The organism is Pseudoalteromonas sp. S554 (assembly GCF_005930865.1).
In the GTDB taxonomy this organism is placed as follows: domain Bacteria; phylum Pseudomonadota; class Gammaproteobacteria; order Enterobacterales; family Alteromonadaceae; genus Pseudoalteromonas; species Pseudoalteromonas marina.
Genome location: NZ_PNDV01000033.1, coordinates 57,672 through 103,020, shown reverse-complemented (window position 1 = coordinate 103,020; position 45,349 = coordinate 57,672). Strand labels below are relative to the sequence as shown.

The 45,349-nt window shown below is 39.7% G+C and carries 44 protein-coding genes (1 of these 44 running past the window's edge); 35 read left to right on the top strand and 9 right to left on the bottom strand.

The genetic code is table 11. The features are described from left to right. Nucleotides 1-149: 149 nt before the first annotated feature. From CWB65_RS08345 to CWB65_RS08310, 8 genes are read left to right on the top strand one after another with little or no spacing between them, the layout of a single operon-like run. Nucleotides 150-542 carry a flagellar protein FlaG gene (locus CWB65_RS08345; RefSeq protein ID WP_171047580.1) on the top strand — a complete coding sequence of 131 codons (393 nt, stop codon included), beginning with the start codon at nucleotides 150-152 and terminating at the stop codon, nucleotides 540-542. 9 nt (nucleotides 543-551) lie between these two features. Continuing rightward, on the top strand, nucleotides 552-1,943 hold the full coding sequence (gene fliD, locus CWB65_RS08340; protein ID WP_138740393.1) for a flagellar filament capping protein FliD: 1,392 nt from the start codon (nucleotides 552-554) through the stop codon (nucleotides 1,941-1,943). Between the two features lie 8 nt (nucleotides 1,944-1,951). Next, on the top strand, nucleotides 1,952-2,371 hold the full coding sequence (fliS, locus tag CWB65_RS08335) for a flagellar export chaperone FliS (RefSeq protein ID WP_138740392.1): 420 nt from the start codon (nucleotides 1,952-1,954) through the stop codon (nucleotides 2,369-2,371). Nucleotide 2,372: 1 nt separating this feature from the next. Further along, nucleotides 2,373-2,702: a hypothetical protein gene (locus CWB65_RS08330; protein WP_138740391.1), complete on the top strand. Its 330-nt coding sequence runs from the start codon at nucleotides 2,373-2,375 to the stop codon at nucleotides 2,700-2,702. A gap of 10 nt (nucleotides 2,703-2,712) precedes the next feature. Next, on the top strand, nucleotides 2,713-4,833 hold the full coding sequence (locus CWB65_RS08325; protein WP_138740390.1) for a motility associated factor glycosyltransferase family protein: 2,121 nt from the start codon (nucleotides 2,713-2,715) through the stop codon (nucleotides 4,831-4,833). 6 nt (nucleotides 4,834-4,839) lie between these two features. Further along, nucleotides 4,840-5,499 (top strand): class I SAM-dependent methyltransferase, encoded by a 660-nt coding sequence (locus CWB65_RS08320; RefSeq protein ID WP_138740389.1) that lies wholly within the window; start codon nucleotides 4,840-4,842, stop codon nucleotides 5,497-5,499. After that, on the top strand, nucleotides 5,500-6,558 hold the full coding sequence (gene pseG / locus CWB65_RS08315) for a UDP-2,4-diacetamido-2,4,6-trideoxy-beta-L-altropyranose hydrolase (RefSeq protein ID WP_138740388.1): 1,059 nt from the start codon (nucleotides 5,500-5,502) through the stop codon (nucleotides 6,556-6,558). Continuing rightward, nucleotides 6,555-7,142: a formyltransferase family protein gene (locus CWB65_RS08310; RefSeq protein WP_138740387.1), complete on the top strand. Its 588-nt coding sequence runs from the start codon at nucleotides 6,555-6,557 to the stop codon at nucleotides 7,140-7,142. The genes pseG and CWB65_RS08310 overlap by 4 nt, the downstream gene beginning before the upstream one ends. Before the next feature lie 229 nt (nucleotides 7,143-7,371). Here CWB65_RS08310 and CWB65_RS08305 read toward each other — a convergent pair whose 3' ends face one another. The 8 genes from CWB65_RS08305 to pseB form a co-directional block, all read right to left on the bottom strand. Then, entirely contained in the window at nucleotides 7,372-8,688 is a 1,317-nt protein-coding gene (locus CWB65_RS08305) for an MBL fold metallo-hydrolase (protein WP_138740386.1), read from the bottom strand. Between the two features lie 3 nt (nucleotides 8,689-8,691). Beyond that, nucleotides 8,692-9,396 carry a TylF/MycF/NovP-related O-methyltransferase gene (locus CWB65_RS08300; RefSeq protein WP_138740385.1) on the bottom strand — a complete coding sequence of 235 codons (705 nt, stop codon included), beginning with the start codon at nucleotides 9,394-9,396 and terminating at the stop codon, nucleotides 8,692-8,694. A 285-nt stretch (nucleotides 9,397-9,681) separates the two neighbouring features. Continuing rightward, entirely contained in the window at nucleotides 9,682-10,737 is a 1,056-nt protein-coding gene (pseI, locus tag CWB65_RS08295) for a pseudaminic acid synthase (protein ID WP_138740384.1), read from the bottom strand. Between the two features lie 4 nt (nucleotides 10,738-10,741). Then, the gene (locus tag CWB65_RS08290) at nucleotides 10,742-12,022 is read right to left on the bottom strand and encodes an aminotransferase class III-fold pyridoxal phosphate-dependent enzyme (protein WP_138740383.1); all 1,281 of its coding nucleotides are present in this window, start codon (nucleotides 12,020-12,022) and stop codon (nucleotides 10,742-10,744) included. 3 nt (nucleotides 12,023-12,025) lie between these two features. Then, the gene (locus CWB65_RS08285; RefSeq protein ID WP_138740382.1) at nucleotides 12,026-12,778 is read right to left on the bottom strand and encodes a cytidylyltransferase domain-containing protein; all 753 of its coding nucleotides are present in this window, start codon (nucleotides 12,776-12,778) and stop codon (nucleotides 12,026-12,028) included. A gap of 12 nt (nucleotides 12,779-12,790) precedes the next feature. Then, a complete protein-coding gene (locus CWB65_RS08280; RefSeq protein WP_138740381.1) occupies nucleotides 12,791-13,639 on the bottom strand; it encodes an aldo/keto reductase in 849 nt (282 codons plus the stop codon). After that, complete coding sequence (gene pseC / locus CWB65_RS08275; protein WP_138740380.1) at nucleotides 13,636-14,805, bottom strand: UDP-4-amino-4,6-dideoxy-N-acetyl-beta-L-altrosamine transaminase; 1,170 nt, start codon at nucleotides 14,803-14,805, stop codon at nucleotides 13,636-13,638. The genes CWB65_RS08280 and pseC overlap by 4 nt, the downstream gene beginning before the upstream one ends. Nucleotides 14,806-14,813: 8 nt before the next feature. Next, nucleotides 14,814-15,815, bottom strand: coding sequence for a UDP-N-acetylglucosamine 4,6-dehydratase (inverting) (gene pseB, locus CWB65_RS08270; RefSeq protein WP_138740379.1), 1,002 nt, complete (start codon nucleotides 15,813-15,815; stop codon nucleotides 14,814-14,816). Nucleotides 15,816-16,000: 185 nt separating this feature from the next. Here pseB and CWB65_RS08265 point away from each other — a divergent pair, with 185 nt between their 5' ends. Both CWB65_RS08265 and CWB65_RS08260 read left to right on the top strand, forming a co-directional pair. Next, nucleotides 16,001-16,786 carry a flagellin N-terminal helical domain-containing protein gene (locus tag CWB65_RS08265; RefSeq protein ID WP_138740378.1) on the top strand — a complete coding sequence of 262 codons (786 nt, stop codon included), beginning with the start codon at nucleotides 16,001-16,003 and terminating at the stop codon, nucleotides 16,784-16,786. Between the two features lie 161 nt (nucleotides 16,787-16,947). Beyond that, nucleotides 16,948-18,384, top strand: coding sequence for a sigma-54 dependent transcriptional regulator (locus CWB65_RS08260; protein ID WP_138740377.1), 1,437 nt, complete (start codon nucleotides 16,948-16,950; stop codon nucleotides 18,382-18,384). A gap of 292 nt (nucleotides 18,385-18,676) precedes the next feature. Here CWB65_RS08260 and CWB65_RS08255 read toward each other — a convergent pair whose 3' ends face one another. Then, a complete protein-coding gene (locus CWB65_RS08255) occupies nucleotides 18,677-19,270 on the bottom strand; it encodes a DNA-3-methyladenine glycosylase I (protein WP_138740376.1) in 594 nt (197 codons plus the stop codon). 131 nt (nucleotides 19,271-19,401) lie between these two features. Here CWB65_RS08255 and CWB65_RS08250 point away from each other — a divergent pair, with 131 nt between their 5' ends. From CWB65_RS08250 to CWB65_RS08130, 25 genes are all read left to right on the top strand, one after another. Further along, nucleotides 19,402-20,514 (top strand): sensor histidine kinase, encoded by a 1,113-nt coding sequence (locus CWB65_RS08250; protein ID WP_138740375.1) that lies wholly within the window; start codon nucleotides 19,402-19,404, stop codon nucleotides 20,512-20,514. Next, nucleotides 20,511-21,977, top strand: coding sequence for a sigma-54-dependent transcriptional regulator (locus CWB65_RS08245; protein ID WP_138740374.1), 1,467 nt, complete (start codon nucleotides 20,511-20,513; stop codon nucleotides 21,975-21,977). The genes CWB65_RS08250 and CWB65_RS08245 overlap by 4 nt, the downstream gene beginning before the upstream one ends. A 157-nt stretch (nucleotides 21,978-22,134) precedes the next feature. After that, a complete protein-coding gene (gene fliE, locus CWB65_RS08240) occupies nucleotides 22,135-22,467 on the top strand; it encodes a flagellar hook-basal body complex protein FliE (protein ID WP_008132633.1) in 333 nt (110 codons plus the stop codon). A 20-nt stretch (nucleotides 22,468-22,487) separates the two neighbouring features. Further along, nucleotides 22,488-24,203, top strand: coding sequence for a flagellar basal-body MS-ring/collar protein FliF (fliF, locus tag CWB65_RS08235; RefSeq protein ID WP_010555911.1), 1,716 nt, complete (start codon nucleotides 22,488-22,490; stop codon nucleotides 24,201-24,203). Further along, nucleotides 24,196-25,242 carry a flagellar motor switch protein FliG gene (gene fliG, locus CWB65_RS08230; RefSeq protein WP_006792737.1) on the top strand — a complete coding sequence of 349 codons (1,047 nt, stop codon included), beginning with the start codon at nucleotides 24,196-24,198 and terminating at the stop codon, nucleotides 25,240-25,242. The genes fliF and fliG overlap by 8 nt, the downstream gene beginning before the upstream one ends. Nucleotides 25,243-25,245: 3 nt before the next feature. Further along, nucleotides 25,246-26,061: a flagellar assembly protein FliH gene (fliH, locus tag CWB65_RS08225; RefSeq protein WP_138740373.1), complete on the top strand. Its 816-nt coding sequence runs from the start codon at nucleotides 25,246-25,248 to the stop codon at nucleotides 26,059-26,061. Between the two features lie 18 nt (nucleotides 26,062-26,079). Next, nucleotides 26,080-27,414 (top strand): flagellar protein export ATPase FliI, encoded by a 1,335-nt coding sequence (fliI, locus tag CWB65_RS08220; protein WP_006792739.1) that lies wholly within the window; start codon nucleotides 26,080-26,082, stop codon nucleotides 27,412-27,414. Then, entirely contained in the window at nucleotides 27,414-27,860 is a 447-nt protein-coding gene (fliJ, locus tag CWB65_RS08215; RefSeq protein WP_006792740.1) for a flagellar export protein FliJ, read from the top strand. Before fliI ends, fliJ begins: the two co-directional genes overlap by 1 nt. A 95-nt stretch (nucleotides 27,861-27,955) precedes the next feature. Continuing rightward, on the top strand, nucleotides 27,956-30,247 hold the full coding sequence (locus tag CWB65_RS08210) for a flagellar hook-length control protein FliK (RefSeq protein ID WP_138740397.1): 2,292 nt from the start codon (nucleotides 27,956-27,958) through the stop codon (nucleotides 30,245-30,247). Between the two features lie 57 nt (nucleotides 30,248-30,304). After that, nucleotides 30,305-30,832 carry a flagellar basal body-associated protein FliL gene (gene fliL / locus CWB65_RS08205; RefSeq protein ID WP_008132626.1) on the top strand — a complete coding sequence of 176 codons (528 nt, stop codon included), beginning with the start codon at nucleotides 30,305-30,307 and terminating at the stop codon, nucleotides 30,830-30,832. A gap of 9 nt (nucleotides 30,833-30,841) precedes the next feature. After that, nucleotides 30,842-31,933: a flagellar motor switch protein FliM gene (gene fliM, locus CWB65_RS08200; protein WP_138740372.1), complete on the top strand. Its 1,092-nt coding sequence runs from the start codon at nucleotides 30,842-30,844 to the stop codon at nucleotides 31,931-31,933. Between the two features lie 20 nt (nucleotides 31,934-31,953). Next, entirely contained in the window at nucleotides 31,954-32,352 is a 399-nt protein-coding gene (gene fliN, locus CWB65_RS08195; protein ID WP_006792745.1) for a flagellar motor switch protein FliN, read from the top strand. Next, nucleotides 32,349-32,732: a flagellar biosynthetic protein FliO gene (gene fliO, locus CWB65_RS08190; RefSeq protein WP_006792746.1), complete on the top strand. Its 384-nt coding sequence runs from the start codon at nucleotides 32,349-32,351 to the stop codon at nucleotides 32,730-32,732. Before fliN ends, fliO begins: the two co-directional genes overlap by 4 nt. Before the next feature lie 4 nt (nucleotides 32,733-32,736). Beyond that, nucleotides 32,737-33,477, top strand: a complete 741-nt coding sequence (gene fliP, locus CWB65_RS08185; protein ID WP_006792747.1) for a flagellar type III secretion system pore protein FliP — start codon at nucleotides 32,737-32,739, stop codon at nucleotides 33,475-33,477. 40 nt (nucleotides 33,478-33,517) lie between these two features. Continuing rightward, on the top strand, nucleotides 33,518-33,787 hold the full coding sequence (gene fliQ / locus CWB65_RS08180; protein WP_008132620.1) for a flagellar biosynthesis protein FliQ: 270 nt from the start codon (nucleotides 33,518-33,520) through the stop codon (nucleotides 33,785-33,787). Nucleotides 33,788-33,790: 3 nt separating this feature from the next. After that, nucleotides 33,791-34,570: a flagellar biosynthetic protein FliR gene (fliR, locus tag CWB65_RS08175; protein ID WP_006792749.1), complete on the top strand. Its 780-nt coding sequence runs from the start codon at nucleotides 33,791-33,793 to the stop codon at nucleotides 34,568-34,570. A 9-nt stretch (nucleotides 34,571-34,579) separates the two neighbouring features. Beyond that, a complete protein-coding gene (gene flhB, locus CWB65_RS08170) occupies nucleotides 34,580-35,710 on the top strand; it encodes a flagellar biosynthesis protein FlhB (RefSeq protein WP_138740371.1) in 1,131 nt (376 codons plus the stop codon). A 73-nt stretch (nucleotides 35,711-35,783) separates the two neighbouring features. Continuing rightward, nucleotides 35,784-37,892: a flagellar biosynthesis protein FlhA gene (flhA, locus tag CWB65_RS08165; RefSeq protein ID WP_006792751.1), complete on the top strand. Its 2,109-nt coding sequence runs from the start codon at nucleotides 35,784-35,786 to the stop codon at nucleotides 37,890-37,892. 20 nt (nucleotides 37,893-37,912) lie between these two features. After that, on the top strand, nucleotides 37,913-39,388 hold the full coding sequence (gene flhF, locus CWB65_RS08160; protein ID WP_008132615.1) for a flagellar biosynthesis GTPase FlhF: 1,476 nt from the start codon (nucleotides 37,913-37,915) through the stop codon (nucleotides 39,386-39,388). Beyond that, the gene (locus tag CWB65_RS08155) at nucleotides 39,381-40,241 is read left to right on the top strand and encodes a MinD/ParA family ATP-binding protein (RefSeq protein WP_006792753.1); all 861 of its coding nucleotides are present in this window, start codon (nucleotides 39,381-39,383) and stop codon (nucleotides 40,239-40,241) included. Before flhF ends, CWB65_RS08155 begins: the two co-directional genes overlap by 8 nt. A gap of 26 nt (nucleotides 40,242-40,267) precedes the next feature. Further along, nucleotides 40,268-40,978 (top strand): RNA polymerase sigma factor FliA, encoded by a 711-nt coding sequence (locus tag CWB65_RS08150; RefSeq protein WP_008132612.1) that lies wholly within the window; start codon nucleotides 40,268-40,270, stop codon nucleotides 40,976-40,978. A gap of 39 nt (nucleotides 40,979-41,017) precedes the next feature. Then, on the top strand, nucleotides 41,018-41,401 hold the full coding sequence (gene cheY / locus CWB65_RS08145) for a chemotaxis response regulator CheY (protein ID WP_008132609.1): 384 nt from the start codon (nucleotides 41,018-41,020) through the stop codon (nucleotides 41,399-41,401). A gap of 18 nt (nucleotides 41,402-41,419) precedes the next feature. Continuing rightward, entirely contained in the window at nucleotides 41,420-42,187 is a 768-nt protein-coding gene (locus CWB65_RS08140) for a protein phosphatase CheZ (protein WP_006792756.1), read from the top strand. A 15-nt stretch (nucleotides 42,188-42,202) separates the two neighbouring features. Next, on the top strand, nucleotides 42,203-44,446 hold the full coding sequence (locus tag CWB65_RS08135) for a chemotaxis protein CheA (protein ID WP_138740370.1): 2,244 nt from the start codon (nucleotides 42,203-42,205) through the stop codon (nucleotides 44,444-44,446). 59 nt (nucleotides 44,447-44,505) lie between these two features. Further along, nucleotides 44,506-45,349, top strand: the 5' portion of a protein-coding gene (locus CWB65_RS08130) for a protein-glutamate methylesterase/protein-glutamine glutaminase (protein ID WP_138740369.1). 311 nt of this gene lie beyond the right edge of the window; 844 of the gene's 1,155 nt are visible here — the first part of the coding sequence; its start codon is at nucleotides 44,506-44,508; its stop codon lies off the right edge, out of view.

Sequence of the window (45,349 nt, the reverse complement as noted above, 5' to 3'; positions counted from 1 at the left end):
GTATTACAACAGGCATCAAGCTCGATGTTAGCTCAGGCTAACCAGCAACCTCAGATTGCTTTGTCTCTGCTATAATAAAGTTAGTTCATATATTAAAAAGCTTTGTATACTGAGATGCTTGGTGTATGAAGCTTTTTTTTGGAGGAAAAATGGAGTCAAGTAATATTAGTTCGCTGAAAATGTCGGTGAGCACAAACATTAACTCACCAGTGAGCAAAGACACGGAGTCCACTGAGAAAACCGACAGTGAACAGCAGGAATCCAAGTATCAAGGTGATGTGGAGAATGGTTTTTTGGCTCAAAATTTGCAGGAGTCAATTGGTAAAATAGAGTCTCTCTCTCAGCTTAAGACTAAAAAGTTTGAGTTTAGCGTTCACGAAGAATCTAAAAAATCATTTGTTGTAGTTAAAGATACCGAAACAAATGAAATTATAAGACAGATCCCAAGCCAAGAGGTATTAGAGTTAGCTGAAAAAATTGATAGACTTCAAGAAGAGATTTTTGGTAGTTCATTAGGCTTACTTTTTGATCAAGAAATTTAAGGATACATTATGGCCAGCATCACATCAGCCGGTGTAGGCTCGGGGTTAGATCTTGAGTCTATAATTGAAGTAACAATTCAAGCCGAAAGTGAAGTTAAAACGAAGCAGCTTAATGCTCGAGAAATCAATTATACGACAGAGTTATCTGGCGTGGGCACATTTAAAGCTGCACTGGACACTTTCAACACAGCTCTAGCTACCTTAGGAGAGGAAGAAACATATGACTCTCGTAAAGTGCAGTTTAGTGATGGTATATTAGAAGGCGACCAAGCATTTAATGTTGATATAGATAGTTCGATGCAGGCAGGTGAGTTCTCTATAGAGGTATCGCAGTTAGCTTCGGGCTCTAAGTTACAATCATCGGCTTTAAATAGTGTTAATGATACCGTAGGTGCCGGAAATTTGACACTGAGTGCTGGTGACTCAGAGTTTTCAATTGAAGTTTTAGCAACTGATACGCTTGAAGATATAAGAAATAAAATAAATCAAACAAGTGAAAACTTTGGGGTAAGTGCAAATATTGTTAATAGTGATGCAGGGGCCGTACTAACTTATAGCTCATCTAAAACAGGTGACGGGAATACTCTTTCGGTTGCTGCTGACGATGATTCACTTGCTTCTATAGCTAGTAGTGCTCCGAGTTCAGCTGGAGGAGTGTCTATTCTACAAAATGCCGTTAATGCAGAAACGTTGATAAATGGTCAGGAGGTTAGTAGCTCGTCAAATACCCTTAATGACAAAATACAAGGTACAACGATTACTTTAAACAAGGTTACCACAGAAGCTCAGACATTCAATGTTTCAGTTGATTCAGAAGTTGCTGTAAAAGCTGTTGATGAATTTATTGGCGCCTATAACACCTTAAAAGAGCAGTTAGATACATTATCGAATCCAACAAGTGGAATGCTTGCCTCTGATAGTAATATTCGCAGTGTGGAACAACAATTGCAAAGAATGTTTACAAACGATTTAGGTGGAAGTACTGAGATACAATCTCTTATGGAACTCGGTATCACTTTTAATCGTTTTGGTGAGATGGAGAAGTCAGCTACAGGCATAGGGACTTTAACAAGTGGTCAAGATACTTTTGATGATACTTTAGAAAATAATTACAGCGACTTTCAAAATTTCTTTAGTAGCGATGATGGCTTAGTTAAAAAAGTAGATGGCCTAATTAATTTATACACAAGTAGTAGTGGCTCACTTATAAAGCGCGAAGAGTCTTTAAACGAATCGTTAGAGAGTATAGAAATAGATAGGGAAAGTTTGAATGAGAGGTTAGTTAATTTAGAGGCATCGCTTAGAAGTAAATACGCCTCTTTAGATAGTTTAATTGCTCAATATCAAACATCAAGTTCTTACATTTCAAGCATACTAACGAGTGTTTCTACTAAAAAATAAGGTTTAAAATGAATACACGTATCAGTAAATATCAACAAGCTCAAAAAGAATTACCATTGTCAGGTGCGAATCCGCATCAAGTGATTCAGATTTTAATGCGTGAGTTATTATCTCAGGTTTATCAAGCCAGAGTGTGTATAGAAAGGACTGATATTGAAGGAAAAAATAAGAGCATTAACAAAGCAATAAAAATTGTAGGCGGTTTACAGGGCGGCCTAAATTTGAAAGAAGGGGCGGAAATTGCAGGTAATTTAGATAGCCTTTATAACTACATAACAGTTCGTCTAACTGATGCTAATGCTGAAAACTCGACTGAGATATTAGATGAGATTAAAGAGTTATTTTTTCCTATCAAAGAAGCTTGGGACAATATTAGTGAGTCAGACAAAGCTTTAGGGATTAAATTGATATCGGAAGCTAAGCAGTAAGATGCCAGAGTCAAATTGCATAACAATTTTAAATGAAATTTTAATCATTACTAAAGATCTAAACACGAACTTATCAAATAATCATTTTGACGATGCTTTAAAATTATTATTAAAGAGAAACAGTTTATTTCAAGAAGTTGCTCAATCAGAACTGACTAATTTAAGTGTTGATGAAAAAAATAAAGTTCAATCATTAATTGATACGATATCTAATGCTGACTCTATCGGTAGTGAGGTGGCTCTAAATGAAAAACACAAGCTGTTGACCGAGCTTTATAACCTGAATAAGAAAAAGCTCGCCTCGAAAAAATATACAGAAAATAAACTTTAGAAGATTTAATATGTCAGATAACCTTGAAAGCCAAATTAATCAGCAGATAAAAGCTTTAGAAGCTCTGCAAAAAAAGTTAACAAAAAAAGTTAATTTAGAAAGAGAGCTAACTCAGTTTTCAGATGAGTTTATCCAACCTGATTTTGATATGTCGGAGCGATATGAAGATAATATGGCTGCGTTTTTCAAATTTTATCCTGATATATTTCACAGCTTTAATAATTACACACTAAAAAGGTATGAACTGACTTTTGAGAATCAACAATTAAACATTTTTGATACTAAAGACAAAAAATATTTGTATAAAGATAATGTATTTAAGAGTTCATTTTTACAATGTAAACGCTTTTATAAAGATCCTCAATTATTTCAGCAAGCCTTTGATGAAAGACAAGATGATATTGATAGATTTATTCATACCAAACATTTAGCTAAATTAACAAGCTTTTTAAATTCAATCCAAAGAAACAACGATAAACTACCGACGATTATATCGTCAATGATGTTTTTTGGTGTTGGTGCAGGTTGTCATATACATCAAGTTGTGCAGAACCATAAAATTAAAAATATGTTCATATATGAGCCAAGTCTAGACTTATTTTATTTAAGTCTGTATTTGAATGATTGGAATGATATTTTAAATAAATTGGACATGGATGGTGGTCAGTTACACTTCAGTTTAGGCAAGCCTGAATCAAACAAAAACCTTGTGAATGAGGTTTCTGGATTGTTCTTTAAAATTGGCCGATTTCATTCTGCCAGAAGTTATATATATGTACATTATCTTGAAAAGGATTTACTTGAATCGGTATCTGAAGTATCGAAAAGTTTTGATTTGAACTTGTTAGGACTAGGATTTTTTGATGATGCTTTAATGAGTATTGGGCATTTTCAGAATAATTTGAAAAATAAAATCAAGCTATTAAAAAATAAAAAATTAGAGATGCTATCCAACATACCTGTGTTTGTAGTTGCTAATGGCCCATCTCTAGATGAAGATATCGATTTTTTAAGAAATAATAAAGATAAGTCGATTATAATAAGCTGCGGAACTGCTATTGGTGCATTATATAAGTATGGTATAAAGCCTGATTATCATTGTGAAATGGAACGTTGTTTAATAACGAGAACAGTTTTAGATATCATAGATGATAAGAGTTATTTTAAAGGGATTACTCTACTCGCTTTGAATACTGTTCACCCAAGTGTATTTGAGCTGTTTGACAATTCTGTTCAAGCTATAAAATTGGGTGAAGCTGGCAGCACACTTCATCAACAGAACCCAGATGTCGAACCTGGTGACTATGCCGTATTGTCGTACTGCAACCCTACAGTAACAAATTGTGCTTTGTCATTTTGCGAAAGTATGGGAATGGATAAAGTGTTTTTATTTGGCGTAGATATGGGATATGTCGGAGATAAACACCATTCGAAAAAAAGCATCTATTATGATCAAAATGATAAAGAGCAAGATAGAGATTTATATAAAATCGATAATACTATTTCGGTTAAAGGTAACTTTGTAGAAGAAGTTAAAACTGACTCAATATATAATTACTCACGTAGAGTTATAGAAAGTTTTCTTGCTGCTAAACCCCACTTAAATGTTATAAACTGTAGCAATGGGGCCAAAATATCAGGAGCAATGCCTACACACTCCGATGACATATCATTTTCTGAAATTTTAAATAAGAAATTATTAATTGAGTTAATAAATAATAACCTTTTTATTGATCCTGAAGATTCAACATTAGACTTTTTTGATGAGGTCATATTAGAAAATAAGCATCACTTTATAGATTTATGTGATTTCTTCATAGAGCAGCTTTCTGCTAACCCAAAAAGCGTTGATGATACAATTGAAGTATTAGAGTCTCAGTTAGATCGTCTAAAGAGTTTTAGTGCTAGTAAATTTAGTGTATTTGATGATTTATTGAGAGGTAGTTTATTACACTCTCACTCTGTGCTTCTGCATGTATTATACTCTTCAAATGATGAGCAGGAATCGTTATCTAATTATGCTGCAGCATCTAAATATACTATTGATTATATCAAAGACATGAAAGGGGAGTTTTTAATTAACCCTTATAAAATAGATATTATAGATGATGCAGATGTTTGGATAGAGTAAAAGCGTATGAAAATAGAACAGCGAGAAATTTTCCTTTCTTCCGAAGGGGATAAGTGGTTTGAGCGTAACAAACAAGTTTACTGTGAAAGCAGCAAAGATAAGGTTATTGATTTTATCAAAGCGCAAGAGCTGTCTCCTAAACGTGTACTTGAAATTGGTTGTGCAAATGGTTTAAGGCTTCATTCTTTGTTCAAGGAATTCGGTTCGGACGGGTACGGCGTAGACCCGTCATCTTCCGCAATTGAAACTGGGAAACAGAATTATCCACATTTACATTTGTCTGTAGCAACAGCTGATTCAATTGATTTCGAAAAAGATAGTTTTGACTTAGTGATTCTTGGTTTTTGCCTTTACCTATGCGACAGAGAAGATTTATTTACCATCGCAGCAAAGGTTGATCAGGTGTTGGAAAATGGTGGGTATATTATTATTCAGGACTTTTTACCTCCATATCCTTACAAGAATAAATATAGCCACTGTGAAGGTCTGTACAGTTACAAATTTGATCATAGTAGAATGTTTACATGGAATCCGCTTTACTCGATGCTAGCAACAGATATTTCTACTCACTCTGCGCGCGAATTGAGAACAGATGTAGATGAGCGTGTAGGTATAAGCTTACTATATAAACAAATCGACGATGCATATCCAAATAAGCAAAAATAGATGCACATAGCGATTAGAGTTGACTCATCAAGTCAAATTGGTGCGGGGCATGTTATGCGCTGTCTTAACTTAGCACGTTGCTTTCGTGAGCATGGTCACACAATCGCATTTGTATGCAGAGATTTGCCCGGCAATTTAATCCCCTTTTTGAAGAGTCTTGAATTTGAGGTGGTTACACTGCACAATCAAGAGCCATCATCTTCTCAGTTACTTTCTTCATATGAAAGCTGGATAGGGGTAAGTTGGCAACAAGATGCTAAACAGTTTTGTTCATATAATCTGCAGGTTGATATAGTAATTGTTGATAATTATGCCCTTGATTATAAATGGCAGTCACAAGTGCAGCAGCATTTTAATTGTAAAATGGTTGCAATCGATGATTTAAAAAGACGACATGTTGCCGATGTGGTAATTGACCAAACTCTTAATTGCACACCTGCCGCTTATTCCGACTCTGACAGCAGCTGTATCTTGACGGGCACAAGATACGCAATGCTCAATCCAAAGCTGCTAAATTACCGTAACACTGTGACTAAATCTTCACTTGATGGTTTTCTCAGAGTGCTAATTAGTTTTGGTGCAAGTGATGAGCCTAACGGTACATTGCGTGTATTACAAACCCTGGTTACAGCTCGCATTAATTTTCAGGCAACAGTCTTATTAAGACCTAGTGCAATAAACTATCAATTGGTTAAAGAGTTTGTAAACAGATACCCTAAGTTTATTAAACATTTTGACCATATTGATAATATGGCAGAAATTATGATAGAACACGATGTTGCAATAGGTGCTGCGGGATCTTCATGTTGGGAGCGTGCTTGTATCGGGTTACCAAGCATAATAGTACCCATTGCTGATAACCAGCGCGATATTTGTGATGCCCTTGTTTTAGAGAACATTGCGATTCAAATTAAACTTGAACAAATAGAAGATAAACTTCCTTTCGCGGTATCTGAGCTGATTGAAAAATATGATGATTTGAAGTTTAATGGCCTAAAAATTTGTGACGCCAAAGGGGTTGAGCGGATATATAATAAGGTAATGGAAGCGATAGGTTGAAAGTACTCTTTTTAGGCACTGAGAAAACTGCGGTGTATCAATGGTTAAAGCATTTCGATTACGAGTTGCTTTTTACATCCACTGCTATAAGCATTGAAAAAGTAATCCAAATCGAGCCTGATTTTATCGTTAGTCATGGTTATCGTCATATTATTGGACCAGATATTGTTGCTGAGTATTTTGGTAAAATAATTAACTTACACATTAGTTATTTACCTTGGAACAAAGGTGCAGATCCAAATTTTTGGAGCTTTTACGATAATACGCCAAAGGGCGTAACTATTCATCTAGTTGATGATAAACTGGATACTGGTGATATTTTGGTACAACGTGAACTCGACTTTAATTTACAAAAAGAGACACTAGCATCATCATATGTGACACTGCAGAAGTCGATTTTAAATTTGTTTATTAAATCGTGGCAAGATATTGTCACTGGTAAACTTATAGCTAAACCGCAAATGGGTGCAGGTACTTATCATAACACCTCTGACAAAAATGAGATTTTTGAAAAGCATAATATTAGTTGGGATACACGATTATGCGACATCGTACTTTTGAAAAAGCAGTTAGTACAGAAGTAGGGACAAGCTAGTTCATTTCATGTGATATTCATATAAACTATAATCTTACTTTCCTTAGTTGCAAATCTGTAGACACTTTAATACGTCCATTCTTAGCTATATGTTTATTGTGACCCCCAAAAAATAGAAAGGGATAGGTACAAAAAATTAGATTGTGGTCAAGATTAATTGACCACAACACTTATTAACCTATGACAAAGCCAAGAGAGATTAATTGAATGACTTCTATTTATTGGTGGAAGAAACAAAGGCAATGGTAGAGAGCACGCTCAAACGTATTGGGCTTTCGCTCATATTGAATGTGTGAACCGATTTCAGCATTGTTCCAATGCGCATATTTTGGACCGCGGAGTAGACGGTGAAGCAAGTTATGCTCTACCGTTAATCGAACATATGGCTGCGGCACCTGAGAGTCTTTGAATGTTTGGGTGGGCTTTTTATCAAGAGACATAGTAAAACATACTTTCTCACTTTCTATCACTAAATAAGTGGGTGATGAGTAGTTAATTTCATCAGCTTTGGATTTAAAGCGCAAATAGGAGTTTAACATTAAGTCCTCAAGCTCGTTATCATCCCAGACATCATTATCATAGGCGAGAGGCTGTTTGGTAATGTGGTTCATATACTGCTTTAATGTTGGTACTGCCTTGGTGCTTTTTATTAACTGCTGAATAGTTAAATCGTATTTATCATGCTGATTTAAAAGTAGACCCTTAGAGTTGCTAGGGGTGTTGGCTTCTAAATAGCAGGTGGCATCTTCTAGACTTGGCACGCCACGATACTCATTCATATGGGCATAGCGGGAGCCTAATACATAAGTACCGGCAAATGGTGCAAAGGCTTTAGGTTTAACAAGTTCAATGAAGTTTAGCGCTTGTTGCAAAAATTGTATTTGTTTAGCCTTTGCAGCATTGTTTTTTAGCTCGATTGAGTCAAACTGAAAACATTGTGGATAAGGGCCTGCACCAGCATAGCCGACCATTAAGAGGTCAATATCCAGTTGATCAAGACCATTCTTTAAAATTGTATGACTAGCTAATTCATAAGGACAATCATTTAAATTAAGTAAATGTTTACCTCCATGTGAAAATAGTGCTAGGGAATCAATTTGAGTGCTGCCAAATTTAGTTTCAATATGTCCACACCCCAAAAATTTTGAGCAGAGCTCTGGATTACAATTATCAGCGGCATAAATAGTTAATTGACTACCATTCTTAAATTTATAGGGTGTAGTGTTGTTCAACTCAATGACCTCAAAACCCAATAATTCCAATTTACGTTTTAAGAACGGGGAACTGTATTTGTGAATAAGTATAGGTTTTTTATAAGGTAATTTGTTTAATGTCGCTTCACTTAAATGGTCCGGATGGATATGAGATACATAGATATAATCGTATTGAAGTAAGCTTAGCTCAGATTCAGCAAATGGTGGGTAATGATACCAACTGCCGTAATATTCACCTTCAGTTAGCCATGGATCGGTTAAAACTCGGATTTCTCCCATCTCAACAATTTGTGTTGAGCTTTGCAGGTGAGTAACAAGCATCTTTTAAGCCACTCGTCTGATTGCAACGGTAGGTTGTTTGCTTAAGGGGTTACTAAGCATTTCAAATTTTTTATTGGTTTCTTTTAAAAACTCTTTCATTGCTAACGTTTCTCCAGGCCACTCTGTAGTGCATGCTTCATCAAAAACAATTACACCACCAACACTAATTGAATCCGAAAGTAACTTTAATGCAGCACGAGTTGGCTCGTATAAATCAAAATCTAAGTAAGCGAAAGAAATTAAAGAGTGTGGATTTTCTTTTTCGTATTCGGGAATAGTGACTAGCGCATCACCTGGGATGAGTTTTACCTTGTTTTCCAGTTCGAATAATGAAATCGCTTTTTTTAGTGTCTGCTCATCACCACAGTACTTGCCTGTTTGCGTGTTAGCGAACTCTCCGTCTTCTTTTACACCAGTAGGTAAGCCTGAAAAATTGTCGAACCCAATTATTGTTTTTGGCGCATATGGTTCTAACAGAGAGCTCATCTTTGCTAAAAACATTAAATTTGCACCTTTCCAACAACCAAACTCTATTATGTCTCCAGGAACTCCTTGAGTACTTTTCAGTAATTCAAAAGTCCAAAGTTTATTTGCTATTGTATGTACCCCAGCATACAAGGCAAAGTGATCGATCATATCGTAAAGGTTCGGTTGGCCAATTTCTTCTGCGAAGCTGGTTCTATTAGCTATAAAGCTATCTGGTTTCATAATTTGATCCTGTTTTAGAACAATAATTGAATTTTAATTTTATATCGCCATTAAATGAAATTAGACTGAGCTTAATTATATTACCGCTGAACCTTAATATAGAGAACAGTCAGTCTTTTCTATAAAGTGCTTAAATAGGTCTATGGTATCAAGGCTTGATTCAATATGAATAAGCTTTGCTAACCACACAGCCACAAAACCTGAAAGTAAACTGAATACCTTTGCCGATTGGCTGAAGTACAGGTTGAATGGGCCTAAGACAAACTTAAACCATGATACAATAACTTATATATTTGTCGTCTGCCTATTGACCATATCCCATGTCAATGCTGTAGCGGCTTCTATATCCATTGTAGCTTCCAAACCTAAAACAACATCTAGGTGTTTTGGAGCAAGCCCATAGCCTGGTCGAATGCAGCGAACATTGTCTTTGGAGAACACGTCTCCTTTCTTTATATCTTTGCTGATGTACAGCGAGCGTCGAAATATAAGGTTAGGTTGTTCTGATTGCGCTAGGGTAAAATTTGGTTTACCAATCGCGTGCCAAGCGTCACGAACATCCTTACATAAAGCTTTTAGTTCTTCGGGCTCTAGAGAAAATGCCGCGTCAGGTCCTCCATCTGCTCGTGCTAACGTAAAGTGCTTTTCGATTATTGTTGCGCCCAAGGCTACAGATGCAATAGCGGTTGTATTACCTAATGTGTGGTCTGATAAGCCAATTGGGAGATTAAAATTTTCTGCAAGCGCTTTCATTGTTGCTAAATTAGTTTGCTCAATCGGGGTAGGATAACCACTCACGCAATGAAGCAGTGTTACTTGCCCGTTACCATAATTTAAGGCAACAGCAAGCGCCTCTTCAATTTCTTGAATATTTGCCATACCAGTAGACATAATCATTGGCTTTTTTGTTTCAGCAACTTTTTTAACTAGCTCATGATCAATTAACTCAAATGAAGCAATTTTGTATGCAGGTGGGTCAAATTGAGTTAAAAAATCAACAGCAGTTTCATCGAATGGTGAACTAAAAATATCGATTCCTAGTTTATTTGCTCGATCAAATAGCTCTTGGTGCCACTGCCAAGGTGTATGTGCCCAATCGTATAATTGATACAGGCTCTTACCTTGCCATAGCCCTTCAGATATACAAAAATCTTTTTTATTAGAGTTTAACGTTAGTGTATCCGCGGTATATGTTTGTAATTTAACTGCATCTGCGCCTGCTTCAGCTGCTGCATCGATTAGCTTTAATGCCCTATTTATGTCGCCATTATGATTCCCTGACATTTCCGCTATGATGTAAGGAGGCGTGTTGCTTGATATTTCTCTTTCACCAATTTTCATAATGTTATCTGACCTTAAAGACATTCTCTATTTGTTTACCATCAAGATGTGCAGCTAAATTACCTTGTTTATCCAAATCATTTAATTGAGTAAATAATTCCTGATAATGCATTATAAGTTGATCTATGTTTTCAAAACTATGCGCGTAGGAAAGGTTGTGTGTTCCTATAAATAAAACACCGCGTTTGCAGAGCTCTTGAATCAACCAAGATTTAATTGTGTCTGCAGAGTTAACTCTGTCGTTGGTAATGTTTAAAAATGTCCAAGGGGAGAGTCCTTTTAATTCAAACATTGTAAAATCTGAGCAATATTTTTGATATTGCTCTACTAAGTAATCACCTAGCCCCCAAATATATTGGTCAAACTCAACTTTCTTCATTTTCTCAATAGTTGCTTTAGCTGCAGCAAGGGATAAAGTTTCGCCCCCAAATGTTCCTGAAAAAAAGATATCGTTCATTAACATCATGACTTCACGTTTACCAACGATTGCAGATAGCGGCATACCATTAGCCATCCCCTTACCAAAGGTTGCTAAATCGGGTGTTACACCAAAGTAGCTTTGAGCACCGCCTAAATGATATCTAAAACCTGTGATGATTTCATCAAATATAAGCACGATGCCATTACGAGAGCATAGATCTCGTACTTTTTCTAAAAAACCATCTTCAGGAGGCGCTATATTAAGTGGCTCCATAATGACTGCTGCAAGTTCGTCAGGGTGATTTTCAATGAGTGCTTCTAGTGAAGAGATATCATTATAAGTAAAGCCATGAGTTAGCTTTTTAGTGGCTTCAGGTACACCCAAATCGCGTGTAGTCGAACCTATGTACCAGTCTTGCCAACCATGGTAACCGCAAACAGCTATGTGTTCTCGTCCTGTATAAGCTCGTGCTATACGCACGGCTGCACTGGTAACATCACTGCCATTTTTAGCAAAGCGTACCATTTCAGCACAGGGAATAAGGTCAACTAAGAGCTCGGCAACTTCAGCTTCTAAAGTATGGGGAAGTGAAAAACTTATGCCAGATGAGAGCTGTGCTTTAATTGCATCATCAACTTCTTGATCTTGGTATCCTAAACTAACGCAGAGCAAGCCGTTAACATAGTCGGTATAAATATTGTTATCGAGGTCGGTAACCAGAGCGCCTTTACCATATTTAATAAAAAGTGGCGCAGCTTTAAAAGGTAAAGCCATTTTACTTTTACTAAAGGTTTGGCTCGCTAGTGGTATGATGTTTTGCGCCTTTTCATACCAATTTAGTGATTCAGAAAAGCTGATAGTCATTAATTAGAAACCTTGTTTTTTGTCTTGTAGCAGCGATAATTTGTAACCTTCATTTAGCTCTATATCGGCATTGAGCGCATTGACTTGCGGGTGTGATTGTAAATACTCAACTATTTGTTGATAACCAAATTGTTGCCCTTCGAAATGACGGTAGATTGCTGAAATTACTTCAAAGTCTTGTGAATGGTCGACGCTAATTCGAAATGCAGAATAATCTTGAGCTATAGTGAAATCTTCCAATGAAAGCAAGTTAGAATCGCGAATAAAAGGTGTTACATGTTCACGCTCTGATGGTTTTTTTGCTTTTTCATAAGCGGTTTTTAGCGCATTAAAGCTAAATACTTCGACATCCTGACCATCTGGAAAACACCGTATGACACAGTTGCTAGTATAGTCTGCGCTGTTTGTAATATGTGTGCTAACTATTTGGTCAATTAACACGGGGTCAATCAGTGGGCAATCTCCACATACGCGTACAATATGCGAAAAATTAAACAATTTAGCGCAATGATAAAATCGTGCTAGTACATCATTTAAATCACCACGGTAGCATTCTATATTAAGTTTTTGGCATAGTGTCTCGATAGGACTATCTAGAGCTTCATTTGACGTCGCCACAACAACTTTGTCTACAGCTATTGTCTGCGTAAGGCGCTTAAGTTGAATCTCTAGCATTGGTACGCCATTAATAGGGAGTAATACTTTTCCCGGCAATCGTGTTGAATTCATTCGAGCTTGAACAATAATACCTATCATACTTCCTCTATTTTAAAGGTGTGACCAATTACTTGGTATAATGAGCGAGTTATTGGTGCATGCTAATTGGTGGTAACTGATGTTGGCTTTGGTGTGCCAGGCAGTGTGAATTTGTGCTAACTCTGATGCCGAACAACAGCCAACAACAACTCGATCAATTTCATCAATTGATTTTAGAAAACTTAAGCAAATTTCGAGCCTAGAGTAAGATACTGAATTGACAAATTTGTCGAAAGCATTTAGTTCGTTGAATTGCGAAAAGTAGTGACTACGTGAGTCAGGCGACATTAGCAGCAATCCTTGCAAAAATGCGGAACGCACGTGAATTTCAATACCTTGCTCTTTCATTTGGGTTAATAAACCATCTTGTAAAAAACGCTGGTCTAATACATTTAAAGGTATTTGGATTATATCGGGCTTAATTATCTCGAATAGTTTTACTTGCTCTGGAAAGTAAAGTGACATTCCAATTTTTTGTACTAACCCTTGATCTTTTAATTCAACGAGTTGAGAGGCTATTTCGTCAGCTTGTGAACTTTTTAGCACGTCAGCATTGTGTAATAGCACCCCATAAATAGATGACCTTTGCAGTTTGCTAAGAGATTCCTTAAGTGATTGGCTTACATTAATAACTGAATCTGTGTCAATTGCGAGTTTTGTAATGATATCAAAGTACTTATTAGTTAGTTGACCTAAAACTGCTTCACTAGTGCCATACATTGCCGCGGTATCTAACATATTAATCGATAGTAGTTCCGCTTGCTTGAGTAATTTAGTGACTATTTTGCTGGGAACAACTCCTCTGGAGTTACTAACACCGTAGTCCAAGCCAAATTGCACTGTACCTAGAGCAAGCTTCATACTAAACCAATCAATGTATTTATAACAAATTGCTGCTCATCAGCTGTCATCGTGGGATGCAGGGGAATAGTTAAAGCCTGTTTGTAGTAGGTTTCAGCATTAGGAAAATCACCTTCCAAAAAGCCCAAAGCTTGATAATAAGGCTGTAGATGGATCGGTATATAATGCAAGTGAGCAATAACTCCTTGCTCGCGCATGCCTGAAATGACTGAATTGTGTTTTTCTACGTCACACGGTGTTAAGTGAACAATATATAAATGGTAGCTCGAGTAACAATCATCCGATTGTGATAAGTGGGCTATACCTGAACCTGAATTTACAAACGCATGATTATATTTGCTTGCTATATCGTTACGTGCTGATACAAAGTTATCTAGCTGTTTTAACTGACTCAGCCCTAAAGCGGCTTGCATGTCAGTCATTCTATAATTAAAACCGAGCTCTAGCTGTTGATAGTACCAAGGGCCATGACTTGGTTGGGTCATTTCTTCAGCAATATTAGTAATACCATGGCTTCGTAAGCGTTTCATCTTCTTATCAAGTGTTTCACAGTTGGTAACCGCCATCCCCCCTTCAGCTGATGTGATTATCTTGACTGGATGAAAGCTAAAAACTGTAATATCTGAGTACTCGCAGCTGCCAACAGGTTTGTTTTTATACTTTGCGCCAATAGCATGCGAGGCATCTTCAATAACCTTAAAGCCATACTCTTCGGCAAGTTCATTGATTGCTTCCATATCGCATGATTGCCCAGCTAAATGAACAGGTATCACGACTTTAGGGAGTCGCTTGTTTTGTTTGGCAATGGTTAATCTTTTTTTTAGGGCGACAACAGACATATTGCCTGTTTCAAGGTCGATATCAACAAAATCGACACTTGCTCCACAGTAAAGCGCGCAGTTACTCGATGCGACAAATGAAATTGGCGACGTCCATACGATGTCACTTTTATCAACACCTAAAGCAAGACAAGCAATATGTAAGGCTGAAGTGGCGCTGTTAGTAGCGCAGGCGTAATTAGCAACACAATACTCTGCAATGGCACTTTCAAATGCCGGGACTGCAGGCCCTTGTGTTAACCAGTCAGACTTTAATACCTCAATTACGGCATTGATATCATCATCAGAAATACTTTGCTTGCCGTAAGGAATTACCTTGTTTGTCATAATCATTTTTACAGCAACGCTTGGGCATTGAAGTTTTTGATTTCTTCAATACTCATATAATCAGGGTTATCTAGCGAATTATATTCAAAACCTTGCGCTACTTTTTTACCTTTTTCGCCAATTGCATTTTCAGTAAAGTCGTTGCTTCTGCTGCTAAACTTTATGCCTGGAGCAATAACAAAGTGGTCCTTGTACTCGTAGGTTTCAAAACATAAATCAGCGGGGCACATAACCTCATGAAGTTTTTCACCAGGGCGAATACCAATTATTTTTAGTGGTAAGTCAGGTGCCATTGCTTTTGCAAGATCGGTAATACGAATTGAAGGGATTTTAGGAACGAAAATTTCACCGCCTAACATGCGTTCAAAGTTAGTAAGTACAAAATCGACGCCTTGTTGAAGGTTTATCCAAAAGCGAGTCATTTCATCGTGTGTGATTGGGATGTGATCGCGCCCTTCATCAATAAACTTTTGGAAAACTGGCACAACAGAGCCGCGAGAGCACACCACATTGCCGTAGCGAACAACAGAAAAGGTAGTGCGGTTGCCACCTGCAATATTGTTAGCGGCTACAAAAAGTTTGTCTGATGCCAGTTTTGTGGCGCCATACAAATTAATTGGGTTTGCAGCCTTATCAGTAGACAAAGCGATTACTTTTTCAACATCGTTATCAAGGGCTGCATCAATTACGTTTTCAGCGCCATTAATATTTGTTTTGATACATTCCATTGGGTTGTATTCAGCAGCCGGAACTTGCTTCAAAGCAGCTGCATGAATAACGTAGTTTACACCGCGCATGGCACGTATTAATCTGTCTTTATCTCTTACATCGCCAATAAAATAACGCATACAAGGTTGGTCAAACTCTTGTTGCATTTCAAATTGCTTAAGTTCATCGCGTGAAAAAATAATGATTTTTTTTGGATTGTAACGCTCAAGTAGTGTCTTGACGTATTTTTTCCCGAATGAACCGGTACCACCGGTGATTAAAATTGTTTTGTTATCGAACATAGTGCTACCCAAATTATTTATTATTGGCGTTGTATGACACGCAAACGTGATTTTTTAATACACATCTCAATACTTTAACCACTAAGCAAGCAAAGTGCCAAGTTAATTTAATCTAACAATGGTACAAAGGGCAAAATTTCGCAAATTAAGCTATAATTTAATCAGTCAGCACCACGGAGGCCGTTATGAAAATTCAATCAGCATCAGCTAACTTTTTAAACCAAACTCAGCAAACAAATAACAAACTTGCAGAGCAACTTGCTACAGGTAAAAAAGTAAATACCGCAGCAGATGATGCAGCGGCTTTGCAAATTATTGATAGGCTTACTTCACAGCAAAATGGTTTTAGCCAAGCTGTAAGTAATGCGTATGACGGGATTTCATATACTCAAGTAAGCGAAGCTAACTTGAGTGGTGTGAATGATGCCGTTTCGCGTATTCAAGAGTTATCAATTCAAGCGGGTAACGGTGCATTGACTGACAATGATCGTGCTGCGTTGCAAGAAGAAGTCGTGCAATTGCAAAGCCAAATATCTGAAACGTTCGAAAATGCGAGTTTTGCAGGAAAGCCCTTATTTGATGGTCAAGCTGTCTCGTTTCAAGTTGGTGCAGATGCGAATACAAACCAAACGGTAAACTCTACAGATGGTAGTTTTGCCTCTGCGTTATCAACCATTGATATTTCAACCCAAGCCGGTGCTCAAGCGGCTATTGACATCAGTAAGCAAGCAAATGATGAAATAAATGCACAACGAGCTGAGTTAGGTGCACTTCAAAATACGTTGGCAAGCACAATTAAAGGGTTAGGGACGCAGCAAGAAAATATTGCAGCCAGTCAAAGCCGCATTCAAGATACCGATTACGCCCTAGCAATTTCTCAACAAGTGTCTAATGACATTTTAGCGCAATCATCAGTTGCTCTTCGTGGCCAGGCTAACCAATCTGCAGAGTCTATTTTAGGCTTACTTTAAATATTAATACTTAATAGTTAATTCTTAAGTATGATTGAATTAACGAGTGCGTCTGTTTTTTGGCGTTTATGTCAAAAAACTGCCGCTATCACTTGCATCCGTGCTTAACTGGCTTACAATTTAGTTAATTATACTAAAGAGTGAAGCACGGCTCGCTAACTATGATCCTGATTTTAGATAATAATAACAATCGCTCTATTGGGTTAAACGCATCACTTGGTTTTATCGGTGAGGCTACTCACCGTGTAGATGAAGACAACTTTGAACAAGAGTGTGCAAAATATCAGCAGCATGAGTGCATGGTCATTTTAGGGGCTTTACAGTCTCTCGATCACGAAAACTTAATTAAGCGCTACCCAACACTTCCATTTTTATTAATAGGTGAAACGTTAAGACCATTACTTAGCATTGCTAATGTAGTTGGACTTATTTGTGAGCCATTTAATCACGAAGTGACCACACAGTTGCTTCATGATTGCCAGCAGTATCATCGTATGTTGCCGGGGGAGCACAAAAATACTCAGCCACATAAATCTTTTGATGGCCTTGTAGGTGAAACACAAGCTGTAAAAGAGGTTCGCTTTTTAATTGAACAAGTAGCAAAAACAGATGCAAACGTTTTAATTTTAGGTGAGTCAGGTACTGGTAAAGAAGTGGTTGCACGTAACGTTCACTTGCTATCTAAACGAAGTACAGGGCCATTTGTGCCTGTAAACTGTGGAGCTATACCTGCAGAACTATTAGAAAGTGAACTTTTTGGCCACGAAAAAGGGGCGTTTACAGGGGCTATTTCTGCGCGTAAAGGCCGTTTTGAGTTGGCGCAAGGCGGTACGCTGTTTTTAGATGAAATTGGTGATATGCCGTTACAAATGCAGGTTAAACTTTTACGCGTATTACAAGAACGAAGCTATGAGCGTGTAGGTGGAACTAAGGCGATTCAAGCCGATGTACGTGTTATTGCTGCAACACACCGCAACCTCGAAACCATGATTGAAGCTGGCAGCTTTCGTGAAGACTTGTATTATCGGCTAAATGTATTCCCTATAGAGAATCCGTCGTTAAGTGAGCGTGCTGATGACATTCCTTTACTACTTAAGGAGTTAATGCGTCGCGTAAACGAGCAAACGGGCACGACAGCTAAATTTACTGAGCGTGCAATTGAAAGCTTAAAAGAGCATGCGTGGCCGGGTAATATCCGTGAGCTTGCGAATTTGGTTGAGCGCATGGTTATAATGTTCCCCGAAAAGGTAGTAGACATACCTGACCTACCGAATAAATACCGTTATATTGAAGTCGATGCCTATGAGCCTGAGTATCCTGAAGAACTTATGGAAAAAGATGCCTTTAACGATATATTCAGTACTGGGTTTAGTGATTATGACAATGAGCCAGAGCCTGAATTTAACCAAGCTGGCTCAGGCGTATTACCCGAAGAGGGCATTGAGCTTAAAGAGTATTTAGCAGAGCTTGAAATAAGCTTAATTACCCAAGCTTTAGAGCGTTTTGATTACGTTGTTGCTCGGGCAGCTGAGATACTGGGCGTAAGAAGAACAACGCTCGTAGAGAAAATGAAAAAGTATAATCTTTCACGAGATTAGAAGTGCGAAAATGGTGAAATACTCTTTGTTATTTTTATTCATTTTTGAGCAATTAATTTACGGGCTTTGCCCGTCGCGCAAGCAAGCTTGGCGTCTACAAGATAAACGCAAACTTGACCTTGACGGTAGACGCTGAGCTTGCTTACGGGAAAAACGTAGCTTTTAATCACTTAAACACGCATCTTAAAAACGAAGGAAAATGAGAAACCATAGTTAACTTACACGTTACTTCTTTAAAGCGAAGCGTCTCTTACCCTCTTTGTGAACAGATCACTTTTATGGTTATAAGTCCTTATTCAGCAAAAGCCTCAATAATTTCTTTTTTTCTAAAGCAATCATTACTATGGTCGTTAACCATACCGCAAGCCTGCATGTAGGCATATACTGTTGTAGGTCCTAAAAATTTAAAGCCGCGCTTTTTTAAGTCCTTTGCGAAGGCTGTTGATTCTTTGGTGATTGCAGGCGTCTCTTCGGTATAATTTAAATTGCTTACGATCGGTTTGTTATCAACAAACTGCCATTGATACGCGCTAAAACTGCCAAACTCTTTTTGAATGTCTATAAATTGCTTGGCATTATTTATTGTGGCGTTAATTTTTAAACGGTTTCGTACGATACTTTCATCAAGCATTAAACGCTCAACATCGTCTTGGGTAAAAAGCGCGACTTTATCTACATCAAAATTAGCAAATGCATTTTTATACCCTTGTCGTTTTTTTAAAATGGTATACCAACTCAATCCCGCCTGAGCCGACTCTAGCGTTATAAATTCAAACAGGGTTTGGTCATCGTAAACAGGGACGCCCCATTCCAAATCGTGATATAAAACGTAATCGGGTTTGGTGGCGTCTAACCAAGCACATCGGCATTTTATTTGCTCACTCATACATATTCCTTTTTATGCGCGTCATTTTTATGTCGCGCTATTATTATTGTAAGTTAATGAAAATAATATAAATAAATTTTGGTACACATTGTGCATTAAGCTCTATATCTATACAAATTCGAGATTTGATTATGGCCCTTGCGAGCGTGCTTAAACCACAGTTTATTTCTGCAAATCAGTATAACCCATGTTTACTTCAAGAGGAGTACATAGGTGAGTTAAGCGATCTGCGTCAGCAAGCAAGTTGGCTTTCACATTTAGTTGATACCATGCCCGCAGGTGTGGTTGTGCTTGATGGTAAAGGAATGATTGCAAAGGCCAACCAAATAGCCATTGATATGTTAGGCGAACCTTTAGAAGGTGAAAAGTGGTTTAGCGTTATTCAACGCTCTTTTAGACCGCATCAAGACGATGGTCACGAAGTATCGCTTAAAGATGGCCGTTTAATTAAGCTTGATATAACAGCGTTAGCGCCCGAGCCGGGCCAGCTAATTTTAATGACCGATTTGAGTGAAACACGCCGTTTACAAAAGCGAGTTGCTCATATGCAGCGCCTAAGTGCTTTGGGTAAAATGGTGGCGTCGCTTGCACATCAGGTTCGAACCCCACTTTCAGCGGCCATGCTTTATGCTGCTAATTTGGGCTCTAAGCGTTTACCCGAGGCATCTCGCGATAATTTTCAAAGCAAGTTAATGTCACGCTTAAAAGATTTAGAAACTCAAGTAAACGATATGCTACTTTTTGCCAAAAGTGGCGACCAACAAGTTGTTGAGCAAGTGTCTATGCAGCAGTTACTCAGTGAGGTAAAAGCGGGTGCTGATGCTATGGTGACACTAAATGACAGTCATTTAGCTGTTAACCTCCCAGAGCCAGATATTCAAATAACAGGTAATAAATCAGCCATAGCCAGCGCAATTCAAAATTTAATCCATAACAGTATTCAAGTCATTGGTGCTGGCGCTGAAGTAAAATTAAGTGCTGCGACTGACGAGCAAAATCCAGATTTTGTTCGTATCAGCGTATCCGATAACGGTCCAGGTATTGATTTAACTCAAGCAGAAAAAATATTTGAACCCTTTTATACCACTAAAAGCCAAGGCACAGGGTTAGGGCTTGCTGTTGTGAGTTCGGTTGCAAACGCTCATCAGGGGCGTGTTGACGTGACTAATAATAAAGGCGGTGGAGCATGCTTTAGTTTGCTTTTACCTATTCGCACCGCATCTAAATTAGAGGAATCATTATGAGTAACACTATTTTAGTTGTCGAAGATGATGCAGGGCTTCGCGAAGCCTTAATTGACACACTCGAAATGTCGGGGATTGAATGTATTGCGGCTAATTGTGCAGAGCAAGCCATGTTATTGCTAAAAAAAGAGCAATTTTCGCTGGTGGTGAGTGATGTACAAATGGGCACTATGAGTGGGCTTGATTTACTACGCAGTATTAAGCTTAACCACCCTGAATTGCCTGTTTTAATGATGACGGCGTACGCTACCATTGACGATGCTGTTGAAGCGATGCGCTTGGGCGCTATTAATTACATGGCAAAGCCGTTTGCACCTGAAGTTTTACTCAATATGGTAAGTCGATACTTACCTGAAAAAGCAAAAGAGACCGACGGCCCCATTGTTGCCGACCCAAGCAGTATTCAACTTTTAGAGTTAGCAAGTAAAGTTGCACGCTCTGATGCGAGCGTTATGGTGCTAGGCCCAAGTGGTTCAGGTAAGGAAGTGCTTGCACGGTATATTCATGATAAATCGAACCGATGCGATGCGCCGTTTGTTGCGATTAACTGTGCAGCAATTCCTGAAAATATGCTTGAAGCAACCTTATTTGGGTATGAAAAAGGCGCGTTTACAGGCGCAATTCAAGCGTGTCCTGGTAAGTTTGAGCAAGCGCAAGGCGGTACTATATTGCTCGACGAAATAACAGAAATGGATTTAGGGCTGCAAGCTAAACTACTTCGTGTGTTGCAAGAGCGCGAAGTAGAGCGCTTAGGTGGAAGAAAAACAATCCAGTTAGATGTACGGATACTTGCAACAAGTAATCGCGATTTGAAAGAAGCGGTTACCGAAAACCAATTTAGAGAAGATTTATATTACAGGCTTAATGTGTTTCCTTTGATGTGGCGACCACTTTGTCAGCGACCTGGAGATATCCTTGTATTGGCTAAGCATTTAATTGAGCGCCACTTAAACAAAAGTAAAGAGCCTATGGCTTATCTTGATAGTGCCGCAGAGAAAAAATTACTTGCTCATTCATGGCCTGGTAATGTGCGTGAGCTTGATAACGTAATACAACGTGCGTTAATACTTAGGACTGGGGATACTCTAAACGAGCATGCTATTTTCATTGAAAACATAGCGGCGACAGATTTTGTAATGGAGCCTGCATCTGTCAGCGCGCAAAATACTAGTCAGCAGCAAGTAAGTGCTACTAATAGAGATATTGACCAAGGCGCTATGAGTTCAGCGTATTATGACGAACAGTCATCTCCAGCCGAGCCAACAAAACAAGACTTATTGGCTGTTGATACGGGAAGTTATAAGGATGAGCTAAAAGATAAAGAGCATCGCATTATTTTAGAAACGTTAGCAAGATGCCAAGGTAAGCGAAAAGATGTCGCTGAAACGCTAGGTATAAGCCCTCGGACTTTACGTTACAAACTAGCGCAGATGCGCGATTTAGGTATTTCACTCCCCGCATAACATCATTTCTAGCCCTAAATTTACCCTTTGAATTTAGGGCTGTCAAAACTCTGACTTGTCAAATTCATTCCAACTCATTGAAATTATTGATTTAATTTTTTGGCATGCTTTGTGCTTTATTCATGTTAAGAGTTAACTGCATTGTCAGAGACAAATTATGAAAATTCAAAACAGCGCTGTATTTCAAGAAATGCAATCAATGGCTTTAGAAGCTGGCCGTAATAATCAAATCGAAAGGCTGCCAGTAAAAACACAAGCCTCATCAACCGCTCAATTTGGCGATATGCTATCGGATGCAATTAATACTGTGCACGGTTTGCAGCAAGATGCTAAACAAAAAGTAGTGGCGGTAGAAACAGGCGACAGGAGCGTGTCTTTGGCTGAAGCAATGATTGCTTCTCAAAAGTCGTCAGTTGCATTTGAAGCGACAGTGCAGGTTCGTAATAAACTTGTCGAAGCTTACAAAGAAATCATGAACATGCCTGTTTAACTAGGTAGTGGAGAATTATTGTGGCGCAATCTAATCAATCAACCGATCTGGCTCTTGCTACTGGTGAAATGGACCATAGCGATAGCGACGATCAACAAGAACAGAAATCAGGCTACTTAAGTTCGCTAAATGGCGTTGATTTATTGCGCCAAGTAACTTTAGTTATTGCTTTAGGCATTTGTTTGGCGATTGCTATATTTATTATTATTTGGGCGCGTCAGCCAGATATGCGCCCGCTTGGTAAAATGCAGACAGAAGAGCTTATTGAAACGCTCGACTTTTTAGATGCACAAAAAATTGAATACCAAGTAGATGGAAATGTAGTGCTCGTCCCTGAAACTGAGTATCAAAATATTAAACTTTTAATGACTCGCGAAGGGCTAGAGCAAGGCCCTACATCGGGTTCAGATATTATTATGCAAGACATGGGGTTTGGTGTAAGTCAGCGTTTAGAGCGTGAACGCTTAAAGCATGGCCGAGAACAACAGTTAGCGCGCACAATTGAAGAGCTCAATAATATTACGCGTGCACGTGTATTGCTTGCCATTCCAAAAGAAAATGTATTTGCGCGCAGAGAGAAAAAGCCTTCAGCAACTGTTGTACTTACTCTTAAGCGTGGGCGTTCGCTAGATAGCGAAGAGGTCGACTCAGTGGTTGATATGGTTGCATCAGCTGTACAAGGTTTAGAGCCGGCTCGTGTAACAGTAACGGATCAAAATGGTCGCTTACTAAATTCAGGCTCGCAAACATCGCTTGCTGCACGTTCACGTAAAGAGTACGACATAGAGCGTAAACGTGAACAAGAATATCTTGAAAAAATAGACAGTATTTTAATACCTGTTGTAGGGCTTGCAAACTACACTGCACAAGTTGATTTAAGTATGGACTTTAGTGCTGTTGAGGAGACGCAAAAACGCTACAACCCAGATTTACCAGCAGTAAGAAGCGAAACAACATTCGAAGAAAATAATATAGGTGGTTTAGCGGTAGGTATACCTGGTGCACTGACGAATCAGCCTCCAGTAAACTCTAATATCCCTGAAGTAGCAGGACAAGGTGGCGCAGGTAGTGCAACTTCACCATCAAGAACGCATAAAGAAGCGACGCGTAACTATGAGTTAGATACAACTATCTCACATAAGCGCCAGCAAACAGGTGTGATACGCAGAATAAGCGTGTCGGTGGCCGTTGACTACATTCCAAAAGTAGGTGAAAACGGTGAAACCACAATGACACCGCGTTCAGTGGAAGAACTGTCAAATATTCGTCGTTTATTACAAGGTGGCGTTGGTTTTGACATGCAGCGTGGTGATGCACTTGAAGTGGTAACGGTTCCGTTTGTTCGCGAAGCAACTGATTTTGACATTAGCGTGCCGCTTTGGGAGCAGGATTGGTTTATGAAAATAATCCGCTTGGTACTGGGTGCATTAGTTATTATTGTACTCATAATGGCGGTAGTTAAACCGATGCTTAAACGTTTAATTTACCCAGACGATACACTTGAAGAGTATGACGAAGATGCGTTAAGTGCAGGCGTAGACATTGGCGATAGCACGTTGGATATGCTAAACAAAGACTTTGATTCTGCTTCAATTGGTTTCTCAAGCGATGGTACACTGCAATTACCAGATTTACATGGCGACGAAGACTTACTTAAAGCAATTCGTGCCCTTGTAGCCAATGAACCAGAACTATCATCACAAGTAGTGAAAGCGTGGTTAACAGAAGATGACTGATCAAGATCAAGAACAAAAACAACTCCCAGCAGCGTTTGATGTTGATAAGCTAGACGGTGTAGATAAAGCCGCTATTTTATTACTGAGCTTATCAGAGGAAGATGCAGCCCAAATACTTAAGCACTTGGAGCCTAAACAAGTTCAAAAAGTTGGGATGGCAATGGCTGCGTTAGACGACCTGTCACAGGCTAAAATAAGTGCGGTTCACAACTTATTTATTGAGCAAATTCAAAGCTTCAGTACTATAGGGTTTCAGTCAGAAGACTTTATTAAAAAGGCGCTTACTGCTGCATTGGGTGAAGATAAAGCGGCCAGCCTTATTGACCAAATTGTTATGGGGTCTGGGGCTAAAGGCCTTGATTCTCTCAAATGGATGGATTCTAAGCAGGTGGCGAATATTATTCGTAATGAACACCCCCAAATACAAACGATTGTATTGTCTTACTTAGAGCCTGAGCAGTCTGCAGAAATTATTGCGCAGTTCCCAGAGAAAGTTCGTCTTGATTTAACCATGCGAATCGCTAACCTTGAAGAAGTGCAACCAGCTGCACTGCAAGAACTTAACGAAATTATGGAAAAACAATTTGCCGGACAAGCAGGGGCACAAGCTGCGAAAATGGGTGGCTTAAAAGCCGCGGCAGACATTATGAACTACCTAGATACAAACGTAGAAGGGCAGTTAATGGATTCTATTCGTGAACATGACGAAGAGATGTCTCAGCAAATTCAGGATCTTATGTTTGTATTTGAAAACTTAATGGATGTGGATGACCGGGGTATTCAAGCCATTCTACGAGAAGTACAACAAGATGTATTAATGAAAGCAATCAAAGGTGCAGACGACGGTCTGAAAGACAAAATACTGGGCAATATGTCTAAGCGTGCTGCCGATATGCTGGCTGATGATTTAGAAGCAATGGCGCCTGTACGTATTAGTGAAGTTGAAGCTGCCCAAAAAGAAATTCTATCAACGGCACGTCGTTTATCTGATTCGGGTGAAATTCAGTTAGGCGGTGGTGGTGGTGAGGAGTTCTTGTAAACCATGAGTAAACTCAAAGGGCGTCCACTTCGAGCTGAAGAAGCAGATGAATTATTAAAACATTGGGCTATTCCCGATGTAGCACCGAATGAAAAAAGCTTTGGTAATCGTTCTACAGCGTATGGCACCCCATTGGGCGAGCTTTATAAAAAAGAATTGGCCGAAGAGATGCCGACCGATGAGCCCGAGGAGCCCGAGGAGCCCGAGCTGCCAAAGCTTACTATGGTTGAGCTTGAACGCATTAGACAAGATGCTTATGAAGAAGGCCTTAAACAAGGTCATGAACAAGGCTACATTGACGGCTTTGAAAAAGGCGTTAGTGAGGGAAAAGAAGCTGGTTATAAAGAGGGGCTAGAGCTCGGTAAAACTCAAGGCCAAGAAGATATAAAACCGATTATTGAAGAGCAACTAATTAGCCTTAAAGGTATTTTAGAAGCACTTAATTCACCGCTAAAAAAAGTGGATGAACAAGCCGAGTTGCAACTAATACAATTAGCTAGCATGTTGGCTGAAGCAGTTATATACCAAGAAGTACAAACATCGCCAGATGTTATTTTACATACATTAAAACACAGTATTGATTCGTTAAATGCGCAACAAGAAAAAGTAAAAGTGCATCTAAACCCAACCGATCTAGACATTATAAAAGATAGCTATGGCGAGCAAACTATAGCAGACAATAACTGGCAATTAGTTCCCGAACCCACGCTTGAAAGAGGTGGATGTGAGGTGAAAACCGCGCAATCTTCTCTCGATATGACTTTAAAAACACGCGTCAAAGAAACGTTGGATAGCTTTTTGCATAATAGCAATATCTAAGTATTTTTTAGGCGTACTATGTCTGTGCAAATTGCTTCTTTGAGCGAACGCTTGTCGCAATATCAACAAAACATTAAGCCCTACACACCTGCAGTGGCGGGTATTTTAACGCGTGTTGTTGGCCTTACCTTAGAGGCAAAAGGTCTGCGGGCGCCTGTTGGTAGTCAATGTAAAATTGAAACCATGAATGGTTTTGTTGACGCAGAAATTGTTGGTTTTAACGACCAAACCTTATACTTAATGCCTAATGATCATATTTCCGGCGTACTGCCAGGTGCTCGAGTAATACCCCAAGTAAATAATTTGGGATTACCTGTAGGGATGAGCCTACTAGGGCGTGTGGTTGATGGCTTAGGGCGTCCACTCGACGGACTTGGTAAAATAAACGCTGAACATTATTTAAAGTTTGCTCAAAATACGATTAACCCTTTAGCCAGACGTCCGATCAGCCAGCCAATGGACGTGGGGGTGCGGGCTATTAATTCAGTGATCACCGTAGGGCAAGGTCAGCGTATGGGCTTATTTGCAGGCTCTGGTGTAGGTAAGTCTGTACTGCTAGGAATGATGACTAGGGGCAGCGAAGCCGATGTCATTGTAGTTGGTTTGGTTGGTGAACGTGGTCGTGAGGTCAAAGAGTTTATTGAAGAAATTCTTGGAGAAGAAGGGCGTAAACGTTCTGTTGTTGTTGCAGCACCCGCCGATTCATCGCCATTAATGCGTTTAAAAGGTTGTGAAAGTGCAGTGACCATTGCCGAATATTTTAGAGACCAAGGTTTAAATGTGTTACTGCTACTCGATTCAGTAACTCGCTACGCAATGGCTCAGCGTGAAATTGCTTTAGCAGTTGGAGAACCACCGGCAACAAAAGGATACCCACCATCGGTTTTTGCAAAACTACCAGCCTTAGTTGAACGAGCTGGTAATGGGGGGGAAGGGCAAGGTGCTATAACAGCCTTTTTCACCGTCTTAAGTGAAGGCGATGATATGCAAGACCCAATTGCAGACGCTGCACGCGCCATACTAGACGGCCATATTGTACTTTCTCGTGAGTTAGCCGACAGCGGCCATTATCCAGCAATAGATATCGAAAAATCTATATCACGTGTTATGCCCCAAGTGGTTTCAGAGCCTCATATGCAACAAGCGCGAGTACTTAAACAAGTGTATTCAATGTACCAACAAAATAAAGACATGATCACATTAGGCGCCTATCAAAAGGGCACTGATCCCATGCTCGACCAAGCAATAAATATGATGCCAAGAGTAAACGGGTTTTTACAGCAAGGTATGCGTGATGTAATAAGTTATGACGATGGGCTGCAAGGGCTAGCCCAATTATTAGGTCAAGGGTAATGGCTAAAAACAAATTTGACTTGCTGCTAAAACTTGAAAGCGACAAAGAAGAAAGTTTACGTATGAGTTATTTGCAAGCTAATCAAAACCTGCAAGCAAACCAGCAAAAACTTCAAGGCTTAAATGACTTTAGGCTTGAATACTCTCAACAGTTACATTTAAAAGGTCAATCAGGTTTATCAAGCGCTGGTTTTGGGCAGTATCATGCGTTTATAGCAAAAATTGAAGAGGCTATTCGGCAACAAGCAAGTACTGTAAATACGGCAAAGCAAGTTGTTTCACAGCGAAAAACGTTGTGGTTAAAACAGCAAATAAAGGCTAAAGCGGTTGCTAAATTGATTGAAAATCAAAAAATAAAAGCAGCAGCTGTGGTTGCTAAAAACGAGCAAAAAATGCTGGATGAGTTCACATCTAATCAATTTTTTCAGCGTCGCAAACTTTCTTAAGTTAGGCACGTTTATTGCTTTGTTAATGGGTGGTATTTAATTTTGGGCAATGTGCGGTGACATGTTGCCGTAACCGTATTAGGTGACTTATGGCGATGAATGATATTTCTGTTTCAATTTCGGCTGATAAAGAGTCTTTTTTAGCATTTAAAGACAGTAGCTTAGCCGATTCTTCTGATGAATCAGGTACTGAGTTTTTTACTCAGTTGCAAGACGCCCACACTACATTTGAGCCAACAAAAAAAGAGGTTAATAAGCCTGAAACAGATACTTTATCTGCCGCCTCAGCAGATTCCTCATCAGTTACTAATGAAAAATTAAAAAGTGATTCTGATGATGAAGACATAGCCCAAATAAATTTGTCTGGAAGCGATATTCTGGAGCAGATCAATTCATCTCAACTAATGAACACTGAGGTTACAAAGCCAAGTGAAAAAGCAAAAGATATAAACCTTGCAGATACATCAACAAATAAAACACCGCTTGTTATTGCTGATTTAAAAGAGAAACTGCCGGTTAAAGGCTATGTTGCTGTGCCAGCAAAAGATTTACCTGTTAAAGATGAAGTAGGTAAAATAATAAGACCACATGCAACACTTACTGATAACAACACAAGCGGTGTGGCAAGTTTAGTAAATGATGAAGCTATTAATGACTCGTCAAATTCACAAAGACAAAATAAAACGTCTCTTGCTCAGGCTGTTGAAGCAGAACTAAATATAAAATCGGATAAAGTTAAACACCCTGCAGAAGCGCAAAGTATAACTCAGGGCTTTGATACAAAAGACAATGGAGCAGATACTAACAAAGGCATTTTTACGGATAAAATAACAGCTTCACAAAGTTCAGTGTTCTCTGACGTGAGTGTCAATTCTGATCAGACTATTTTAAAAACGGATGTTGATAAAATAGTTACTACTCAAAGCACAGTAGAGAATAGCGGTAAAGTTAACGCCAATACTTTAGCTCAAAATACCATAGCTAAAAATACAGTTGCGGAACTAACAGAAAATACGCTCACAGCAACTTCACCCAACTCAAACATAACGGAAACTGAAAAAGCAGACGCGATAAATGCACTCATTGCTAAAGATGTAAATGCACTTAAAACAGATAAAGTATTAGCAAGCCTAACGCCTGAGCAGCTAACAAAATTACAGACTGAAATTAAACCAGTAATGCTTGACGCATCAAGCAAAGCTGAAAAATTGACGGTTTTAAAGCAAATGCTTACCCAATTCATAACAGATAATAAACAGACACAAAGCACTGACGTTAAGTCGTCACCCAGCGAGCAGTTTAATACGCTTTCAGGGACTGAAAAGCAGGCATTACTGACTCAATTAAATGCCTTTATTAAAGCCGAGCAACCAAAAGGTGAACAGTTAGCGACTATTAAGCAAGCGATTGGTGAGCTAAAAGTGTTGGTTGCGGAAAATGCGAATCAATCATCAGACACTAAATTTACGGTATCGCAAAAAGCTGTAAATGACTCACAAAACTTGCCGCAAACAAATGAATCGCAAATAGACAAAGTGGTTACCTTACCGGTAAAAGGTGAAGAGATAACAAAACCAGTTACTTTTGTAGCTTCACAAACACCAAATACGGTAAACAGACCACAAAAAGTGAGTGTGAAATCAGGCTCTGAAAATAGCGCTGATCCAACTAAATTAGCAGCACAGCCTACTGGTGATGAAGATCTTACAAAAGCGCTTGAGCAATTGCAAAAAGAGGGGCTAAAAAATACCACGGCTGAGCAGTCACCCGCTAAAGTTATGCAGGTGTTTAACCATATAACTAATGCTTTAAATACAACCCAAACCAGTGCCCAAAGCTATTATGATTCGCTTGATTATGAAATGGGCTTGTTGGATCAACAAGCTATTCAAAATCAGCAGTTACAAAGTACAGCACAGACAAAGCAGGTAAGTATTGATCCTGATATGATGCAGGCGATTAACATAGTTAAAAGTGACGCGGCCAAGTTACTGCAAGAGCGCGTTAGTTCAATGCTAAGCATTAATAACAAAGAGGCTGAAATTCGTCTGGATCCACCTGAGATGGGCAGCATGCAAATACGAGTTCGTAGCGATGCAGAACAAGCACAAATTAACTTTGTGGTACAAAACCAACAGGCCAAAGAAGCACTCGAACAATCTATGCCTCGCTTACGCGAAATGTTAGCACAACAGGGGTTGGAGCTTGGTGAAAGTACTATTTCATATGGCCAGTCAGGTGGTGAAAACGCAGAGCAAAATGAATCGGGGGCGGGTGAGCAATTGGCCAAAAATGGAGCGGCAAATAGTGAAAGTGATGAGCCATCAAATAGCCCAGAACAAACTTCTGAGCAACAAACATCATCATCAATAGATTACTATGCCTAACTACTGCTATTATAATAACTAAAACAAGCAAATACCTTTGCGATATAAGGAATCATGATGGCTGAAGAAACAAGTTTAGAAATAGAAGAAGCGCCAAAAAGTAAAAAAAAGCTGATAATTATTATTGCAGCAGTACTGCTCGTTGTAGGTGGTGCTGCGGGTTTCTTTTTAATGTCGGGCTCGGATGAGCCTGTTGAAACATTAGATGAAGAAACGACCCTTTCAGAGGAAGCGCCAGAAGCTTCTGGGTCATCCGCAGAAATAGGCAGTGCGCTTTATGTTGCGATGCCAAGACCTTTTGTTTTTAACGTTCCGGGCTCGAGCCGAGATAGAATTGTACAAATTAAAGTGCAACTTTTGGTACGTGGTGAGGTAAATGAAGAAACAGCTAAAAAGCATATTCCGCTGATTGAAGGTAAGTTACTCAGTGTATTTTCGACCACTACTGCTGACGAGCTTAGTACCAGTGCAGGTAAAGAAACTCTGCGTTTTACTGCGCTAGAGACAGTGCAAACTGCCTTAAATGACGTTGAAGGCAGCAAAGTAATTGAGCGGGTATTATTTACCGGCTTTGTAATGCAATAAGGGGTTAGCGTGAGCGACTTATTATCCCAAGACGAAATTGATGCGCTATTACATGGTGTTGATGACGTTGAAGAGGAAGATATAAACGATGGTGAAGATGGCGGGGGAAGTACGCTTCAGTACGATTTTTCTTCGCAAGATCGAATCGTACGTGGTCGCATGCCGACGCTGGAAATTGTTAATGAGCGTTTTGCTCGCCATATGCGAATTAGCCTATTTAATATGATGCGCCGCACAGCGGAAGTGTCTATTAATGGCGTTCAAATGATAAAGTTTGGTGAGTATGTTCACACTTTATTTGTACCAACAAGCTTAAATATGGTGCGTTTCAGACCTTTAAAGGGTACCGGCCTGATCACCATGGAAGCACGGTTAGTATTCATTTTGGTGGATAACTTTTTTGGTGGTGATGGCCGTTACCATGCAAAAATTGAAGGCCGTGAATTTACCCCAACAGAGCGCCGAATTGTGCAAATGTTGCTAAAAATAATCTTTGAAGATTATAAAGAGGCATGGGCACCGGTAATGGACGTGTCGTTTGAGTACCTCGATTCAGAGGTAAACCCCGCAATGGCTAATATTGTAAGCCCGACTGAAGTTGTGGTTATTAGCTCTTTTCATATTGAACTCGATGGTGGCGGCGGTGATTTTCATATTGCCTTGCCATATTCAATGCTCGAACCAATAAGGGAACTTTTGGATGCGGGTGTTCAGTCAGATACTGAAGATACCGACTTGCGTTGGAGTAAGGCATTACGAGATGAAATAATGGATGTTGAGGTTGACATGTCAACTCAGCTTTTAGAAGTTGACTTAACACTTCAACAAATAATGGAGCTTAAACCAGGTGATATTATTCCTGTTGAAATGCCAGAGCATATAACTGTATTTGTAGAAGAGCTACCCACGTTTAGAGCTAAAATGGGCCGCTCTCGTGATAATGTTGCGTTGCAAATTAGCGAAAAAATTAAACGACCTGATTCAGTTAAATCTGAGCTGCATGTGTTTACCAAAGGCGGCAAGAAAATTGACTCAGATGCAGAGTTAGCAGAATTAGAAGAAGATTTACACCTTTCAGACGGTGTAGACTTAGACTGGTAATTGATTAAAAGGTTAAACGTATGAGCGATGATCAAGACACAATGGACGAATGGGCAGCCGCACTTGCTGAGGCTGAAGGTGGTGATGATGCTGGCGAAGCGCAAGTTGCCGAACTTGATGAATTAAGTGATGAAAAAAGCGAAATAACAGGCGAAGAAAAGCGCAAGCTCGATACTATTTTAGATATCCCAGTGACCATATCGATGGAAGTTGGACGCTCAAAAATTAATATTCGTAATTTGCTACAACTTAACCAAGGCTCTGTAGTTGAGCTTGATCGTGTTGCTGGTGAGCCATTAGATGTATTGGTTAATGGTACCTTAATTGCTCACGGTGAAGTGGTTGTCGTAAATGATAAGTTTGGTATTCGTCTAACGGATGTTATCAGCCAAGTAGAGCGGATCAAAAAGTTACGATGAGTGCCTTTTTTGCGCTAACAGCGTCTGTATTTACAAAAACAGAGTCAGTTACGCCTACGGGCGATTTAATTTCTATGGTGCTTTCGCTTATAGTGGTGCTAGTGCTCATTGTTGTTCTGGCTATTTTTGTAAAAAAACTTAATCCTAATTTGGCAAACAGTGATGAATTTAAAGTGGTTCGAAGTCTTCCCTTAGGCTCACGCGAACGCTTAATGGTGGTAGAAATTGATAATGCGCAGCATTTATTGGGCGTCACGCCGCACAGTATTAATTACCTTCATAAATTAGAATCACCACTGAGTGAAAAAGAAATCCCAGAACTTGCTAAGCAATTTAGTAAACTGTTAAACCCCAAATCGAAACAAAATAAAAAGAACTGAACCTATGACTAAGTGGCTGCTAATTATTTTTGCCATTGTGTTTGTTCCAAGCGTAAGCGCTGAAGGTATTGATGCGCTTACTATCACAACAAACGCAGATGGCACACAAGATTACTCGGTGACATTGCAAGTTTTAGCCATTATGACGGCGCTGAGTTTTATACCGGCAGCCATAATCATGATGACGTCTTTTACACGTATTATTGTTGTACTCGCAATTTTACGCCAAGCAATTGGTTTGCAGCAAACGCCCTCTAATCAAGTACTGTTGGGCATGTCTTTATTTTTAAGTATTTTTATCATGGCGCCTATTTACCAAAAGGTTAATGACGTAGCCATAGAGCCTTATTTGAATGAGCAAGTTACGTCGGTACAAGCACTGGAGCTTGCAAAAGAGCCAATGAAAGCATTTATGCTCTCGCAGGTTCGTTTAAAAGACTTAGAAACATTTGCCAAAATAGCAGGCTACGACAAGCTAGAGTCACCTGAAGAAACTCCGCTCATAGTACTTATCCCCGCATTTGTAACAAGCGAACTGCAAACCGCGTTCATTATAGGATTCATGTTTTTTATACCTTTTTTAATCGTCGACTTAGTTGTTGCGTCCGTACTCATGGCTATGGGTATGATGATGCTCTCCCCTATGATTGTTTCCTTACCCTTTAAAATAATGCTGTTTGTACTTGTTGATGGCTGGAGCTTAGTGATGGGAACCCTCGCCAAAAGCTTTGGTTTAGGCACGTAGTATGTTTTTTTTGAATGGTACTAAAAGATAGGATTACAGCATGGAACCAGAAATTTTTGTTGATATTCTTAGCGATGCACTGTTTTTAGTTATTAAATTAGTATCGGCTATTGTTGTTCCAGGTTTAATTATTGGCCTAGTGGTGGCGGTGTTTCAAGCGGCTACGTCTATCAATGAACAAACGTTGAGTTTTTTACCGCGTTTGGTAATTACTATAAGTGCATTAATTGTTGGTGGTCACTGGTTTACACAAGAACTTATGGACTTTTTTACCCGGTTGGTGTTGCTCATTCCCGAAATTGCAGGTTAGCAAGTGGAGTACCCGTTTTCAGTTGTCATTCAATGGTTGAGCGACTTTTTACTACCTTTGGTACGTATTAGTTCCATGATTATGATAATGGCGGGGTTAGGCGCTAAAAATGTGCCAACACGTATAAAGCTGGGTTTATCAGTGGTCGTGACTCTGTTGGTTGTGCCTGTTCTTCCTCCAGCTACATTTACTAACTTGTTTTCGTTTGAAATGATTTTAGTGGTCATACAGCAAATGCTTATTGGAATAGCGATTGGCTTTGCTTCTACCTTGTTACTCAATACCTTCGTATTGGCAGGTCAGATACTTGCTATGCAAACCGGTTTAGGTTTTGCTTCTGTCATTGACCCCTCAAATGGAGCCAGCGTTCCGGCTGTTGGTCAGTTTTTTCTTATTTTAGCAACACTATTATTTTTTGTATTCAATGGCCATTTAATGATGATACAGATGGTTGTACATAGCTTTGAGGTACTGCCAATTGATGGTAATTGGTGGTCAGTAGATCATTACTGGGATATTGTAACGTGGGGCGGTTGGATGTTTACAACGGCTTTAGTGCTCTCACTTGCACCATTGACAGCAATGCTAGTGATTAATATTTCATTTGGTATTATGACCCGTGCGGCGCCTCAGTTAAATATTTTTGCTATTGGTTTTCCATTCACTCTTGTAGCAGGGCTTGTCATTATTTGGGCAACACTGGGCAACTTCATCCTGCAATTTGAATTTCAGTGGCTTAAAATGATCGAACTAATGTGTACCTTAGTTGGTTGTTCACCTTAGGAGTGTGTTATGGCTGAAGATTCAGGTCAAGAAAAAACAGAAGAACCCACAGGGAAAAAAATAGAAGAGTCTAAAAAGAAAGGGCAGGTTGCTCGTTCAAAAGAATTAGGCACTATGTTTGTTCTTATATTTTCAGCTATTTCATTGTTAATGTACGGCCCTGAAATTGGTAAGGGGTTATACAATATTATGGGCAGAATGCTCAGCCTTAATCGAAATGAAACCTACGATACCACTAAAATGTTTGCGGTTTGGTCCAGTGTTGCCGACGCGCTTATTTTTCCTATGGCTATGTTTGTATTCATTATTTTATTTGCGGGCATTATAGGTAATACTTTACTAGGTGGCTTTAATTTTAGTTGGCAAGCAGCCGCTCCTAAAGCAAGTAAAATGTCTCCATTTAAAGGCTTTAAACGCATGTTTGGCCCACAAGCTGCGGTAGAGCTTACTAAAGCTATTTTAAAGTTTTTAGTGGTCGCAAGTTTTGCCTTTTTTTTAATTAATACCTTTTTTGAAGAAATATTATACTTAAGCATTGAGTCTGCACCTAATAATATTATCCATGCGCTCGAAATCCTCTCGTGGATGTTTTTGGCATTGTCGTGCACATTGGTAATTATTGCAGCAATCGATGCCCCGTATCAAAGTCATACTCACCATAAGCAGTTAAAAATGACACTGCAAGAAGTAAAAGATGAGTACAAAAACTCTGAAGGTGACCCTCAAATAAAAGCGCGTATTAGGCAAACTCAGAGACAAATGTCTCAAAAAAGAATGATGCAAGACGTGCCCGATGCCGATGTAGTTGTTACCAACCCAACGCATTATTCTGTTGCTCTTAAATACGACACTGAGCGAGCCGGAGCACCTATAGTGCTTGCTAAAGGCGTGGATGAACTGGCTATGCAAATTCGAAAAGTGGCAAACGGTAATGATGTACCCATTGTTGAGTCGCCAATGCTTACTCGAGCGCTTTATCATACCGCAGAAGTTGGAGAACAAATACCTGATCAACTGTTTACTGCCGTTGCACAGGTGCTAGCTTATGTTTTTCAGCTAAAACGCTTCAATAAAGGTCGCGGAAAACGCCCGACTAAGCTTAATAAAAAGCTCCCCATTCCTGATGCCTACAGGTATTAATATTACCCTTTTATTAACTTGGAATAGTTATTGCTAATTCTACGTAGTGTCAATTTTTTGAAATTGTAGAATTATGAGTTTTAAAGCGGTATTACAACAACTTAATGCAGATAAAAAAGAATATGCAAAAGGCGTAGGGACGCCTTTGCTTGTGCTTGCAGCTTTGGGAATGGTCATTTTACCGTTACCGCCATTTTTACTTGATATCCTTTTTTCATTCAATATTGCGTTAGCGTTGGTGGTTCTACTCGTCACCGTTTACACCATGAAACCCGTTGAGTTTGGTATGTTTCCGGCCGTGTTGCTTATCGCTACAATTATGCGTTTAGCACTTAACGTAGCCAGTACACGTGTTGTATTGTTAGAGGGACATAATGGTGGAGATGCTGCGGGGAAGGTAATAGAAGCCTTTGGCTCAGTTGTGATTGGCGGCAATTATGCTGTTGGTTTAGTGGTATTTTTAATTCTGATTATTATTAACTTTGTAGTAATCACTAAAGGTGCAGGGCGTATTTCTGAGGTATCTGCACGTTTTACACTTGATGCAATGCCTGGTAAGCAAATGGCAATTGACGCTGATTTAAACGCAGGGTTTATTAGTGCCGAGCAAGCGCGGGATCGCCGAGAAGAAGTAACCCGCGAGGCCGATTTTTATGGCTCAATGGATGGTGCAAGTAAGTTTGTAAAAGGTGATGCTATTGCTGGTATCGTCATTTTAATTATCAACATTGTTGGTGGTCTATTTGTTGGCATGATCCAGCATGACTTAAGCTTTGGCCAAGCTATGGAAGTTTACACACTCCTTACGATTGGTGATGGCTTAGTGGCTCAGCTCCCCTCATTACTACTATCAATTGGTACCGCAATTGTAGTAACACGCCAAAACGAGTCTCTCAATATGGGCGACCAGTTTAAGAAACAACTTGGCAACGAAAAATCTTTATTTATAGCCTCTGGCATATTAATTACCATGGGCTTAGTGCCTGGCATGCCTCATTTAGCATTTTTAAGCCTAGGTGCATTATTAGGTTATTTAGCTTATTACACTCAACAAAGTAAATTAAAAGTGGCTGCAGCAGAAGCCGAGGCTGCTGCAAATGGAACTGCTGGTACGGGTGTTGCCAACAAGCAAGAGCAAAAAGAACTAGGCTGGGACGACGTTCAGCAAGTAGATGTAATTGGCTTAGAAGTGGGCTATAGATTAATTCCTTTGGTTGACCAGTCTCAAGGCGGAGAGCTACTAAATCGTATTAAGGGAGTACGTAAAAAGCTTTCTCAAGAGCTGGGTTTTTTAGTTCCACCCGTACATATTCGCGATAACTTAGAGCTTGACCCTAATGCATACAGAATTACGCTTATGGGGGTATCTACCGGTGAAGGTGAACTCAAGCATGGTGATGAGTTGGCAATAAATCCAGGTCAAGTATTTGGGCCAATTAAAGGGGTTGAAACTAAAGACCCTGCTTTTGGGCTTGATGCGGTATGGATAAAACCAGATCAAAAAGACGAAGCGCAATCGCTAGGCTATACCGTGGTAGATTCAGCGACGGTTGTGGCTACACACATTAGCCAGTTGCTTACTAACAGCGCAGCACTGCTTTTAGGTCACGAGGAAGTACAGAACTTATTAGATATGTTAGGTAAAAGCCACCCTCGCTTAGTTGAAGGTTTAGTCCCTGACGTATTACCGTTAACTGTGATAGTAAAAGTACTACAAAATCTACTTAATGAGGGCGTTGCAATTCGTGACATGCGCTCAATTGTACAAACCCTTGTTGAGTATGGGCCACGTAGTCAAGACCCTGATGTGCTAACGGCTGCAGTACGTATTTCATTACGTCGATTAATCGTTCAAGACGCTGTAGGCATGTCTTCAGAAATCCCTGTCATAACCTTGGCGCCTGAGTTGGAACAGATGTTGCATCAGTCACTACAAAATGCAGGCGACGAAGGTGCCGGTATAGAACCAGGACTTGCAGAGCGACTTCAAGTGTCACTAAATGAAGCGCATCAAAATCAAGAAATGTCCGGTGAACCTTCAATATTGCTAACGTCGGGAATGTTACGCACTGTGTTATCTCGTTTTGTTAAGTACACCATCCCAGGTTTAAGGGTGATGTCTTATCAAGAGGTACCAGATGAGAGACAGATCAAGATAGTCAGCTCTGTTGGCCAACAATAAGATTTTAAAGGGGTTGAATCATGAAAATTAAACGTTTTTTTGCTAAAGATATGCGCACAGTACTTAAAGAAGTTAAAGACGAATTAGGTGTTGATGCGGTTATTATGTCAAATAAAAAGCTAGCTAACGGTGTAGAAATTGTAGCAGCAGTAGATTATGACAAAGCAGCCCCTAAAAAAGAGCAGGCAGTTAGCGCTCCAGCACAAAGCTCAACAAAAACACAGCCAGTGCATAATTTTGTAAAACCAGAGCCTCTTCGCGCTAAACCAGAGCCACAAGCGAAAGTAGCCGATAGTCTTCAGGCATTATTAGAGCGTCAAGCCCCACGCCCTCGTTCTGCAGAATTGGCTTCTATGTTTTCTCAATCAGGTATTGATACTACAGACAACTACCAAGAGCCAGTTCAAGAGCAGCGTCCTCGTCCTATGTTCACTAATGAACGTCAAGCTTCAGCGCGTCCGCAAACACAAGCAGACAGCCTTGGATTTGATGATTTAGAAAGTGGTTTTGATGATCTTGACAGTCCAGTGACACCTCGCCAAGAAACTAAGCATACTGAAAGTGAGCAAATTTCGTCAATGCGTGACGAAATGAATGCCATTCGTCAATTGTTAGAACATCAAGTGTCAGGGCTTATGCAACAAGACATGGCAAGACGCGATCCTACTCGTGCATGCATGATTGATCGCTTAGTCGGTATGGGAATAGATAAAGATGTTGCTGAGCAAATGGCGTGCTTCGTACCTGACGATGTATCTCGCCAGCAAGGTTGGAAAGCACTTTTAACAATGGTTGAAGATCAGATGCAGACAACCAACAACGAGATTTTACGTCAAGGCGGTGTATACGCCTTAGTCGGCCCAACGGGTGTTGGCAAAACAACAACCGTTGCTAAATTAGCTGCGCTTGGCGCACAAAAATACGGTGCAGACAAAGTTGCTTTAATCACAACAGACACATACAGAATTGGTGCTTATGAGCAACTCGCCACTTATGGCCGAATTATAGGTTGTGGTGTAAAGCAAGTTAAAGATGCTAATGAATTAGCTGAAGTTTTATATCATTTACGAAATAAACGACTAGTATTAATTGATACTGCGGGTATGAGCCAACGCGACTTGCGCTTAACTGAGCAACTTAATACGCTAATGCGTAATCAGCGTGTTGATATTCGCAGTTATTTAGTGCTCAGCGCAACATCGCAAATACATGTGTTGCAAGAAACCGTTAGGCACTTTAAAAAAGTGCAGTTAAGTGGTTGTATATTCACCAAATTAGATGAATCTTTAAGTTTAGGTGAGATTATTAGTATAGCGATTCAAAATCGCCTTCCAATAGGGTATCTTACTAACGGTCAACGAGTACCAGAAGATATTCGAGTTGCAAATGCTGAAAAACTAGTTAAAAAGGCTGAGCAACTCTATTTAAAAAGAGCAAAAGCACAACATTCAAGGCACCAAGCAGTGGCGCCAAGCACAGTAGGGATGTATGATTAACACAGTATTAGATCAAGCAAGTGGCCTGCGCAAAATGAGTCAAAACAATAACAACGGCGTAAAAGTTATCGCTGTCACTGGCGGTAAAGGTGGAGTAGGAAAAACAAATGTTTCTCTGAATACTGCAATTGCATTAGGCCAGCAAGGTAACAGAGTGTTGGTTCTTGATGCCGATTTAGGCTTAGCAAACTGTGACGTTATGCTAGGACTACGTGTTGAACGTAACTTATCACATGTTTTATCTGGTGAATGTGAACTTGATGAAATTTTAGTTGAAGGCCCCGCAGGTATAAAGATTGTACCCGCAACGTCAGGCTCTCAAAGTATGGTTGAATTGTCGCCTTCAGAGCACGCGGGACTTATACGGGCTTTTAGTGAATTAAATACAGAATTTGATATTTTAATTGTCGATACAGCCGCAGGTATTTCAGACATGGTGCTGAGTTTTTCTCGCGCGGCACAAGACGTCATGGTTGTTGTATGCGACGAGCCCACATCGATTACAGATGCTTATGCGCTCATTAAAGTGTTGAGTCGCGAGCATGGTGTATACAAATTTAAAATTGTTGCAAATATGGTCCGTAGTATGCGTGAAGGGCAAGAGTTATTTGCTAAACTTTCCAAAGTGACCGATCGTTTTTTAGATGTATCAATGGACCTGGTCGCAACGGTTCCCTACGACGAAAATATGCGCAAAGCAACGCGTCGCCAAAAAGTTATTGTAGAGCTTTTTCCTAATTCGCCGGCGGCACTTGCGTTTCAAGCGTTAGCAACAAAAGCAGTTAAATGGCCAATACCTAATCAACCATCAGGTCATCTGGAGTTTTTCATAGAGAAACTAGTAAACGGCTAATTATGACAACATTGGTGAATAAAGTTATGGGATATCAATCAGCACAAAATTTAAATGTGATTGTTGAAAAACATGCATCACTTGTCAAAAAAGTGGCATGTCATCTTATAGCGCGTTTACCAGCCAGCGTGCAGCTGGACGATTTAATACAATCAGGAATGATAGGTCTGATTGAAGCATCTAAAAGTTTTGATGCAACCAAAGGGGCTAGCTTTGAAACTTTTGCGGGGATTCGTATTCGTGGGGCAATGCTTGACGAGATGCGACGTGGCGATTGGGCACCCCGTTCAGTACATCGTAAAAGCCGTTTGGTGGCCGAAACAATTGCATTTTTAGAAAAAAGCTTAAACCGTGAGCCGACAGATATAGAAGTTGCTGAAAAACTTGAAATTTCGTTAAATGAGTACCATCATATCTTAAACGATGTAAATGCAAGTAAAGTACTCGGTATTGAAGACCTTGGTGTTGATGAAGATGCCATCAGTCCAGTGGGCCAAGATTTAGCGCTAGACAAACCGTTTAATAATGTTAAAAATGAGCGGTTTAACGAGTCTCTATTAGGTGCAATAAAATCTTTACCAGAACGTGATGCAATGGTGCTGTCTTTGTACTATAACGATGAAATGAATTTAAAAGAAATAGGGCATATACTCGATGTAAGTGAATCGCGTGTAAGTCAAATACATGGTCAGGCGATGATTAAGCTTAAAGCTAAAATCAATGACTGGATAAATTAGTAGTAAGTAAACAAGGTTAAGACCTCACTGGGGGATGTTTTGGATAAAAACATGAAAATTCTGGTTGTTGACGATTTTTCAACAATGAGACGTATTATTAAAAATCTGTTGCGTGACTTAGGTTTCACTAATGTTCAAGAAGCAGATGATGGGTCAACCGCTTTGCCAATGCTACAAAATCAAGTATTTGATTTTGTTGTTACCGATTGGAATATGCCAGGAATGCAGGGTATAGACCTACTTAGAGCAATACGTGCGGATGATAAGCTTAAACACATTCCAGTATTGATGGTAACGGCTGAAGCTAAAAAAGAACAAATTATAGCGGCAGCCCAGGCAGGTGTTAATGGTTATATCGTTAAGCCATTTACTGCTGGAACACTCAAAACTAAATTAGAAAAAGTATTTGAACGTTTAGGCTAATGATAGGGGGAGAGGCTTATGTCAGCACTTGCTGCGCCTCAAATAACTTTAGAACAAGCTCGTCAGCTCGTTGTTTTTCTAGAAAACGGTGAGCAAGACAAAGCCAATCAGTTAATTTTAGATACCGCTTCTAAGGAGCAATCTGAAATATTTGCTGAGGTTGGAAAGTTAACCCGTCAATTGCATGAAGCTTTAAAAAGCTTTGAGCTAGACACTCGCTTATCTGACTTAACTACCGATGCTATTCCAGATGCAAAAAAACGGCTCAATTATGTTATAGAAATGACAGAAAATGCCGCGAATAAAACAATGGATGCTGTTGAGGCTAGCCTACCAATTGCTCAACAGTTGGCAGACGAAATATCTCATATCAAACCGACATGGGATCGCCTAATGAATCGAGAGATTGAGTTAGGGGAGTTTAAATCGTTATGCCACAGCATTGATAAGTTTATGAACAATTCTCATCATAAAACCGATGAGCTGCAAAGTTTGATGACTAATGTACTTATGGCACAAGACTATCAAGATTTAACCGGACAAGTTATTCGCCGAGTTATTGAGCTTGTTAGAGAAGTTGAAGAAAGCTTAATTCATCTTTTGACAGCCTTCGCTGATCAAAGCGAAAGTAAAGCCGAAAAAATAGAACAACAAAAAACAAATGAACCATTAGACGAACAAACTTTAGCAGGTCCAGAAGGCCCTATTATTGATAAAGAATCACGTAATGATGTTGTATCTGATCAAGATGAAGTCGATGATCTTTTATCAAGTTTGGGCTTCTAAGAGGAGAGTAACTGCATGTTTGAAGTCGATGAAGATATTTTACAAGACTTTCTTGTAGAGGCAGGAGAAATCCTAGAGCTTTTATCTGAACAGTTAGTTGAGCTGGAAAACAATCCAGAGGACACCGAATTACTCAATGCCATATTTAGAGGGTTTCACACTGTAAAAGGTGGTGCTGGGTTTTTAGCTATGACCGAGCTCGTTGACGCATGTCATGGCGCAGAGAATGTGTTCGATCTGCTTAGGCAAGGCGTACGAACGGTTAATTCGGAATTGATGGACGTAATTTTACAAGCTCTCGATACGATTAACGAGATGTTTGCCACCATTCAAAATCGTGACAAACCAGAACCCGCTGATCCCGAACTTCTTGAAACCCTTCATAAACTAGGTTTACCTCCAACAGAAGAAGAGCTTGCTGGTGACTCACCAGTTGATTCAACTGAAGAACCTCAAGGCGAGGTTATTGATGCCCCAGTTGCCGAGGAAGCCTCAGGAACTGATGAAGAAGATCCGTTTGCATTTGACGAGCTATTTAGCAGTGGAACAGTTGAACAAAGCGATGATGAAACTCAGATTGACGAAATAACAGAAGATGAATTTGAAAACTTACTAGACGAATTACATGGAAAAGGTCAAAGCCCAGTAGCTGAAAGCGCGTCCAGTAGTAGTGATGTCAGTGGAGACATTACAGATGATGAGTTTGACAACTTACTTGATGAACTTCATGGCGTTGGAAGCTTTGGTGCTGTTGCGGCCAGTGAGCCAGTAAAAGAGCAAACAGCAAGTAATAATTCTGCAGAAAGTTCTGCAACGCCTTCAACACGTTCACCTGCAAGTGATTCTAGCGATGATGAAATTAGCGATGATGAGTTTGAAGCATTGCTTGACGAACTTCATGGATCAGGTGCCCCTAAATCAATAGAGAGCCCTGCAGCTTCAGAGCCGAAGCCCGCTGCTAAACCTGTCGCTAAGGTAAGTGGGCCTGTTAAAAAGCCTGAACCTGTAAAAGCCGCTGCGCCAAAACCAGTGCAAAAGCCTGCAGAAAAAGCAGCTCCAGCGCCTGCAGCTGTGAAAAAGCCAGCTCCTCCGCAAGCAGAAACAACAGTCCGAGTTGACACAAAACGCCTAGACCAAATAATGAATATGGTGGGTGAGCTTGTACTTGTTCGTAATAGGTTGGTAAGTTTAGCCACTAACTCAGAAAGTGAGGCAATGGGTAAAGCCATTTCTAACCTAGATGTAGTGACTGCAGATATCCAAGGCGCAGTAATGCAAACGCGAATGCAGCCAATTAAAAAGGTATTTGGCCGCTTCCCTCGCGTTGTTCGTGACTTAGCACGAAGCTTAAATAAAGATATTAGTTTACAGCTTGTTGGTGAAGAAACTGATTTAGATAAAAACTTGGTTGAGGCACTTGCAGACCCGCTTGTTCACTTAGTTAGAAACTCAGTTGACCACGGAATAGAGATGCCAGCAGCTCGTGAAGCTGCAGGCAAACCTAGAACGGGTAATGTAACGCTTTCAGCGTCTCAAGAAGGCGACCATATCTTGTTAACTATCAAAGATGATGGTGCGGGTATGGATGCTGAAAAGCTCAAAAAAATAGCAATCAGTAAAGGCGTTTTAGATCACGACCAGGCGAGCCGTTTATCGGATACTGAAGCCTACAACTTAATATTTGCACCAGGATTTTCGACCAAAGAAGAGATCTCTGACATCTCAGGCCGTGGTGTGGGAATGGATGTTGTAAAAACTAAAATCACTCAACTTAATGGCTCAGTGAGTATTCAGTCAGAGCTAGGTGTTGGTACAATTTTAGAAATAAAAGTACCGTTAACACTTGCGATATTACCAACCTTGATGGTTGTAGTTGGCGAACAAACATTTGCATTACCATTAGCTGGGGTAAGTGAAATATTCCATTTAGATCTAACCAAAACAAATGTAGTTGATGGTCAACTAACTATTATTGTACGTAAGAAAGCGATACCGCTATTTTATCTTGAGCATTGGTTAGTTAAAGGAGCAGATCGCACTCAGCGCAAAGCGCAAGGTCATGTTGTTATTGTTCAAATAGGTACTCAGCAGGTTGGTTTTGTAGTTGATTCTTTAATAGGTCAAGAAGAAGTTGTAATTAAACCTCTTGATGCTCTTTTGCAGGGTACCCCAGGTATGGCAGGCGCAACTATTACATCAGATGGTGGAATTGCACTAATTTTAGATGTTCCAAATATGTTAAAACACTACGCTGGCTAAATCATAAAGTAGGTACACATAAGATGTGTGCCTACGTATAAATTTAATAAGAGAGCTAAATGGCCGTAAAAGTTTTAGTTGTTGATGATTCAAGCTTTTTTCGTCGTAGAGTAAGCGAAATCCTTGAACAAGACAGCGATATACAAGTTATAGGTTTTGCCATTAATGGCAGAGAGGCTGTAGAAAAAACGGCTCAGCTTCGTCCTGATATGATCACGATGGATGTAGAAATGCCTGTGCTTGATGGTATCAGTGCTGTTAAAGAGATAATGGCAAGTAACCCCACGCCAATATTAATGTTTTCCTCTTTAACCCGTGCTGGCGCAACAGCAACACTTGATGCGCTTGATGCTGGAGCGATGGATTTTTTACCTAAAAAGTTTGAAGATATTGCACGTAATAATGAAGATGCGATAAAGCTTCTTCAAGCTAAAGTCAAAGAAATTGGTAATAAGCGTATTCCTAGAGCCTTTAAGCCAATAACACACCAGAAACCAGCGGCACGCTCTGTGCCTGATAAAATCAGTAATACTGCGTCTTCAATCAGGCAACCAGATAGAAGTTTTCAGCGTTCAACAACCGCATCGACATTAACAAAAACACAAAACAACGTACCAACTCGTGCAAGTGGCAAGCAATACAAGCTTGTGGCTATCGGTACATCTACTGGTGGTCCTGTTGCTTTACAAAATGTGCTTACGCAATTACCCGCTAATTTTCCGCATCCTATTTTACTTATCCAGCATATGCCTGCTGCTTTTACACCGGCATTTGCAGCTCGTTTAAATGGATTGTGCAAAATAAAAGTAAAAGAAGCACAGCAAGGTGATCGTCTTGACCCTGGAACTGCCTATTTGGCTCCTGGCGGGCAACAAATGATGGTTGAAGGTCGAGGTGGTTCTA

What these genes read in the sequence shown, in the direction of transcription:
- CWB65_RS08280 (WP_138740381.1), bottom strand. Translation starts at nt 13,639, where the DNA reads ATGAAGCTTGCTCTAGGTACAGTGCAATTTGGCTTGGACTACGGTGTT.
- flhF (WP_008132615.1), top strand. Translation starts at nt 37,913, where the DNA reads ATGAAAATTAAACGTTTTTTTGCTAAAGATATGCGCACAGTACTTAAA.
- fliH (WP_138740373.1), top strand. Translation starts at nt 25,246, where the DNA reads ATGAGTAAACTCAAAGGGCGTCCACTTCGAGCTGAAGAAGCAGATGAA.
- CWB65_RS08320 (WP_138740389.1), top strand. Translation starts at nt 4,840, where the DNA reads ATGAAAATAGAACAGCGAGAAATTTTCCTTTCTTCCGAAGGGGATAAG.
- fliO (WP_006792746.1), top strand. Translation starts at nt 32,349, where the DNA reads ATGAGTGCCTTTTTTGCGCTAACAGCGTCTGTATTTACAAAAACAGAG.
- fliE (WP_008132633.1), top strand. Translation starts at nt 22,135, where the DNA reads ATGAAAATTCAAAACAGCGCTGTATTTCAAGAAATGCAATCAATGGCT.
- CWB65_RS08155 (WP_006792753.1), top strand. Translation starts at nt 39,381, where the DNA reads ATGATTAACACAGTATTAGATCAAGCAAGTGGCCTGCGCAAAATGAGT.
- flhB (WP_138740371.1), top strand. Translation starts at nt 34,580, where the DNA reads ATGGCTGAAGATTCAGGTCAAGAAAAAACAGAAGAACCCACAGGGAAA.
- fliJ (WP_006792740.1), top strand. Translation starts at nt 27,414, where the DNA reads ATGGCTAAAAACAAATTTGACTTGCTGCTAAAACTTGAAAGCGACAAA.
- CWB65_RS08245 (WP_138740374.1), top strand. Translation starts at nt 20,511, where the DNA reads ATGAGTAACACTATTTTAGTTGTCGAAGATGATGCAGGGCTTCGCGAA.
- pseG (WP_138740388.1), top strand. Translation starts at nt 5,500, where the DNA reads ATGCACATAGCGATTAGAGTTGACTCATCAAGTCAAATTGGTGCGGGG.
- CWB65_RS08210 (WP_138740397.1), top strand. Translation starts at nt 27,956, where the DNA reads ATGAATGATATTTCTGTTTCAATTTCGGCTGATAAAGAGTCTTTTTTA.
- CWB65_RS08325 (WP_138740390.1), top strand. Translation starts at nt 2,713, where the DNA reads ATGTCAGATAACCTTGAAAGCCAAATTAATCAGCAGATAAAAGCTTTA.
- fliN (WP_006792745.1), top strand. Translation starts at nt 31,954, where the DNA reads ATGAGCGATGATCAAGACACAATGGACGAATGGGCAGCCGCACTTGCT.
- CWB65_RS08265 (WP_138740378.1), top strand. Translation starts at nt 16,001, where the DNA reads ATGAAAATTCAATCAGCATCAGCTAACTTTTTAAACCAAACTCAGCAA.
- fliQ (WP_008132620.1), top strand. Translation starts at nt 33,518, where the DNA reads ATGGAACCAGAAATTTTTGTTGATATTCTTAGCGATGCACTGTTTTTA.
- CWB65_RS08255 (WP_138740376.1), bottom strand. Translation starts at nt 19,270, where the DNA reads ATGAGTGAGCAAATAAAATGCCGATGTGCTTGGTTAGACGCCACCAAA.
- pseC (WP_138740380.1), bottom strand. Translation starts at nt 14,805, where the DNA reads ATGACAAACAAGGTAATTCCTTACGGCAAGCAAAGTATTTCTGATGAT.
- CWB65_RS08135 (WP_138740370.1), top strand. Translation starts at nt 42,203, where the DNA reads ATGTTTGAAGTCGATGAAGATATTTTACAAGACTTTCTTGTAGAGGCA.
- pseB (WP_138740379.1), bottom strand. Translation starts at nt 15,815, where the DNA reads ATGTTCGATAACAAAACAATTTTAATCACCGGTGGTACCGGTTCATTC.
- CWB65_RS08345 (WP_171047580.1), top strand. Translation starts at nt 150, where the DNA reads ATGGAGTCAAGTAATATTAGTTCGCTGAAAATGTCGGTGAGCACAAAC.
- CWB65_RS08300 (WP_138740385.1), bottom strand. Translation starts at nt 9,396, where the DNA reads ATGAAACCAGATAGCTTTATAGCTAATAGAACCAGCTTCGCAGAAGAA.
- CWB65_RS08305 (WP_138740386.1), bottom strand. Translation starts at nt 8,688, where the DNA reads ATGCTTGTTACTCACCTGCAAAGCTCAACACAAATTGTTGAGATGGGA.
- fliD (WP_138740393.1), top strand. Translation starts at nt 552, where the DNA reads ATGGCCAGCATCACATCAGCCGGTGTAGGCTCGGGGTTAGATCTTGAG.
- CWB65_RS08285 (WP_138740382.1), bottom strand. Translation starts at nt 12,778, where the DNA reads ATGATAGGTATTATTGTTCAAGCTCGAATGAATTCAACACGATTGCCG.
- flhA (WP_006792751.1), top strand. Translation starts at nt 35,784, where the DNA reads ATGAGTTTTAAAGCGGTATTACAACAACTTAATGCAGATAAAAAAGAA.
- pseI (WP_138740384.1), bottom strand. Translation starts at nt 10,737, where the DNA reads ATGAAAATTGGTGAAAGAGAAATATCAAGCAACACGCCTCCTTACATC.
- fliG (WP_006792737.1), top strand. Translation starts at nt 24,196, where the DNA reads ATGACTGATCAAGATCAAGAACAAAAACAACTCCCAGCAGCGTTTGAT.
- fliL (WP_008132626.1), top strand. Translation starts at nt 30,305, where the DNA reads ATGGCTGAAGAAACAAGTTTAGAAATAGAAGAAGCGCCAAAAAGTAAA.
- CWB65_RS08140 (WP_006792756.1), top strand. Translation starts at nt 41,420, where the DNA reads ATGTCAGCACTTGCTGCGCCTCAAATAACTTTAGAACAAGCTCGTCAG.
- fliI (WP_006792739.1), top strand. Translation starts at nt 26,080, where the DNA reads ATGTCTGTGCAAATTGCTTCTTTGAGCGAACGCTTGTCGCAATATCAA.
- CWB65_RS08260 (WP_138740377.1), top strand. Translation starts at nt 16,948, where the DNA reads ATGATCCTGATTTTAGATAATAATAACAATCGCTCTATTGGGTTAAAC.
- CWB65_RS08290 (WP_138740383.1), bottom strand. Translation starts at nt 12,022, where the DNA reads ATGACTATCAGCTTTTCTGAATCACTAAATTGGTATGAAAAGGCGCAA.
- fliS (WP_138740392.1), top strand. Translation starts at nt 1,952, where the DNA reads ATGAATACACGTATCAGTAAATATCAACAAGCTCAAAAAGAATTACCA.
- CWB65_RS08150 (WP_008132612.1), top strand. Translation starts at nt 40,268, where the DNA reads ATGGGATATCAATCAGCACAAAATTTAAATGTGATTGTTGAAAAACAT.
- CWB65_RS08250 (WP_138740375.1), top strand. Translation starts at nt 19,402, where the DNA reads ATGGCCCTTGCGAGCGTGCTTAAACCACAGTTTATTTCTGCAAATCAG.
- fliP (WP_006792747.1), top strand. Translation starts at nt 32,737, where the DNA reads ATGACTAAGTGGCTGCTAATTATTTTTGCCATTGTGTTTGTTCCAAGC.
- CWB65_RS08330 (WP_138740391.1), top strand. Translation starts at nt 2,373, where the DNA reads ATGCCAGAGTCAAATTGCATAACAATTTTAAATGAAATTTTAATCATT.